The sequence below is a fragment of the Saccharopolyspora halophila genome (genome assembly GCF_039531955.1).
Taxonomy (GTDB): domain Bacteria; phylum Actinomycetota; class Actinomycetes; order Mycobacteriales; family Pseudonocardiaceae; genus Saccharopolyspora; species Saccharopolyspora halophila.
This window is the reverse complement of the sequence record NZ_BAAARA010000022.1, coordinates 1-42,512: the sequence shown is the minus strand read 5'-3', so window position 1 is coordinate 42,512 and position 42,512 is coordinate 1. Positions and strand designations below refer to the sequence as shown.

Below are 42,512 nucleotides of genomic sequence, written 5' to 3'. Positions count from 1 at the left end.
CCGAAGCCCTCAAACCCGGCTTCGACGAGACCACCAGCACCAGGCTCCGCGCCCGCGTGGAGACCCTCGCCACCAAGCACCCGCTCTACCCGAACGTGAACGGAGGGTTCTGATGTCGCCCACTCCTGGTGCCGACCTGCCGGATCACCCGGATTGGCTCTGGGGCTCGCCGGAGCCGAAATCCTCTTACGACGTGGTGATCGTCGGCGGTGGTGGTCACGGGCTGGCCACGGCCTACTACCTCGCGGTCAACCACGGCATCACCAACATGGCCGTGCTGGAGAGCGGGTGGCTGGCCGGCGGGAACATGGCCCGCAACACCACGATCATCCGCTCGAACTACCTCTGGGACGAGAGCGCCGGCCTCTACGAGCACGCCATGAAGCTCTGGGAGGGCCTGGAGGAGGACCTGGACTACCCGCTGCTGTTCTCCCAGCGCGGAGTGCTCAACCTGGCGCACTCCCTGCAGGACGTCCGCGACAGCAAGCGGCGCGTGGGCGCCAACCGGCTCAACGGCATCGACGCGGAGTGGCTGGACCCGCAGCAGGTAGCCGAGATCTGCCCGATCCTGAACACCTCCGAGGACCTGCGCTACCCGGTTCTGGGGGCGACCTGGCAGCCGCGCGCCGGGATCGCCAAGCACGACCACGTCGCCTGGGGCTTCGCCCGCGCCCTCGACCGCATGGGCGTCGATCTCGTCCAGAACTGCCAGGTCACCGGCTTCGACCGGATCGGCAACCGCATCACCGGCGTGCGCACCACCCGCGGCGACATCGCCACCGGCAAGGTCGCCCTCGCCGCGGCCGGATCCACCTCGGTGCTGGCCGACCAGCTCGGACTGCCGTTGCCGATCCAGAGCCACCCGCTGCAAGCGCTGGTCTCCGAACTCCTCGAACCGGTGCACCCCACAGTGGTCATGTCGAATGCCGTGCACGTCTACGTCAGCCAAGCCCACAAGGGCGAGCTGGTGCTCGGCGCTGGCATCGATTCCTACAACTCCTACGGGCAGCGCGGGTCGTTCCACACCATCGAGCGTGAACTGACCGCGGCCGTCGAGCTGTTCCCCATGTTCTCCCGCGCGCACGTGCTGCGCACCTGGGCCGGTGTGGTGGACGTGACCCCCGACGCCTCAGCCATCATGGGGCTCACCCCGTTCGAGAACCTCTACGTCAACTGCGGTTGGGGCACAGGCGGTTTCAAGGCGACACCCGGCGTTGGCTGGTGCTACGCCCACACCATCGCCCACGACGAACCACACCCGCTGAACGCCCCGTTCAACCTCGACCGCTTCACCACCGGCGCCCTCGTCGACGAACACGGCGCCGCAGGCGTCGCCCACTGAGAAAGAGGTTTTCAGGATGGGTTTGCGTGACGGTGCGAGCAGCGGAACCTCAGACGCCGCCTGGCTCCGGGATCCGCGATTTGAGTATGCGCATACGCGGCACTGCGGCTGTCCTCCCCAGACGACGTCTGAGAACCCGCGGCGGTGCCGGCTGAGTCCCACACCTGAGACAGCGGCTCACGCCGCACCGTGAACCAACTCCTACGAGGAGATTCGCCATGATGTTGATTCCGTGCCCGTGGTGCGGGCCGCGCAACGAGACCGAATACCACTACGGCGGGCAGGCCGACGTCAGCTACCCGGCCGACCCGCACGCCGTGTCCGATGTGGAATGGGCCCGGTTCCTGTTCTACCGCGCCAATCCCAAAGGCGTCCTCACCGAGCGGTGGAACCACCAGGCCGGCTGCCGCCGCTGGTTCACCCTCCGCCGCGAGACCACCACCAACGAGATCTTCCCGGACGACTCCGACGGCGGTGACGAGGTGAACGACCAGTACAGGCTCGCCGAAGGCGGCCGGATCGACCGCGAGCGCCCGCTCCGATTCCGCTTCGACGGACACGACTACGAGGGCTTCGCCGGCGACACGCTCGCCTCCGCGCTGCTGGCCAACGGCGTGCACCAGGTCGGCACCAGCATTCGCTACGGCCGCCCGCGCGGCATCATGGCCGCCGGGCCCGAGGAGCCCAACGCGCTGGTGCAGATCGAGGAACCCTTCCCCGAGCCCATGCTGACCGCGACCACCGTCGAGCTGCGCGACGGGCTCACCGCCACCAGCCTGACCGGACGAGGACGGCTCGCGACCGAGCCCGACCCCGCCCGCTACGACGCGATCAACGCGCACTGCGACGTGCTCATCGTCGGCGCCGGCCCGGCCGGACTGGCCGCCGCCCTCAGCGCCGCCCGCAGCGGCGCCCGAGTCATCATCGCCGACGCCGACACCGAGTTCGGCGGCAGCCTGCTGGGCAGCGGCGAAGAACTCGACCACGCCCCGGCACAACGCTGGATCAACCGCGTGACCGCCGAACTCGAAGCCGCTCCCGAAGTCACCGTGCTGCCCCGCACCACCGTGTTCGGCTGCTACGACGACAACTACCTGGTCGCGGTCGAGCACCGCGGCGAGGACACCTTCACCCGGCAGCGCACCTGGCACATCCGCGCCAGCGAGGTCGTGCTGGCCACCGGCGCCCACGAACGCCCCCTCGTCTTCCCCGACAACGACCGGCCCGGCACCATGCTGGCCACATCCGCCCGCACCTACCTCCACCGCTACGGCGTCCTCCCCGGAAAACGCGCAGTCGTCTACACCACCAACGACAGCGCCTACGCCGCGGCCATCGACCTGCACGACGCCGGACTCGACATCGCGGCGGTGGTCGACGTGCGACCGGTGGCCACCACGTCGTGGGCCGCGCGGTGCATCGACCGCGGCATCCAGATCCTGACCAGCTGCGCGGTGACCGGAACCTCGGGCACCGACCGGGTCAGCGGTGCGCAGGTCTCCCGCCTGCCCTCCGGCGAGTCGGCGCTGACCTTCCCGTCCCAGCTGGACTGCGACGTGCTTCTGGTCTCCGGTGGCTGGAACCCGGCCGTGCACCTGCACAGCCAGGCCCGCGGAACAGTGCGCTACTCCGAGGAGATCGGCGCGCTCGTTCCCGATCGCACCGCCCGCGGCGTGCGCTCGGTGGGTGCGGCCGCCGGAACGTTCAGCACGGTGGACTGCCTGCGCTCCGGCTCCGAAGCGGGCAGCGACGCGGCGCGGGAGGCCGGTTTCGACGCCGACTTCGCCAACGTGCCCAGCGCCTTCTCCTGCCCGGTCACGCCGCCGCAGCCGGTCTGGTTGCTGCCGGGGGTGCCGGCGGAAACCTGCAGCGAGCAGTTCGTGGATTTGGCGCGGGATGGCACGGTCGCGGATGTGCGCAAGGCCGTCGGGGCCGGCATGTCCTCGGTGGAGCACGTCAAGCGGTTCACCACCATCGGTACCGCGCACGACCAGGGCAAGACCTCCGGCCTGCTGTCCTCGGGTGTGATCGCCGAACTGCTCGGCGTGGACGTCAGCACCGTCGGCGCGACCACGTTCCGCCCGCCGTATGCGCCGGTGCCCTTCGCCGCGCTGGCGGGACGGGACCGCGGGGATCTCTACGACCCGGTCCGGGTCACCGCGATGCACGACTGGCACCTCGATCAGGGCTGCCCGTTCGAGAACGTCGGCCAGTGGAAGCGCCCCTGGTACTACCCGCAGGACGGCGAGGACATGCACACCGCGGTGCTGCGCGAGTGCCACGCGGTGCGCACCGGGGTGGGCATGCAGGACGTCTCCACCCTCGGCAAGATCGATGTGCAGGGCCCGGACGCCGCCGAGTTCCTCGACCTCGTCTACACCAACAAGATGAGCACCCTGAAGGTCGGCCGCATCCGCTACGGGCTCATGTGCCACGCCGACGGCATGGTCTTCGACGACGGCACCGTGATGCGCACCGGCGAGCACCGCTACCTGATCTCGACGACCTCCGGTGGTGCGGCCGGGGTGCTGGAGTGGCTGGAGGACTGGCTGCAGACCGAGTGGCCGCACCTGCGGGTGCACCTGACCTCGGTCACCGAGCACTGGGCCACCATCGCCCTGGCCGGGCCGCGTTCCCGCGAGGTCCTGTCCCGGGTGGCCACTGATATCGATCTGGACAACGACGCGTTCCCGTTCATGTCCTGGACCGACGGGAAGGTCGCCGGCAGGCAAGCCAGGGTCTGCCGGATCAGCTTCTCCGGCGAGCTGGCCTTCGAGATCAACGTGCCCTGGTGGTACGGCCGCGAGATCTGGGAAGCCCTGCACGAAGCAGGCACACCCCACGGCATCACGCCGTACGGCACCGAAACCATGCACGTCCTGCGCGCGGAGAAGGGCTTCCCGATCGTCGGGCAGGACACCGACGGCACCGTCACCCCGCACGACCTCGGGATGAGCTGGGCGGTGTCGAAGAAGAAGGACGATTTCCTCGGCATGCGCTCCTTCGCCCGCGAAGACACCGCCCGCAATGACCGCAAGCACCTGGTCGGACTGCTGCCCCCGGCCGACTCGACGGTCGTGCCCGAGGGCACCCAGCTCGTCGAGCACACCGAGCTGCCCGAACCACCCGTGCCCATGCTCGGCCACATCACTTCCAGCTACCAAAGCGCCGCGCTGGAGCGCCCGTTCGCACTCGCGCTGGTCACCAGCGGCCGGGACCGCATCGGGCAGACGATCTACGGCCACGTCGGCGACGGGTTCGTGCCCGTCGAGATCACCGAACCGGTCTTCTACGACAAGGAAGGAGCCCGTCGCGATGGCTGAGCTCTACGGCGAATCCCCGCTGGCCGCCCGCGCCGAGGCGCTGGCCGACTCCTCGGTGCCCGGCGAGCTGCGGATCTCCGAGATCGCCTTCACCGCCCAGATCGCGCTGCGCGTCGATCCGAAAAGCTCTGCGGCCGAACGCATCGGCACCGCCATCGGTGCCATGCTGCCCAACCAGCCGGGCCAGGTCGCCCGCACCGGCAACCTGCAGGTGCTCTGGCTCGGTCCTGACGAGTGGCTGCTCGTCGGCAGCGAAGGCAGCGGCGAGCAGATCCAGGCCACCCTGGTCGAAGCCCTCGGCGAGGAACACGGCTCGGTGGCCGACGTATCCGGGCACCGCACGATCGTCGAGGTATCCGGACCGAAATCACGCGAACTGCTGGCCAAGGGCTGCGCCCTGGACCTGCACCGGCGTGCCTTCACCTCCGACCAGTGCGCGCAAACCCTGCTCGCACGCGCCGGGGTCGTGCTGCTGTGCCGGGACCACGAACGACCCAGCTACTGGATCTTCGTGCGCTCCTCCTTCGCCCGCTACCTCGCCGACTGGCTCACCGACGCCGCAACCGAATACCAGAACTGAAACACCGAAACCGAATTGGAGCAGCCAGTGACCGAGGTACGCGGAGTGGTCGCCACCGGAAAGGGAAAGCCGGTGGAGGTCACCACGATCCACGTCCCGGCCCCGGGTCCGGGTGAAGCCGTGGTCCAGGTGCAAGCCTGCGGGGTCTGCCACACCGACCTGCACTACCGCGAGGGCGGCATCAGCGATGACTACCCATTCCTGCTCGGCCACGAGGTGGCCGGGACGGTGGCAGAAGTCGGCGAAGGCGTGCACAACGTCGAGCCGGGCGATTTCGTGGTGCTCAACTGGCGCGCGGTGTGCGGCAGCTGCCGGGCCTGCAACCGCGGCCGTCCGCAGTACTGCTTCGCCACCCACAACGCTTCCCAGCCGATGACCCTGTCCGACGGCACCCCGCTCTCGCCCGCGCTGGGCATCGGTGGTTTCGCCGAGCAGACGCTGGTCCACTCCGGACAGTGCACCAAGGTCGATCCGGCCGCGCGCCCGGCCGTGGCCGGACTGCTCGGCTGCGGAGTGATGGCCGGCATCGGCGCCGCCGTCAACACCGGCAAGGCCGGTCCCGGGGACTCCGTGGCCGTCATCGGCTGCGGCGGTGTCGGGGACGGGGCCATCGCGGGCGCAGCGATGACCGGCGCGCGGCGGATCATCGCCGTCGACACCGACGCGGACAAGCTCGGATGGGCGCGCGAGTTCGGCGCCACGCACACGGTCGACGCGTCCAAGACCGATACCGTCGACGCGATCCGCGAGCTAACCGGCGGTAACGGCGCGGACGTGGTCATCGACGCCGTGGGCGTCCCGAAGACCTACGAGCAGGCCTTCTACGCCCGCGACCTGGCCGGCACGGTCGTCCTCGTCGGAGTGCCCGATCCGCAAATGCGGCTGGACCTCCCTCTGCTGGACGTCTTCGCCCGCGGCGGGGCGCTGAAGTCGAGCTGGTACGGCGACTGCCTGCCCGAGCGGGACTTCCCGATGCTCACCGAGCTGTACCAGCAGGGGCGGCTGCCGCTGGAGAAGTTCGTGACCGAGGAGATCTCCCTCGACGGCGTCGAGGACGCGTTCGAGAAGATGCACCGCGGTGAAGTCCTGCGTTCGGTGGTGACGTTCTGATGGGAATCCGACTCGATCACGCCACGGTCTCGGGGAAGTTCTCCCTCGACGGCGAGGTGCACGAGGTCGACAACAACCTCTGGGTGGTCGGCGACGACACCCAGTGCGTTGTCATCGACGCACCGCACGACGCCGACGTGGCACGGGAACTGGTCGCGGGCCGGGAGGTCCTGGCCATCCTGGCCACGCACGCGCACGACGACCACGTGCGCGTGGCACCGCAACTGTCCGACGCCGTGGGTGCACCGCTGCACCTGCACCCCGCAGACCTGCCGGTGTGGGAACTGACCCACCCGGCGCGGCAGCCCGACGGGCTGCTCGTCGACCGGCAGCTGTTCTCCGTCGGGCGCCTGCACCTGCGGGTCATCCACACTCCTGGTCACACGCCGGGATCGGTGTGCTTCTACTGCCCCGACCTGGGCACGGTGTTCACCGGAGACACCCTGTTCGCGGGCGGGCCGGGCGCAACCGGGCGGTCCTTCTCGGACTTCGACACGATCACGGCGTCGATCCGCGACCACCTGCTCACGCTCCCCCAAGCGACCAAGGTCCACCCCGGCCACGGTCCGGGAACGACCATCGGCGAGGTGATCCCGCACTTCGACGAGTGGGTGGCGCGGGGCTACTGAAGCTCGCCGCCGGGGTGCCTCCCAGCACCGATCGAGGAGGCACCCCGAGCTCGGCGGCTTCACCATCCCCGCCGGCGCCGGCGCAGCGCGCTGGCCGAGACGAGGTCGGGGCGACAAGGTCGTGTCGCCCCGTCCGCCTCGAGACGCCCCCGACCGGCCTTCCCGGGCCCATCGGACGCATCGCCGCCGATTTCCTCGCCGTCGGGGCTTTTTCCATCTCCTCAGTGGATCGAGATCAGTCCGAGGCCGAACCCGCTACCGATTGACCGCGGTGCACACCAGCAGCGCCCGCTTGATCGCCAAGCGGTGGTGATCACCCAGGTCGACCTTCGGCAGTCCGATGAGGACGTACATCGCGGGCACCAGCGGGCTGAGCATGTGGATGGGCTGATCGAGCAGCGATGCGCGGGCGATCTCCATCGCACCGATCCCGTGCTGGACACCTGCCTCCGCGAGGAGCGGCATGGCGCCGAAGTAGAACACGTCGTTGCTCATGCAGAAGGTGAACGGCACGCTCAACACCGCGACGATGATGCTGAAGAACGGCAACCTGGATTCCGGCAGCGCGATGAGCAGGTAGCGCGCCATCTGCTCGATCATTCCGGTACCGGACAGCACTCCGGTGAAAACCGCTGCGGCGAATACCATCGCGACCACCGCGACCACGCTGTCGGCGTGCGAGGCGATGCGGTCGCGCTGCTGGCCCAGCCGCGGGCAGTTGACGATCAGCGCGAGCGCGCAGCCGATCATGAACCACACCGCGACCGGCAACACGCCGACGATGAGCGCGGTGAGCATCGCGATCGTCAGCGCTGCGTTGCACCAGTGCAGCTGCGGACGCAGGGAATCCCGGTCCGGCGCGAGGACGTCGAACTCGGCCGCGCCACCTTCGGGCTCGGCGGAGTCCCCTCCACCAGAACTTCCCGCGCCGACGTGAGCGGCGGTGCGCAGCCTGACGCGTCCACGCAGTCCGAGGGCGTATCGGGATCGCGGGCGCAGCGTGGCTCACCCGCATCCTCGAGCGGCTCACGCTGCGGCTCGAACACAGGAGCTGGCCGAACTACTGGTGCGCTAGCGCGCAGCAGTGCTCTACGGCTTCGGCGAGGCCTGCTCGCGGTCGACGCCACCGGGCGGGTCTCGGTCCAGCAACCGCGAAGCCGAGGATTGCTGGACGTACCGCGCGAGGTCGGCACCGCGGCGACCGACCTGGACATTCCGCCCCGGCTTCGGGACCTGCTGCTCAGCCGGAGCCACGCGGACAACCTGATCACCCTCACCGACGACCCGGTGCTGGTGGCCAACCACCGGCCGGTGACCTGCGGCGACGTCGAACTCGGCAGCGTCCTCATGCTCCGCGACCGCACCGATCTGGAGGCGCTGAACGGGAGCTCGACAAGGTGCGGAGCATGACCGGCACGCTTCGGGGAGATCGATCGCGCCCTGCGAATGCTGCACGAGGGAGATCGACCCACCCGAAGAGCCAGTCGCCGTGGACCCTCCCGACTCGCGTCCGAAGCGCTGCGCAGCAGCGCACAGTCGCGTTCCGCCGCCGGAATCGCCGAGGAACTGGGTGCTTGCCGCGCCACCGCAGCGCTAGCTGGCCGCCTTGACGCAAGACGGGCGAGCCATCATGACGCTGCGATACGGCAGCAACGGACGCCCCGAGCACCAGTACGAACCGATCCCGGCAGCGGGATTACGCCGGCACCGGGCTCTGGCCAGTCGGGGGCGCCTGTTGTCGGGGGGCTCTGCGCGAGCCCTGAAAGGCGAAGCGGTTCCCGGCAGGCGAAACCCGCCACGGGATTGCCCCGTGGCGGGTTTCGTGCTCCCACCGCTACTTCCGGACGAGTTCCTCGTTCTCGAGTTCGGCCGCGGCGACCGACGCGTCGAACTCCGGGGTGTCGAACACCTCGCCGGCGATCGGGTCCTTGGCCGCGTGGGAATCGTTCCACGCCAAGGTCCCCGCATCATCGACCGTGGTGGATTCGGCCGGGATGTCGTGCACCGCGAGCACCGTCGAGGCCTCCCCGGTCTGGGCGCGGGTGCGCACGTAGCGGGGCATGATGGAGGTCTCGTAGCGGAACATCCGCAGCAGCGCGAGCACCGCGAGCACGTAGATGACCGACAGCGGCGCCGCGCTCGCGATCGAGCTGACCTGCAGCACGGTCAGCGCGGCTTCGCCACCGGCGAGCAGCAGCACAGCGCCCGCGATACCGATGATCACCGCCCAGAGCAGCCGGGTCACCCGCGGGGTCTCGGTCCGGCCGCCGTGCGAGAGGACGTCGACCACCAGCGAGCAGGAGTCCGACGACGTCACGAAGAACAGCGTGATCACCACGATCGCGACCACCGCCAGCACGGCTGCCGTTCCCCCGCCGACCGGCAGGTTCTCGAAGAGCTGGAACAGCGCGGTGTCGCTGTCGATGCTGCCACCGGAGCCGACCATCGAGCCGTCTCGCAGCTGGTAGAGCAGCGCGGTGCTGCCGAAGATGGTGAACCACACGATCGCGATGCCCGTGGGCGCCAGCAGCACGCCGAGGATGAACTCGCGGATGGTGCGGCCACGCGAGATGCGGGCGATGAACATGCCCACGAACGGCGCCCAGCTGAGGAACCAGGCCTGGTTGAACAGCGTCCAGCTCAGCGACCATCCGTCGGTGGCGCCGGCCCCGGTGACGAACATCAGCTGCGGGATCGCCTGCACGTACTCGCCGGTGTTCTGCACCACCGACTGCAGCAGGAAGACCGTCGGCCCGATCAGCAGGACGCCGACGGCCAGCAGCGCGGCCAGCGACATGTTGGCGTTGGAGAGCCAGAGCACTCCCCTGTTCAGGCCGGAGACCACCGACAGCGTTCCGGCCACGGTGATCAGCGCGACGATCCCGAGCAGGAGGCCGTTGGACGCTTCGAACCACCCGAGGTGGGCCAGCCCGGCTTGGATCTGCAGGGCGCCCTGACCGAGCGAGGTGGCGACCCCGAAGATCGTGCCGACGATGGCGAAGACGTCGATGGCGTGACCCACCCAGGACTCGATGAGCCTGCGGCCGAAGATCGGTTCGAGCAACCAGCGGACCGACAGCGGGCGCCCCCGCCGGAAGGACATGTAGGCCAGACCGAGGCCGACCACCACGTAGATGCCCCAGGCGTGCAGGCCCCAGTGGAAGAGGGCCTCCCCGATGGCGGTGCGGCTGGCCGCCTTGGTGCCGCCTTCGACGCCTGCGATGTCCGGTGGGGACATCATGTGGTTGAGCGGTTCGGCAACGCCCCAGAAGATCAGGCCGATGCCCATGCCCGCGGAGAACAGCATGGCGAACCAGGAGAACCGGGAGAACTCCGGCCGCTCGTCGTCGCGGCCGAGCCGGATGTTGCCCGCCCTGGACAGGGCCACCCAGAACGCGAAGACCAGGAACGTGGTGACGACCAGGACGTACCACCAGCCGACCGTCGACCCGATAGCGTCCCGCAGGTTCGTGAACGCGGTTTCGGCGTCCTCGCCGTAGGCGGCACCGTACCAGGTCGCGGCGGCCAGGGCGGCGATGATGATCACCATCGCCGGGATGAACACCGGCTTGGACAGGCTGCGCCATGCCGCCGCTAAGGGGTTCGGTGCTGCTTCCGATGGTGAAGCCACAAATAGTCCTCACTTTCCGTGCGGCGACCGGTCACGCGATGTCGCGTCGTCGGCGCGGTGCTGCCCGGGTCGCTCCCGGCGGGTTGCCGCGAGGGGCTACCATGACCGCGCCTTTACACTGATCTGTGTAATTGGAGCAGGGTAATTATACAGATCTGTGAACGTCAAGGAGGCGGGCGTGCAGCATGAGGTAGCGAACATCCACCGGCTGACCCCGAGGGCGCGACGCATACTCGAGGTCTCCTCCGAGCTGTTCTACGACCGCGGCATCCACGCGGTGGGGGTGGACACGATCGCCGCCGAGTCGGGCGTGACCAAGCGCACGCTCTACAACAACTTCGGTTCCAAAGACGCTCTCGTAGCCGCATATCTGACCAACCGGCACGCAACGTGGTGGCAGTCCCTGGAGGAGCGTCTCGCGGCGGCCGAACCACCGCGCGCCCTCGCGCTCTTCGACGTCTACGCCGAGGACGCCCGCACCACCACCCGCGGCTGCGCGTTCCTCAACGCCGCGGCCGAGCTGTCCACTGAACACCCGGCCTACGCGATCATCCGCAACCACAAGCAGGCCGTCGAAGACCGTCTTCGCGGCCTCATCGCCGAGGACCAGCCCGCGGCCGACCCGAGGCGCTTGGCACGACACCTGTTCCTACTGCTGGAAGGCGCGTTCGCCCACCAGGGAATCCACGGCAAGGGGCTGCTGACCGAGGCCCGCGAGTTCGCCAGGAAACTGCTCGCATGACCGGAGCGGGCTCCGCACCCCGCCAACCGACGTGAAAAGAATCCCCGAACGCCCGGAAGGCCGCCGTTCAGGGGTCTTTTCGTCCAGCTGCGTGCGGTTCGCTCAGGCGACGCGCACGTCGATGTCGATGTTGCCGCGAACGGCGTTGGAGTAGGGGCAGACCGCGTCGGCGTCCTCGGCCAGCTGCTGCGCCTGCTGCTTGGAGGCACCGGGCACGTCGACGACCAGCGCGACGCCGAGCGCGTACCCGCCCTGGCCGTTCGAGCCGATCCCGACCTCCGCGGTGACCGAGGCTCCCCCGGCGTCGACGCCGGCCTTGCGCGCCACCAGCTTCAGGGCGCTGTGGAAGCAGGCCGAGTACCCCGCGGCGAAGAGCTGCTCGGGATTGCTCCCGCCACCCTCGCCACCCATCTCCTCGGGAATGGCCAGATCGAGGTCGACGGCGCCGTCCGACGAGCGGGTCCGCCCGCCGCGGCCGTCGCCGGTCGACGTCGCACGGGCCGTGTAAAGAGCCGTCATGTTCGCATCTCCCGATTCTCGGTGATCTGCCGCGCCGCGTCGTTCAGCACGGCCGTCAGGTTTTCCAATGTGGACCGCAGTTCGTCGATCTCGCCGAGCTCCATCCCGGTGGCGGCCACCATCCGCTGCGGGATCTCGCGACCCCGCTGCCGGAGTTCGCGCCCCTCGCCGGTCAGCTCGACGCGCACGGACCGCTCGTCGTCGACGCTGCGACTCCGAGCGAGCAAGCCGCGCGCCTCGAGCCGTTTCAGCAGCGGCGACAACGTTCCGGAGTCGAGCCGGAGCGCGGTACCGAGCTCCTTGACCGTCAGCGACTCGCGCTCCCACAGCGCCAGCAGCACCAGATACTGCGGATAGGTCAGCTCGAGATCGTCGAGGAACGGCCGGTAGAGGTTGGTGAACGCGCGCGACGCGCTGTAGAGCGCGAAGCACAGCTGCCGATCCAGCGTCGATTCCGGTTCCTTCGCCACACCAGTACTGTAGTGCACCATTCAATTGCACACAACCTAGTTGTGCGCAACCGAAATGTCGGTCTCAGGTGACCGCGCCCAACCGCGATCTCAGCTCGGGCAGGAATCCCGGGTAGTTCTGCCGAACCTCGTCGAGGTCGATGTCGTGCGGCAGGGACGTCACCGGTATCTGCTGCAGCAGGAACTTCATCGACTCGCTGATCAGCTGCTGTTCGTCCAGGCCGGAGATCTCCAAGGCGTCGCGGAACCGGTCCGGCACCACCACGCGGTGCTGGGTGGTTTCCTCGCCTTCGTGCACCTCGGCCGCGAACTCGCCGGTATTCAGCTTCAGCACCTGGACGTACTCGCTCATCGTGGGCTCCGGATTCACCACGGGCGGTCGGACGCGGCGTCTCGGCAGGCCGAGCGCACCGTCCGGTGTTCATGGGCGCGGGCCACGAGGACACCCCTCGTCCTGGACGGCGTCCGGCAGGTCCCCGCACGCGGAGGTTCCCCGGCGACGACCTCCGCTCGGCAAACGCGCTCGGATTCGCTCCGCTACGGACGCGACGGAGCCCTGGAACCGCTGCGCAGCACCCGCAGCAGTCCGGCGGCGTCGGCCGGCAGGTCCGCGCCGCGCGACGAGGCCCGCTCGACGTCCCGGCACAGCGCGCGGATCTCGCCGGGCCCCAGTTCGGGGTCGCTCGCGCCTTCCACTCGCAGCCACGCCAGCAGCTCCGCCCAGCTCTCCCAGTGCCACACCCGCAGCACGTGCGAGGCGGCTCGCTTGCCGTACTCGGGACTCGTCCCGCCGACCGACGACCGCTGCCGACGCGAGACCGGGGAACGTTTTCGGTGGCTCATGTCCTCTCCGCGGACGGGGAAACGCCGTGCATGCTCACCGCAGGGGTTTCCGGCCGGGTCCGCGCCGAAACGAACCCCTGTTCAAGACGAGCATCACCGGGACTCGCCCTCCCCGGGCAGCCGCTCGAGCCGCTGCTCCAGGCCGTCCCGGGCATTCGGCACGCGGAACGCCGGAGACGTCACCCGGCCCGGGCTGGCGCCGCGCAGCGCCTCCCGCAGGAACTCCTGCACGGTTCGCGGATGCGGCAGGACGTCCTCGCCCAAGTAGGCCAGCGGCGTCGTGTCCCCGTCGTCGCCGGTACCCACCCGCAACGCCCAACCGCTCACCTCGTCCCAGGTCAGCAGCAGCGGCAGTTCCGCCAGCGCCGGCACCCGCGACTTCACGAGGATGATCACCGTGGTCAGCTCGTCACCGACCTCGAGATCGACCACGCCCATCTCCTCCTCCATGCCGGCGGTCACGCTCCGGACGTAGTTGACCAGGCCGTTGACCACCGAGAGCGTCATGTCCATCGGGAACCCCTTCTCCGCTGCGCCGAACACCCCTCTCCGGGGAGCTGTTTCAGTCTGCGATTCGCGTGAATGAGCCCTCACCGCATGCGGCTACCGCTGAAAACCCCTGAACCCCGGGTATCCGCTCAGCGGGTGTTAACCACCCGGATCGCTTCGTTTGACCGGGAAGTTCCGGGGTACTCCGTGGCCATGCGATTGCCACGTGCGCTGGTCGACGAGTCGGTACCAGCCCTGCTGACGGGATACGCGTGGTTGCCGGGACTGCGCGCCCGCACCGAGTCCGGCGTGGTGCACACGCGGTTGCTGGGGCAGCGAGCGGTCGCGTTGTGCGGGCCGGACGCGGCGCGCTTCTTCTACGACGAGCACAACGTGCGCCGCAGCGGAGCGGTACCGCTGCCGGTGCAGAAGACGCTGTTCGGCAGGAACGCGGTGCACACGCTCGACGGAGCCGATCATCGAGCCCGCAAGCGGCGATTCCTCTCCTACCTCACCCCGGAGATGTCCGAGAACATCGCCGAGCACGTCGCGGCCGCGTGGGACGAAGCCATCGCGGACCAGCGCCCGGGGCAGCAGGTGGTGCTGTTCGACGAGGCGAGCCGGGTGATCACCCGCGGAACGTGCCGCGCCGTCGGCATCCCGCTCGCCGAATCCGAGTTGCCGGGTCTCGCGCGGGATCTGGTGGCGATGGTGGACGGCTTCGCCACGCCCGGGCCACGGCACGGGAGAGCCCGGCGTGCGCGGCGCCGTCGGGAGTCGTGGCTCGCCCGGCTGGTCGACCGGGTGCGGGACGGCAGCCTCGAACCTCCGGAAGGTTCGCTGCTCGAGACGGCCGCCCGGTCTTGGGTTCCGAATGGCGGACTCACCGCCCGAACGGCCGCCGTCGAGCTGCTCAACGTGATTCGCCCGACCGTTGCGGTGTGCTGGTTTATCGCCCACACCGGCCACGCCCTGCACCGCTGGCCGCGCTACCGGCAGCGGTTGCGCGAGGACGATGGCGAATTCGCCGAAGCGTTCGCGCACGAGGTCCGCCGGTTCTACCCGTTCGCGCCGTTCATCGGTGGCAGAGCGGTGCGCGAATCGTCCTGGCGCGGCGAACGGATCCCGGAGGGCGCGATGGTCCTGCTCGACCTGTGGGGCCACAACCACGACCCGGAGCTGTGGGGCGATCCGTACGTCTTTCGCCCGGAGCGCTTCCTCGGGCGGGAGATCGGTCCGTTCGAACTGGTACCGCAGGGCGGCGGTGACCCGGCCACCAACCACCGCTGCCCGGGCGAACCGACCGCGGTCGCGATCCTGGCGACGCTGGCCGTGCGCTTGGCGCGGCTGGACTACCGAGTGCCCGAGCAGGACCTGACGATTTCGCTGCGCCGAGTTCCGGCACGCCCCGAAAGCGGGTTCGTCCTCACCACGTGACGCCCGAGGGCACGACTTCCGACGGGGTCGATGTTTCGCGACCGGGCGCGGTGGTTACTCGAGTGCAGGGGTCTCCGGGAGGCCGGGCAGCGGCATTCGGCCGCGCCCTCTCATCACAACACCGACGCCCACCGTCCTGAGCGCCGAAAGGCTGACACCCATGGTTCGCTTCGGATACACGTTGATGACCGAGCAGTCAGGCCCGCGCGAGCTCGTGGAGCATGCCGCCGCGGCCGAGCGCGCGGGATTCGACTTCGCGGTGATGAGCGATCACTACTCGCCCTGGCTAGACGAGCAAGGGCACTCCCCGTACGCGTGGAGCGTGCTCGGTGCCGTCACCCAGTCGACCGAGCGAATGGACCTGCTGAGCTTCGTCACCGCGCCGATCATGCGGTATCACCCGGCCATCGTGGCGCAGAAGGCCGCCACGATCGGACTGCTCTCCAACGACCGCTTCACGCTCGGCGTCGGTTCCGGTGAGAACCTCAACGAGCACGTGGTCGGCCAGGACTGGCCGCCGGTGAACGTGCGGCACGAGAAGCTCTCCGAGGCGCTGCACATCATGAGGTCGCTGCTGGCGGGCGGTTACGTCAACTTCACCGGGGATCACTACCGCGTCGATTCGGCCAAGCTGTGGGATCTGCCTGATGAGCAGGTCCCGATCGCCACCGCGATATCCGGCAAGCAGGGAATCGAGCGCTTCGCGCCGCTCTCCGACGCCATGATCGCCGTCGAGCCCACCGCCGAGCTCTGCCGCAGCTGGGACTCGGCGACCGGCGGTGGGACGCGGAAGTTCGGCCAGCAACCGATCTGCTGGGACTCGGACCCGGACGTCGCTGCCAAGCGCGCGTGGTCGCAGTTCCGCTGGTTCTCCGGCGGCTGGAAGGTCAACTCCGAGCTGCCCGGGCCCGCTGGTTTCGCCGCCGCGACCCAGTACGTTCGCGAGGAGGACGTCACCGCCGGGATTCCCTGCTGCCGCGAGGTGGAGCCGATCGTGGACGCGGTCTCGTCCTACTGGAAGGCCGGGTTCACCGACATCGCGCTGGTCCAGGTCGGCGTGGACGAGGATCCCGACGGCTTCTTCGGCTTCGCCGAGGAGCAGCTGCTGCCCGCGTTGCGAGAAGCGGCCGGCAGCTGACGAGCGGGCTCGCCGAACGCGATCACGTCGGCGGTCCTGCCCCGGCCGGCTTCGGAAGCCGCTGACGCGGCCGCAACGGCATGCTCGAACTCGCCGAGAATTGTCCAATCCGACTGCGCTCTAAAGGGTTTCACAAGCCCGTGCGGTGGCAACCCGATGGGTGTGCGATGAACGGACGACCAGGAGGTATCGATGGCCGACGACTCGAACAGCCCGGTCAAGGACAAGAACTACAACCTGATCAACGTGCTCCAGTTGTCGCTGCACCACGTCTGGATGCTCGACCAGTACGTCCAGGACGCGCGCTCGCAAGGCGACGAGGAGCTGGCGAACTGGCTGCAGCGCATCCAGGAGAACAACAAGACAGCGGGCCAGCAGGGCAAGGAGATGCTGCTAAAGCGCCTGCAGCGGGAAAACGGCTGAGAGGACGTGGTTCGTCGTGCGAGACCTCCGGATTCGTGATCTGACGATGCGCGTGCGCGACGAGGTCGCCAAGCGCAACCCGATGAAGCACAAGGGCGAGAACCGCGGGACCTCCGGCAAGGCGCGCGAGTCCGTCGCCGCGGAGCCCGCAAACCCGGTCACGCGCACCGGACCGCGCGTGCCGCCCGAACCCCATCGGGCCAAGAACCCGGCCAAGAACNTCGCTGCGAATCGTTCGCAGCGGGCCCCGCTGTTGTTGATACCGGTCAGCGCCGGCGCGGCAGGAACTCCTGCATCTTGGACTTGATGCCCTCCTTGGCCACCGACCAGCCGTCCGGATCGCCCTTGAGCATCGCCTCGGTGACCGATTCGATCTGCTCACGGTTGGCCTGCGGCGGGATCGGTGGAACAGCCGGATCGGTGACGAACTCCACCAGGCACGGCTGTTCGGCGTTGAGCGCCTGCTCCCAGGCATCGGCTACCTCGCCGGGATCCTGGACCCGGATACCGCGGAAACCCGCGGCGCGCGCGAAAGCCGCGTAGTCGAGGTCCGGAACCCGCTGCGAGGGAACGAACTGCGGTGACCCGCCAAGCGCCCGAAGCTCCCAGGTCACCTGGTTGAGGTCGCGGTTGTTCAGCACGCCGATGACCACCCGCGGGTCTCGCCACTCGCGCCAGAACTGCCCGATGGTGATCAGCTCGTTGATGCCGTTCATCTGCATGGCCCCGTCACCGACGAGGGCGATGACCGGGCGGTCCGGCTGCGCGAACTTCGCGCCCGTGGCGTACGGCGCCCCGGGGCCCATCGTGGCCAGCGTGCCGGACAACGAGCAGCGCATCGCGCCGCGCACCCGCAGGTGCCGGGCGTACCAGTTGGCCACCGACCCGGAGTCACCGGTGATGATGGCGTCATCGGGCAACCGCGGCGACAGCTCGTGGAAGACCCGCTCCGGGTTGATCGGGTCGGCGCTGACCGCCGCGCGGCGTTCCAGCACCTTCCACCAGTCGCTCACCGAGTCCTCGATCTTCTTGCGCCAGGGCTCGTTCTCCTTGCGATGCAGCTTCGGCAGCAGGAACTGCAGCGTCGTCGCGGCATCGCCGAGCAGGTTGACCTCGAACGGGTAGCGCATGCCGATCATGGTCGGGTCGATGTCGATCTGAACGGCGCGCGCCTGGTCGTACTCGGGGAGGAACTGGCTGTAGGGGAACCCCGCGCCGATCATCAGGAGCGTGTCGCAGTCGCGCATCATCTCCCAGGAGGGCTTGCTGCCCAGCAGTCCGGCCGCACCCGTGACCCAAGGCAGGTCGTCCGGCAGCACGTCCTTGCCCAGCAGCGCCTTCGCCACGCCCGCACCGAGCGTGTCGGCGACCGCGGTGACCTCGTTGGCCGCGCCGCGGGCGCCCTGCCCGATCATGATGGCGACCCGTTCGCCGGAATTCAGAACCTCCGCGGCGCGGTCGAGATCCGCCTCGGCGGGCGCGGTCACCGAGTCGGAGATGCCGACGCTGGAGGGCACCATCTTGAACTCGTGCGTCGGCGCCGAATACGCCATCTCCTGCACATCGTTCGGGATGATCAGCGCGGCGACCGTGCGCCGCACCTGCGCGGTGCGCATCGCGCGGTCGAGCGCGTTCGGAAGCTGTTGCGGCGCGGAGATGAACTGCGAGAACTCGGCTACGTCCTTGTACAGCGAGGAGAGGTCCACCTCCTGCTGATAGGCGCCGCCGAGCGACGTGCTGGCCTGCTGCCCGACGATCGCCACCACCGGGACGTGGTCGAGCTTGGCGTCGTAGAGACCGTTGAGCAGGTGGATCGCGCCGGGGCCGCCAGTGGCCGCGCACACCCCGACGTCGTCGGAGAACTTCGCGTACCCCACGGCTTCGAACGCGGCGAGCTCCTCGTGGCGTGCCTGGATGAACCGCGGGTTGTCATCGGCTCGCTCCCAGGCGCCGAGAAGACCGTTGATCCCGTCCCCGGGATAGCCGAAGACGTGCTCGACGTCCCAGTCCCGCAGCCTTCGCAGCAGGAACTCGGCCACTGTCTCATCTGCCATGCCACACACTCCGATTCGTCCGTTCGGCGTTGTCGCTCCCCTCCCCTACCCGGATGACCCGCGTCCTCAATCCCCGTTCCGATCGAAAAATCTCGTCGGCGGGTCGCCGAAGGAACTTGCCGCGCCCGCGCATACGCGTGCGGGCGTCCGGAACCCGTTTCGGGCACCGGAAACGCCGGTCTCGCTCCGATTCGTCAGGCCAGTTCTGGGTGTCCGAAGAACGTGGCGTACCCGCTCGGCAGCTGGCTGAGAACCTGGTTGAGCTCGCCGCCGTCGATGCTCTCGGCCACGGTGGCGAGCACCGCGCTGGTGTCCCAGCGCGCCGTCTCGTTGCTCGCACCGTCCAGCCGGGCCGCCACCGCGCTCGTGAACTGCTCGGCCGACAGCGTCGGCATGGGTTCGGGCTCCGAGCGCAGCGCCGCGCCGAGGTCGCCGGGCAGCTGGGCGGCGAGGTCACCGGCCTCCTCGTCGGTCATGCGGGCTCCGAGGACGCCCAGCACGCAGCGCGTCACGTGGTCGGCGTGCTGCGTGGAGTCGTACTCCCCGAGCCTGCGCACGTTCGCGATGAACTCATCGTGCTTCATGGCGAACCTCCGAAGGCAAGTGCTTTCTCAATCCCCCATCAGGCTTTCCGGCCGTGCCCCGGGTGAAACGCGATGCGGAGCGCGGAACGGCCGCTACGGCGGTCAGGGCTCCAGCAGGATCTTGATGGCTCCGTCCTGCTTGCGCTGGAAGATGTCGTATCCGTGCGGCGCGTCCTGCAGCGGCATCCGGTGGGTGGCCAGGTCGCGCACGCGAAGCGGATCGGACTCATCGCCGACCAACGGCCTCAGTTCCGGGATCCACCGCTTCACGTGCGCCTGTCCCATGGCCAATCGGATCCCCTTGTCGAACATCCTCATCATCGGCATCGGGTCGGCCATGCCGCCGTAGACCCCGCTGAGCGAGATCGTGCCGCCCCGCCGCACCGCTTCGATGCACTGGTACAGCACGGCGAGCCGGTCGACACCGGCCTTGGACATCAGCGGCTCGGCCACGCCCTCGGGAAGCAGGTTGGCCATCTTCTGCCCCAAGGCCGCCATCGGTGAGCCGTGCGCCTCCATCCCGACGGCGTCGATCACCGAATCCGCGCCGCGCCCATCCGTGTCATCTCGCACGACGGCCGTGACGTCCTCGTGCTCGCCCGCGTCGATGGTGCGGACTCCGTTGCGTTCGGCCATCCGCAGGCGTTCGGGCACGCGGTCGATGCCGATCGCGCGGAAGCCGTGGTGCTGCGCGATCCTGGTGCACATCTGCCCGATGGGTCCGAGCCCGAAGACGGCGACCGTGCCACCCCTGGGCACAGCGGCGTACTCCACGGCCTGCCACGCGGTGGGCAGCACGTCCGAGAGGTAGACGAACTGCTCGTCCGGAGGTCCTTCCGGCACCTTGATCGGACCGAACTGCGCCTGCGGGACGCGCAAGTACTCGGCCTGACCACCCGGAACGCTGCCGTAGAGCTTGGTGTAGCCGAACAGGGCGGCGCCACTGCCCTGCTCGCTGACCTGGGTGGTCTCGCACTGCGCGTACAGGCCGCGATCGCACATCCAGCAGTGCCCGCAGACGATGTTGAACGGAACCACCACCCGATCGCCGGGCGAGATGTCGGTGACCGCCGAACCGGTTTCCTCCACGACACCCATCGGCTCGTGCCCCAGGATGTCACCGGGCTCCAGGTAAGGGCCGAGCACCTCGTAGAGGTGCAGGTCCGAACCGCAGATTCCGCTGCTGGTGACGCGGATGATCGCGTCGGTGGCGTGCTGCAGCTTCGGGTCGGCGACATCGCTCACCCGCACGTCTCGCGGACCCTGCCAGGTCAACGCCTTCACGGTCACCCTCCTCGACGGAGTTCACTTCGCAATGGCGGCGTTTCCCGTAGCCCCGCGCGCCAAACCTGCGGCGATCGGCAGGCTCGGCGCCGATGACGCTGCGGAGCTCCCGCCAGCGGGGCGCGCCACGCCTGCCGAATCCACAGTGGATGATCGCTCGGCGCGGTGGAAACGCAGATCGGGACCGCCACCCGGGCAGGGCGGCGGTCCCGATCCGGTCTTGCTCCAGGAGTCAGCTAGACGCGGCGACCGGCTCCTCGGCCGATTCCTCCGCCTGGTCCTCCCGCTGCTGCGCGGGCCCGGCGATCAACGCGGGCATCGCACCGCCACCGTGGACATCGGCCCGCAGCCACTTGCCCAGCGACACTCCGACGAGCGCGAGCACGAAGATCAGCGGGAAGGCCGTGACGATGGACAGCGTCTGCAGGGCCTCCAGGCCCCCGGTGTACATCAGCACGATCGAGACGCCCGCCAGCACGATCGCCCAGAAGACGCGGTGCCAGCGCGCCGGATTCGCATCCCTCGGCAGGTCCTTGGACGCCACCGCGGCCATCGTGTAGGCCGAGGAATCCAGCGTGGTGGCCAGGAACACCACCATCAGCAGCAGGAAGGCCACCACCGCGAAGGCGCCGAAGGGCAGGTTCGCCAGCGTGGCGATGATGCCCGCCGCGTCACCGTCCTGCTGCACGATGTCGGACACCGGCACGAGCTTGTTGATCTCGTAGTACAGCGACGTGTTCCCCAGCAGCATGAACGCCAGCCAGCAGCCCGCGCTGCCCGCCAGGCACATGGCACCGATCATGCCGCGGATCGTGCGACCCTTGGAGATCTTGGCGGTGAACAGGCCGACGAACGGCGCGTAGGCAATCCACCAGCCCCAGTAGAAGATCGTCCAGGTCTCCTCGAACCCGGAGCCGCCCACCGGGTCGGTGTAGAAGCTCATCTTCACGAAGTTCTGCAGCAACAGCCCGGTGCTCTGGGTAAACGTGTCGATCATGAACACGGTCGGGCCCAGCACCAGGATGAACAGCCCCAGCCCGAGCGCCAGCCAGACGTTGAAGCTCGCGAGCCGCTTGAGGCCCTTCTGCAGCCCGAGGAACACGCTCGCGCCGAACAGCACCGTCCAGATGACGACGATGCCGATGTCCAGCGGCGTGCCCTTCTCCAGCGGCGTCATCGCGGCGATGCCCTCGGACACCAGCGGCACCTCGAGGCCCAGCGAAGTGCCCGCGGCACCGATGAGGCCGAAGATGAACAGCACGTCGATGAGCCCGCCGAGCCAGCCGTCGGCGCGGTCGCCGATCACGCCGCGGCAGGCGTCGCTGAGCCGCAGGGTCGGCTGCTTGCGCACGTGGTAGACGTAGGCCAGCGCCAGCGCGGGCAGGCAGAACAGGCCCCACGCGGTGAAGCCCCAGTGGAACAGCGGGTAGGTCGCCGCCCAGTCCGCCGCCTCCGTGCTGCGGGGTTCGATGCCCATCGGTGGCGCCGTGTAGTAGTACGACCACTCGATGGCGCCCCAGTACACGATCCCACCGCCGATGCCGGAGGTGAAGATCATGCTCAGCCAGCTGTGCGTGGAAAACTCTGGCTTGTCGTCGCGACCGCCGAACTTCACCCGGCCGTAGCGGCTGAACGCCAGCCACGCCAGGAAGCCGGCGACCGCCGCGGCGAACCAGAGATAGAGCCACCCGAACTGCCCGGTCAGGAAACCGAGCAAGCTGTCCAGAGCCTGCTGACCGCGTTCCGGGGCGAGCAGCACCGGCACGCAGATCGCGGTTACCAGCACCACCGAGAACCAGAAGATTCGTCTGTCGATTCGAACTTTTCCGTCTGCCGCAAGGATGACGGAAGCACCTCCACAACTTCGTGGCCGACTCCTGCCGGCCTGGTCTTACCGCGTTCGGCGGCGCCCGCGCCGCGAGCGGACCGCGGCCGATGCGCGTCGTCCACGTCGGGCGCAACAGCGCTCGCCGATCGGATGAGCGTTGCGATTCAACTGACTAATCAGTTTCGCATCGACGTATCACCTTGAGCCCTTCGCCAGCTCCCGTCAAGTACCGGATCGCTTCATCGCAGCTCACCGTTATAACTCTGGCACCTTCCGCGACGCCCACACCCGGTCAGGGCGTTGCGATCTAGAGCCCCTGTTGCGATTGTCGCAATTCACTGCTAGCGTTCGGTGCTACCGAGGAAGCGACTGGGAGCAGCGCGGGCGGGTACCGCACCCATCGCGGACGCCCTCGCGCTCACCGGCCGCGACGACGCGGTCGCCGATCGTTGCGGCACGAACAAGGCTCGCCTCGGCGGGTGTTATCCACCCGTGGCGCCGCACGGCCCTCGGAAGAGGGGATTCCGCCGAACGACGAGAAGCTCGTCACCACGGCGCCGAGCCGCCCCGCGAGCTGGAGACCGGGCACCGGCAAGAACGTTCCGGGGGACCTCGATCGCACCGAGGCGCACACGTGCGGGACCGATCGTGCGCCGTACGGCGATCGATGCAGTCGCCCGCACGGGGCGTGATTGGCGTCACGACCCCGGAATCCGAGGCCGCGTACCCTCAGACCGATTCCCGCACGACCACGTGGGCGTGGTTCCGCGGGAGGTCGACGGTGCTCAGCCCGAGCGCCCAGCCGGGCCGCGAGACGGCCGCGCCCCTCCGCGTCGATGTGCGCTGCGGTGAGCGCCGGGGTCACCAGCGATCCGATGTCCACGGCGTCGAAACCGATCACGGCGAGATCTTCCGGGCAGTGCAGTCCCAGATCGTTGATCGCGGCCAGCGCGCGCAGCTCGGTGTTCTCGTCGAAAGCGGCCAGCGCGGTCACCTCCGGCGGCTGGGCGCGGAACCGCGCGAGCGCCTCGCGCACCGCACCCCGGTTCCAGCGGCGCGGACCACGGTTCCGGCGGCGCGAGGTCGTGAGCGGCAGGACCTCGCGTGCGAAGCCCAGTCGGGTTTTCCGCCCGATCCGCGTACGACCGCGCTCGACCAGGTGGTTCGGCTGCAGCGCGACGTGCACCGCGAGCCCCGTCCTCCCAGCCACCGCCGCGATCCTCGAGCTCGCGCCCGTCCAGGCAGGGCCCGGCGAACCGCGGCACCGCACGCGTGGAACCGCGTCGACGACCTGCTGATCGGTGCCGCCGTGCCGGACGAGCAGGACGTGATCGTGCACGGCGAGCTCGTCGTCCAGGCCGCGCGCGTAGCTGAGCGCGTAGCGGCCGCCGAAGCCGGGATGCGACCGGCGTGAAGTGGACGAAGCGGGTGTGCGGAAGTGGTCCGCCGAGCGCCCGTTCCACCAGTTCCCGCGCGCACGCACGACGACCACGCCCGGAACACCTACCGGCGCAACCAGCAACCGAAGCGCGAACCACGATCGGGCAGGATCGAACGACTCGACCTGCTGTTCCCGCGGAGCCGTGTTCCCATCCTTACTCGGAGATCAGGAGGACGCCGCAACACGCCTGCGAAGTTAAGGAGCCCGATCCGCATGGTTCCCAAAATGGGGAAGAAATCCGGCATTCTCGGCGCAGCGATGACATTGCTCGCCGCACCGCTGCTGACCGCCCCGCCGGCGCAGGCGGCCCCGGCTCCCGCGCCGGAAACGCTGCTGTCCTGCGACATGTCGGGCAAGGCGTCCTTCGCGCCCGCGCTTTCGCTCAACCCAGCCGGTCAACGCACCCGGGTGAACGTCACGGCAGACGCGACCGGGTGCAGCAGCCGGAGCGGACTCGACATCACCAGCGCCAGGCTCACTGGTGCGATGACCGGTCACATGTCCTGCTCCTCGCCGCCCCGCGACGTCAACGGCGATATCGAGATCACCTGGACGCGCGCCGACGGCAGCACCGCGAAGAGCACCGCGAACTTCGCGCTCGACCTGCGGGGCGACCTCAGCAATCCGTCCGAGCCGATCACCGGCACGTTCACCGGGCAGAACACCGACGGTGCGTTCAAGGGCAACAAGCACCGAGGGCAGGGCCGGATCGACTCCTCCGGTCTCGCGCGCGGCTGCTTCACCGGCGGTCTCGAATCGCTGAACTTCAACGGGAGCTACCGGATGACCAAGTGATCCGCCCGCGTCAGCCGGGTTCACCGCGCCGTTTGCGGTGCGCGACCCACGCGAAGTTCATCGCGGCCAGCGCCGCCACGCCCAGCAGCGCCCAGCCCAGCCAGGCCTGCTCCGGAAGCCACCTCAGCACCACGATCGCGAGGACCACGCTGAGCACGAAGCCGAAGGCGGCCAGCACCAGCCGCAGCGTCAGGGCGCTGCGCGCGTAGGGCGCGCCGCCGAAGCCGGCCATCGGATCGTGGTAGCCGGGCAGCCCTCGTTCGTAGTAGGAGCGGTCGCGTTCTTCCATGCCTGAGCACTACCCACCTCGGGCAGTCGCGACACGCGTGTTCACACGCGTGGTCGAAATGGCGGCCCCATCTCGGAGCGGCGACGGTGCGCGTCCGCCGCCGTTCGAGGGCCGCTCATCAGGGTGCGCAGGTCGTCGGGTCCAGGTTCAGCCGCGGGTCATCCGCGGGCACGTCCGAGAAGGGCGCCCTGGTCCACCTGCTCGTGCTGTTGCCGTGGAAGACGAACCACGAGCTGGTCCCGTCGAACTTCGCGGTCACGTCGTCGTAGCGGGCGTCCACGGTGCGCAGCATCCAGCCCTTGCCGGTGTCCTCGCACTGGTAGCCCGAGCGCGCGGTGGCTCCGCCGCCTTCGTGCAGCGTGAACGGCTCACCCCCGCGCCGGATGGCCACCACACCGGCCTCCGGGTCGTACTTGAACAGCTGGAACGTCTGCGTGTTCGCCCCGGCCGCGACGGTCACCGCGACCTCGGCCACGCCGTCGCGGTCGACATCCGTCGCCCGCGGCGTCTGCAGCACCGCGTACTCGGCGGGAGCGGTGGTCATCACCGACTCCCCGGGAAGCGCGAAGCTGATCACCTGCGTGGTGTCGTCGACCTTGCGCACCGTGACCGCGTTCGCGGCACCGTCGCCGTCCACATCGGCGTGGACCGTTTCCGACTCACCCGCGGGCGCCGGTTGCGCCACCGCGGGCTGCCCCGTCGCCAGCACGGCCGCGCCCGCCAGCGCCACGGTGCCCAGGCACCGTCCCGACCTGCGATACATTCGTATTCCCCCTGGATAGATGATGTGCTCGACGATTCCCCCAGGCAGCCGCCCGTCCCGGACGGCCCGTCCAGGAGACGCCCGCGACACCCCGCGGGTTGCCCGGGAACCAACACCGGCAGCAGCTGCCATGCTTTCCGGCGACCAGCGTTCCTGCAGGTGATCAGGCCGAATCCGCGGGCTGCAGCGGCAGCTCGACCAGCACGGTCGTGCCGCGGTCCGGGGCCGATTCGACGCGCAGGGACGCCTCGATGAGAGCGCAGCGCTCGGCGATGGAACTGAGGCCGAAGTGCTGCGCCTGGTCCGCCTCCGAGCTGCGCGCCGAACGGCGCCGCGCCGGGTCGAAGCCCTTTCCGTCGTCGGTGCAGCCCAGTACCAGCGAGTCCCCCACCCGTCGCAGCGAGAGCACCACGCGGCTGGCTTCGGCGTGCTTGACCACGTTGGCCAGGGCCTCCTGGGCGATCCGGTAGAGCGCGGCGGCCGCGTGATCCGGGATGCGCTCGGGCTCGGCCGCCGGGTCCACCACGAGCTCGATGGCGGGACCGGACTCGCGATCTGCCATCCGCACCAGCGATTCGATCGCCGCGACCAGGCCGAGGTCGTCGAGCACCAGGCTGTGCAGGCCCGAGATCGCCGATCTCGTCTGGGTGTAGGCCATGTCGGCCAGCTCCCGGGCGCTCACCAGCTCGGCCCGCGCCCGCCGCAGCTCCTGCACCCGGCTCGACACCGCCGGATCCTCGTCCGCGGCGAGCTCGGAGACGGTCAGCTCCGCCGCCGAGAGGTGGAAGGACATGGACGCCAGCGCGGTGGTCACGCCGTCGTGCAGGTCGAACGCGATGCGGCGCCGCTCGGCCTCCTGCGCCGAGATGGCCTGCTTGACGAGCCGATCGCGCTCGCCGCGGTGCCGGTTGACCGCCCGCCACAGCTCTTCGGCGTGCAACCGAAGGCCGAGCACCGCGGCGAAGGACTCCGCCGCGCGCAGGTCCTCCTGGCAGAACGGGCGTCGCGGGCTGCGGTGGACGGCCAGCACGCCCACCACGTTGCCGTCCAGCCCGCGCAGCGGAACGCACATCCGCGCCACGGTCTGCTCGGGCCCGAGGCCCAGCAACCGGCGGTGCAGTTCGTTGCGCGGCGAGTCGGACTCGAGCAGCACGGGCTTGCCGGTGCGCGCGACCAACCCCGTGACCCCGAAGCCGACCTGCAGCTTCAACCCGGCCGCCGAGCCGTGCTCCGGCCAGATGTCGACGAGGTCGAGGTCCTGGCCGTCGACCGCGTAGAGCAGGGAGCCGTCGGCCTCCAGCGCTCGGGCGAGTTCGGCCGCGCCGGGGATCGAACCGGCCATCGCGCTCACCGGAAGAGCCCTTCCCGCAGCGCGACGGCGATGGCGCCGCTGCGGTCGGCGACGCCGAGCTTGCGGTAGAGCCCGCGGATGTGGGTCTTCACCGTGTCCTCGCTGACCACGAGCTTGCTCGCGACCGCGCGGTTCGAGTGCCCGGCGACGATCAGCTCCAGCACTTCCGACTCGCGCTGGGTGAGCCCGAGGTGTGCCCCGGACCAGAACTCGCCCGAGCTGATGTGCGCGGCCGAGAGCGCGACGCGTCCCGCCAGCGCGGGGTCCACGACGGTCTCGCCCTCGCGGACCCGGCGAAGGTAGCCGACCAGCTCCTGCCCACCGATGCGCTTGAGGATGTAGCCGGAGGCTCCGACGCGCAGCGCCTGGTAGAGGTAGTGCTCGTCGTCGTACACGGTCAGCAGGACCACCTTCGTGGCCGGGTGCTGCGAGGTGATCTGCCTGCACAGGTCCAGGCCGCTCTCCTTGCCGATGCGCACGTCGCAGAGCACGACGTCGGGAGAGCGCTCGGCGACCATCGTGAGCGCCGCAGCGGCGGTGGTGACCTGACCGACGTTCACCACCTCCTCGGGGAAGTGCCCGAGCATGGCGTCGAGTCCGTGCAGCACCATCTCGTGGTCGTCGACGAGCACGAGGCGCTGCGGGTCCGGGGACGACGCCGTCATGCGTCAAGCCTAAGAGGTCCTTGCAGTATGCGGCGGAGTCGCATGCGGTGCGGGACTCAACTCGCACCGCCGCGGGTTCTGCCGCGTCGTGTGGCGAGGACAGTCGCGACGCCGCGTAGGACGGCTACTCAAGGAGCGGATCCCGCAGCCACACGGCGCGGCAGGTTCCGCCACCCGCACCGCCACGCACACGGCAAACCGAAATGTCTCCTGAGGAGATGTTCGAGTTCGGGCCGCGTGAGCCCGCGCCCCACCGCTCACCCGTCGCGAGGACGTCCTCCGCACGAGCCTCAACCAGCCTTGGCGCGGCGCTCCAGCAGGCGCCACAGCATCGGGGTGAAGATCAGCTGCATGGCCAGGTCCATCTTCCCGCCCGGGCAGACGATCGTGTTCGGCCGCGACATGAACGAACCGCGCAACATCGACAGCAGGTACGGGAAGTCGATCCCCCGCGCGTTCGCGAATCGGATGACCAGCATGGACTCGTCCAGCGATGGAATCGTCCTGGCGATGAACGGGTTCGAGGTGTCGACCACCGGAACTCGTTGGAAGTTCACATGAGTCCGGGAGAACTGCGGGGTCATGTAGTGCACGTAGTCGTGCATCCTGCGCAGTATCGTCTCGGTGACCGCCTCGGTGGTGTATCCGCGCTTCTCCTTGTCCCGCTGGAGCTTCTGGATCCACTCGAGGTTGATCACGGGAACGACGCCGATCAGCAGATCGGCGTGCTGCGCGACATCGACCTTCTCGGTGACGACCGCACCGTGCAATCCCTCGTAGAAGAGCAGATCGGTACCCTCCGCGATGTCTCCCCACGGCGTGAAGGTCCCCGGATCCTGCCCGTGCGGCGCCGCTTCGGCCTCGTCGTGCAGGTACTTGCGCACTCGTCCCGTGCCGGTCTCGCCGTAATCGCGGAACAGCGTCTCCAGGTCCTCGAACAGGTTGGCTTCCGGGCCGAAGTGGCTGAACGAGTGGTCGCCGTCGGTCAAGGCCCTGGCCAGCTCGTCCTTCATCGCCATGCGGTCGTACCGGTGGAAGCTGTCCCCCTCGACGAACGCGGCGCTGACCTCCTCCCGCCGGAAGATCTGCTCGAAGGTGCGCATGACCGAGGTCGTACCGGCTCCCGAGGAACCCGTGATGGCGACTACGGGGTGGTTGACGGACATTGGTCCCCCTTCGGATCAGCCCCGTGGAAGAGGCCGCGCGTGCCGTACAACGGATTCCAGTTCTCGAACGGGCCGGGCTCGGCCGGTTGCGCGTGATACCGGGCGATCCGCGCGACCTCCTCGCGGGCGCCGAAGACGAGCCCGATGCGCTGGTGCAGTTCAGCGGGCTCGATCTCGAGGACGCGCTCCCGGCCGGTCGTGGCGAGGCCACCCGCCTGCTCGATCAGCAAGCCGATGGGGTTCGCCTCGTAGAGCAGCCGCAAGCGCCCCGTCTTCGCGACGTCCCTGGAGTCCCTCGGGGACATGAACACGCCACCGCGGGTGAGGATGCGATGCACCTCGGCCACCAGCGACGCCACCCAGCGCATGTTGAAGTCCTTCTCCCGTGGCCCGGCCAGCCCCTGCAGGCACTCGTCGATGTATCGCCGCACGGCGGGTTCCCAGAAGCGCCGGTTGGAGGTGTTCACCGCGAACTCCGCGGTGGCCTCCGGAACCACGATGTCCCGCCGGGTCAGGAAGAACTCTCCGAGAGTCGGATCGAGGGTGAAGGCGTGCACGCCCGTCCCCACCGTGAGCACCAGGACCGTCGACGGACCGTAGATGGCGTAACCGGCCGCCACCTGCTCCGCACCGGGCTGCAGGAAGTCCTCGGGACGCGCGTCCCGGCCGGCCACCGCCGCGCGCAGGATCGAGAAGATGCTGCCCACCGAGAGGTTGACGTCGATGTTCGACGAACCGTCGAGCGGGTCGAAGGCCAGCAGGTACTTCCCGCGCGGGAACTCGGGCGGGATCGCGCAGGGCTGCGCCATCTCCTCGGAGGCCATGCCCGCGAGCTGACCGCCCCAGTTGGTGGTGCGCAGGAAGATGTCGTTGGCCACGACGTCGAGCCGCTGCTGCCGCTCGCCCTGCGCGTTCACCGTTCCCGCGCCGCCGGTGAGCGCGCCCGCGGCGATGCGCTGCGAGATGGCTTTGCAGGCCAGCGCCACGTCCAGGATCAGCGAGTTCAGCTCACCGCTCGAACCGGGATGCCGTCGACGCTCCTCGATGAGGAATCGGGTCAATGTCGAGCGCTCGGTCAACATCTCACCACTCCTGACAGGTCGTGGGCGTGCGCGGAGCACGATCGCCGCACCTGAGACCTCACCAGTCGCGGACCGGCGGGGCATCCACCCCAGGGGTGAGCGCGGGGGTGGAGACGCGGTGGTGAAACGGCCCGGGGCGTCGAACACGAGGACGAAGCCGCCCCGCTTCGGCCGGGCTTTCGCAACGCTCCCAGGGGCCTCTCGACCTGCGGCGCCAGCCGCATGGGTGCGGGGACTCAGCCCGCACCGGCTCGGGTTCTCGGACGTCGCCGGGCCAGGACAGCCGCAACGCCGCGCAGGCCGCTGCTCAAGTCGCGGACCCCGGGGGGCGTCCGAGGTTCCGGCCGCCCGCACCGCGAACTGAGACATCTCCTCAGCGGATCGCCTACCTGTCATTGCCGACGTCGACGTGCACGATCACGTCGCCGTCGACCACCTGGACGCGGAAGGTGCGCAGCGGCTCGGTCGCGGGCAGGCACAGCGGTTCACCCGTTCGCACGTCGAACTGGGACCTGTGCAGCGGGCACTCCACCGACATGCCGTCGAAGTGGCCTTCGCTGAGCACCGCGAAGGCGTGCGTGCAGACGTCCTCGACGGCGTAGACGGTTCCGTTGACGTTGAAGATCGCGATGGAGGGGAAACCGGTTCGCAGCCTCAGCGCCGTACCGGGCGGGATCTCGTGCAGGGCGCACGCGCGCACGCGATGAGTGGCGGGTTCCATCGATGCCACTCCCCTTCCCCGGGTCTCGCGCTGCCCCGCTCCCGAGCGATGCCACCACCCGCCGATTGGTGGCCCGATACGAAGGACCAGCTCCCAGCACTGTTCGAATCAGCCCGTTTCGGCGGGTAATTCGAATCCGGAGCCGCGCGGCTTCGGATTCGCCTGGCGGATCCGGAGCCGCGCGCCGCGGTCCGGTGCGTCAGCCCCGGTGGAAGTACCCGGTGGCCTCAGCGCACACCTCGATGACCGCGTATTCCGGTGTTTCCCACATGGTTTCCTCCTCGCCCCGACTGCGCCCGATGGCCGGGCGACTTCCTCGCGGATCGCGCGACCGTCGTGCGCGAACCGAAGACCGGTCAGTAACCCCTGCTGATCCACTCGTCGAGGTGCGGACGCTCGGCACCGATGGTCGTGGTCGCCCCGTGCCCGGGGTGGACCTTGCGGGATCCGGGCAGGGCGAACAGCTTGTCCCGAATGGACTCGACGATGACGTCGAAGTCCGAATAGGACCGCCCGGTGGCTCCCGGCCCTCCGGCGAAGAGCGTGTCACCGGTGAAAACCGCGTCGAGTTCCGGGGCGTCGAAGCAGACCGCACCGGGCGCGTGCCCCGGCGTGTGGAGCACGTGCAGCGCGATCCCGGCGACGCGGATCTGCTGACCGTCGGCCAGGTGCGCGTCCGGTTGCGTGCTGCCGTGGGTGTTCCGCCACAGCACGAGATCGTCCGGGTGCAACCGGATGGGCGCGTTCGTCACCGCCGCGAGCTCGGGCGCGACGCGCACGTGGTCGTCGTGCGCGTGCGTCGCCAGGACGGCCAGCACCCGGCGTCCGTCGATCACCTCCTGGATCGCCGCGACGTCGTGCGGAGCGTCGATCACCACGCACTCGTGGTCGTCACCGATCACCCACACGTTGTTGTCCACCTCGAAGGTCTGGCCGTCCAGCGAGAAGGTGCCCGATGTCGTGGTGTGGTCGATGCGGGCGCCCATCAGAACTTCACCACCGAACGCAACACCTCACCGCGCTCCATCTTCGCGAACGCCTCTTCCACCTCGTCGAGCGCGATCTCCTCGCTGACGAACTTCTCCAACGGCAACCGGCCCTGCTGGTAGAGGTCGGTCAGCATCGGGAAGTCCCGGCTGGGCAGGCAGTCGCCGTACCACGAGGACCTGATGGCGCCGCCGCGCCCGAACACGTCGAGCAGCGGCAGCTCGATCTCCATTTCCGGCGTCGGAACACCGACCAGGACCAGCGTTCCCGCGAGGTCGCGGGCGTAGAAGGCCTGCTCGAAGGTGCTCGGCCGCCCGACCGCATCGATCACGACATCCGCACCGTTCCCGCCGGTCAGCGACCGGATCTCGGCAACCGTGTCGGCCTCGGCGGCGTTGATCGTGTGGGTCGCACCGAACTCCGCGGCCCATTCCAGCTTCTTCGGGTCGGTGTCCACGGCGATGATCCGCGCGGCTCCGGCCAGCCAGGCACCCGCGATCGAGCCGTCCCCGACACCGCCGCAACCGATCACGGCCACCGAGTCGCCGCGGGAGACGTTGCCGGTGTTGATCGCGGCGCCGACACCGGCCATCACACCGCAGCCCAGCAGGGACACCACGGCCGGCCGGGCCGCGGGGTCCACCCTCGTGCACTGGCCGGCGTGCACCAGCGTGCGCTCGCTGAAGGCCCCGATGCCCAAGGCGGGAGACAGCGGCGTGCCGTCCTCCAGCTGCATCGACTGGTCGGCGTTGTTCGTGTCGAAGCAGTACCACGGACGGCCGCGCCGGCAGGCCCGGCAGTCACCGCAGACCGCGCGCCAGTTCAGCACGACGAAGTCCTTCTCCGACACCTCGGTCACGCCCGGTCCCGTGGCCTCGACGACCCCCGCGGCCTCGTGCCCGAGCAGGAACGGGAACTCGTCGTTGATTCCGCCTTCGCGGTAGTGCAGATCCGTGTGGCAGACGCCGCACGCCTGCACCCGGACCCGCACCTCCCCCGGCCCCGGATCGGGCACGTCGATCGACACCACACCGACCGGCTTACCGCGACCCGGTGCCACCACCGCACGCGACTTGATCATTCAAAGGTCCCTTCGACAAACGCTTCCGGCTTGGCCACGCGTCCACATCGGGCAGCGGGCGGAGATGCCCCCGCATCCCCCGCCTCGTCTCGCTCGCCGCCGGCTCCGGCGCATCCCGGGCGACACCATGTCCCGGCGTTCCGGTGCCGGACGACGATCGGAAGACTGGTGGAGCTCGATCCGGCACGAGTGGACGCCCGTGGCGAACGAACGGCCGTGCCGCCATCTGTCGGGCATCGGGTGAGCGCCGAACTCCTGCCTCGGATCGTCGCTGCGCGGCCGCGAAAAGCCGTTCATCTCGACCACTCCCCGCGACGCGCAGAAACGTCCGCACCCGGCGCTTGCCGGTATGCCCGTCCTGCAAAGCCTCATCGACTCGGCGAGCGGCGACAACCGATCTCGAACCACCGGTGGCGGATCACGAATGACCGGTGGGCATCACGCGACGAACGGACGGCCGTGGACGGCGGCGGGGAGAGCTGCCGCAGGCGGCCGTCAGACGCCGAGCAGTCGGCGGACCTCCGGTGCGTGCCTGCGCGAGACGGGAACGAGCTCGTGCGAGCGCGGGTCGGTGATCAGCACCAGCTCGCCCTTGACACCGCGCTCCAGTTCGGCCACCCGGCGCAGGTTGACCAGGAAGCGCCGGTGCACGCGGGAGAACCCGTGCGGGGCCAGCAGCTCCTCGACGTTGTCCAGGCCGCGGGTGGCGGCCTGGATCCGCCCCCGATCGGTGCCCAGCCAGACGATGTTGCGGTCGGCCTCCGCGTAGCGGATCTCCGAAGGGGCGAGCAGCACCAGACGATCGTTGCGGACCCCGATCACGCGCCGCGGCAGGGACACGGCGGCCGCCTGCGAATCGTTCTCGTACGGTTCGCCCTCCTGCAGCCCGAACACGCAGAACATGCCCACGACGTGATTCGAGGCGATGACCGGACGCATGGTGACCGGAACGGGGTTCTCGCCCGGGCGCACCGCCAACCGCGCGTGACCGCTCCACTGCGCCCGTTCCAGGGCCCTGCTCGTCGCCCACCGCACGACCGCGCTGAACTCGGGAATATCCGGTTTCCAGCGATTCGCCGGTTCGACGACACCCGTGACGACGGCGCTGTCGTTGGTCATCCCGAGCAGCGAAACGGCCCCGTAGTTCGCGGCGATCACATTTCCACCGCGGTCGATGGCCGCGATGGGATCGCTTTCCTGGGCGCATTCCTGCTTGAACTCGGCAACCACGCTCTTGGCCTCGGCCACGGTGCGCCGGTAGATGTCCTGCTCGACGCTCGCGGCGGCCTGCGTCAGCCATGCCGGAACGCGCTCGGACATCGGCGCGTCCCACCGCGAGATGTTGATCGAGGCGATCGGCGATCCCGTCACCACGTCGCGAACGGAGATCCCCGCGCAGGCCCACTGGTGGAATCCCTCGCACCAGTGCTCCGGTCCCGTCACCGTCACCGGGCCGGGAACCTCGAAGGAGGTCCCCATCCCGTTCGTGCCGGTGCACTGCTCCGACCACGACGACCAGGGAGCGAGGTTGCTCAGCTCGGCACGCTTGCGCGCACTGGGATCGCCCCACGAACCGAGGACGCGTCCAGCACCGTCGGTCACGGCCACCACGCCGCCGTCCAGCTCCACTTCCCGGCCCGCGAGCGCACCGAGACCGCCCAGCTTGGCGAAGATGACGTCGTTGTCGAGCCGGTGGTCGTTGCACCCCGGCGCACCGGGCGCGACGTTCAGCGTGGGGTCGACCTCGTACTGATCCCGGCAGCGGTACCAGGAGGCCAGGATTTCCGGGCGAACGCCTTCCTCGACATCTTCGCCCGCGGCGAAGCTCTCCCACGCGCGCGCGACGTCTCTCGTCGTTGCCGTGGTCAGGGTGCTGCCCCCGATGCGCTGGTCGTCGCCGGTGCTGCTCGAGACGATCTCCAGCGGCGGCACTCTCCCGGTCATCGCGACCTCCTTGTCGCTCGAGAGGGCGAACCTCGGGGCGCCAACGGATGGTGATAGCTATCACAATGTAGCCTCGCGGAGGTCGCGAGTTCAAGGCATGTTCCCTCGCACGGCCTATCCCGCTACACCGGCCGCGGAATCGAGTGCTCTTCTCCTTGTCGCTGCAAAGGGTCCTCCGAATCCACCCTCCGGGCAACAGTTCCGGAGACTTTCCCGCACCGGAAAATCCGCGAACGAACGAGGATTCCGGATAGCAAGCATCCGCTTTCCGGCTGAATGCGAATTCTCGATGGACAATCGGCAGCGATCGGCGCAGCCTGAGCGGGCCGCCCCTTCGAACCTCGGCCCGGGAGTTCTCGTGCGTTGTGCTTGCACACCAGATGCCTTCCCGCGAGCCGTGGTGTTCGACGTCGACGGAACCCTGGTCGACAGCGAGCGGCACGGGCACCGGGTCGCGTTCAACGAGGCCTTCGCCGAGGCGGGGCTGCCGTACCGGTGGTCCGAGCGGGAATACGGCGAGCTGCTCACCATCGCCGGCGGTGCGCGGCGGTTGGCGAGCTACCTGCGCGACCGGGGGCACCAGGACGCGGACCGCCTCGCCGAGGACCTGCACCGGCGAAAGACCGACATCTTCACCGCGCGATGCGCGGAAGGCGCCGTTCCCGCACGCCCAGGGGTGGAGCGACTGCTGCGCGCGCTCCGGGAAACGGGCACGACACTCGCGGTGGCCACCACGGGAACGCGGACGTGGGTCGAGCCGCTGCTCGATCGGGTCTTCGGGCGGGACGTGTTCTCCGCCGTGGTGACCGGAACCGAGATGACCGCGCTCAAGCCCGAGCCCGACGCGTATCGAGAAGTGTTGCGGCAGCTCGAAATCCCGGCCCGCGAAGCGGTCGCGGTGGAGGATTCGCGAAACGGGCTGGTGTCCGCGCGGGCGGCCGGCCTGGTCTGCCTCGCCGTGACGAACGGCTACACCCGGCACCACGATCTGCACGAGGCCGCGCTGATCGCCGACGGTTTCGGCGCGCCAGGAACCGCCGAGGTGCTCGCCGGTCCTGCGAGCGCGCTCCCGCACCGCGCCGTCACGCCTTGCACGTTCGGATTCCTGCTCGCCGCCGGCCGAGCGGACGCCCCACCCACCACGAGCTGACGAGCGCCGGGCCGGGCACCCGCTGCGCGCCCGGCCCGGTCCACCACGGTCGGCGGGATCAGTGCTGCCCCGCGGCCGGGACGCGCTCGGCCAGCTCCTTCTCCATGTCGGGGGTGTACTCCCCGGACCGCGCCGCGGCGTTGCAGCGCGCGCGGTGGGCCAGGACCTGCTGGGCCGCCTCGACGTTCCAGTCGTCACCGGCCCACGTCGACAGCGCCGGTGCCAGCAGTGCCCGGCCGTAGGAGAACGTCAGCTCCCAGGGCTGCCGCGTCCGGCGGTTCATCCGGTCCAGGTGCGCGGTGGCCGCTTCGTCGCTCTGCCCGCCGGACAGGAACGCGATGCCGGGCACCGCTGCGGGGACCACCCGGCGCAGACAAGCCAGCGTGGCGTCCGCGACGGCGTCGACATCGGCCTGCTCGGGGCATTCCTCGCCGGAGACCACCATGTTCGGCTTCAGCACGATGCCCTCGAGCAGCACGCCCTGGCTGCGCAGCTCGTCGAAGACCACGCGCAGGCACTGCTCGGTGACCTCCGAGCAGCGCTCGATGCCGTGCGCACCGTCCATCAGGACTTCGGGTTCCACCATCGGCACCAAGCCGGCCTCCTGGCACAGCGCGGCGTAGCGCGCCAGGGCGTGCGCATTGGCCGACAGGCAGGCGTGGCTCGGCTTGCCCTCGCCGATGCGGATCACCGCTCGCCACTTGGCGAACCGCGCGCCCATGGAGACGTACTCGGCGAGGCGATCACGCAGCCCGTCCAATCCCTCGGTCACCGTCTCGCCGTCGGTGCCCGCCTGGGGTTTGGCTCCCGTGTCGACCTTGATCCCCGGGGGCACGCCGTTGCGCACGGCCGCGGCGGGGAGCAGGGAGCCGTCGCGCGCGGACTGGCGGAAGGTCTCGTCGTAGAGGATCACCCCGCTGATCCACCTGCCCAGTCCCGGGGTGGTCACGACCAGCTCGCGGAAGCTCCTGCGTCGTTCCTCGTCGGCCGGGACGTTCACGGCGGTCAGCCGCTTGTTCATGGTTCCGGTGCTCTCGTCGGCGGCGAGGATGCCCTTGCCCGGTGCGACGAGTTCCCGGGCCGTCCTGATCAGGTCTGTGTCACTCACGCCAATGACCTCCTTCTACGGGCTGAAGTCCGGCGGCTCCAAGCGGGTCAGCTCGGCCACGCCGCAACGTCCCGCGCACTCAAGCAGTCGGCTCGCGTGCCGCAACCTCGCCCTCTCCAAGGCGTTCCGCACGCTGCGGGCGTTGGCGAACCGCGGCTGCACCATCTGCCCGCGCAGCCGCTCGCGGAGCGCTTCCGCCGCTTCACCGGACAGCCGGTACCCCTCGCCATCGGACATCAGCCGTGCGATCGCGATCAGTTCGTCGAGTTCATAGTCCCCGAATTCGATGTGATGCGCGATGCGGGAGCTCATGCCCGGGTTGCACCGGAAGAACTCCTCCATCCGATCGGTGTAGCCCGCGAGGATGACTACCAGGTCATCGCGCTGGTTCTCCATGACCTGCAGCAGGATCTCGATGGCCTCCTGGCCGTAGTCGCGCTCGTTCTCGGCCCGGTACAGGTAGTAGGCCTCGTCGATGAACAGCACGCCGCCCATCGCCCGCTTGAGGACCTCCTTGGTCTTCGGGGCGGTGTGGCCGACGTACTGCCCGACGAGATCGTCCCGGGTCACGCTGACCAGGTGCCCGCGGTCCAGGTAGCCCACGCGGTGCAGCAGCTCGGCCATCCGCAGCGCCACCGTCGTCTTCCCCGTCCCGGGATTGCCGGTGAAGCACATGTGCAGGTTCGGACGCGAGGAGCTCACGCCGAAGCGCTGCCGCATCCGGTCGACGAGCAGCAGCGCCGCCATCTCCCGGACTCGGGTCTTCACCTCGTGCAGGCCGATGAGTTCGCGGTCCAGCGATTCGATGGTCTCGTCGAGACCAGCCGAGTTGCGTTCCGCCGCGAGGTCCACGGCGGCGTCTTCGGGCAGCAGCGCTTCGTCCGGCCGTTCCTCGTCGGCGGGTGGTCCGGACTGGCGCATCCCGAAGGCCGGGCGTTGCCGAGTTGCCGTGTTCACTGCGAGTACCGGTCACCTTTCGGACGATCGAGCGCGTACGGGTGGGCGGTGTAGCGCAACCTGCGGTCCTCGGTCTCCTGCCGCTCCAGCCGAAAGCCGGGCTCCTCCGGCGGGCGGTTGACGATGAACGACATGGCCGTGGTCTGGCGGCCCAGGGCGGCGTCGTAGGCGTTGAGCCGGATGTAGTGGTTCGGGTAGGCCCGGCGGCACTCGCCGACCTCGTAGAGCACGCCCGCGGCGTCCGCGAGGTCGAACATGGGCAACCCCCACATCTCCCAGTAGTGGTTGCGCGGGTGCGGGTCGTCGGTGAACTCCACCGACAGCGGCCAGCCGTGGTCCAGGGCGTACTGGATCTGGCTGCGGATCTCGCCGTCGGAGAGCTCGGGAAGGTAGGAGAACGTGCCCTGGGTGATGCGCATGGCGATACCTCCTCAGACCAGCGTCGGCGTCTCGACGACGTCCGGTGTGTCGGTCGACTCGTAGTTGAACGTGATGTCGCCCCAGGTGGACAGCGCGACGTCGAGCTCGCGGCTCCGCCGGGCGGCATTGCGCAGGATGTCCGTTCCTTCCGCGAGGTAGTCCCGGCCCTCGTTGCGCGCCTTGATCATCGCCTCCAGCGCCACCCGGTTGGCCGTGGCGCCCGCGGCGATGCCCATCGGATGCCCGATCGTGCCGCCGCCGAACTGCAGCACCACGTCCTCTCCGAGGTGGTGCAGCAACTGGTGCATCTGGCCCGCGTGGATCCCGCCGGAGGCCACCGGCAGCACGCCGGGCATCGATGCCCAGTCCTGCTCGAAGTAGAGGCCCTTGACCGGGTCCGGCTCGGTCCGGTTGAGCCGCAGCGTGTCGTAGAACCCGGCCACGGAGTTCGGGTCGCCCTCGAGCTTGCCGACGACGGTGCCCGCGTGGATGTGGTCCACCCCGGCCATCCGCATCCACTTGGCGATGACCCGGAAGCTGACCCCGTGGTTCTTCTGCCGCGTGTAGGTGCTGTGCCCGGCGCGGTGCAGGTGCAGCAGCATCCCGTGCCGGCGCGCCCAGTGCGCCATCGACTGGATCGCGGTGTAGCCGACGGTGAGGTCGATCATCACCACGACGCTGCCGAGCTCCTTGGCGAATTCGGCGCGCTCGTACATGTCCTCCATCGTCGCGGCGGTGACGTTGAGGTAGTGGCCCTTGATCTCACCGGTTTCCGCCTGCGCGCGGTTGACGGCCTCCATGCAGTGCAGGAAGCGATCCCGCCAGCGCATGAACGGCTGCGAGTTGATGTTCTCGTCGTCCTTGGTGAAGTCCAGCCCGCCGCGCAGCGCCTCGTAGACCACCCGGCCGTAGTTGCGGGCGGACAGCCCGAGCTTGGGCTTGACGGTGGCGCCGAGCAGCGGCCTGCCGTACTTGTTCAGGTACTCCCGCTCCATGACGATCCCGTGCGCCGGGCCCTGGAAGGTCTTCGTGTAGTGCGGCGGGATCCGCATGTCCTCCAGCCGCAGCGCCTTGAGCGCCTTGAACCCGAAGACGTTGCCGATGATCGAGGAGGTCAGGTTCGCGATCGAGCCCTCCTCGAAGAGGTCGAGGTCGTAGGCGATGTGGGCGATGTGCTGGTCCTCGTGACCGGGCACCGGATCGACCCGGTAGCACTTGGCCTGGTAGTGCTCGTAGGTCGTCAGCCGGTCCGTCCACACGACCGTCCAGGTCGCCGTCGAGGACTCACCGGCGACCGCGGCCCCGGCCTCCTCGGGCGGCACCCCGTCCTGCGGGGTCACGCGGAACGCCGCGAGCACGTCGCTCGGCTTCGGCTCGTAGTCGGGCTGCCAATACCCCATCTGCGCGTACGGGATCACGCCCGGGCCCCAGCGCTCGGATTTCTCCGCCATGCGTCCTCCTCGGTCGTTCCTGCGTGGCATTGACGATGGCGGCGAATTCAGCAATCGTCTATCAAGAATCCCGACGCGATTCTCAAATGAACGGTTCACAATCATGACGCTGACGCAGCTGCGCACCTTTCTGGTGATCGCCGAGACCGGTTCCGTGCACGCCGCGGCCGAGCAGCTGTTCGTCACGCAATCGGCGGTCTCGGCCGCGCTCAACGCGCTGCAGAAATCCCTGGATCTGCGGCTGCTGGAACGGGACGGCCGGGGTCTGCGACTCACCGAGGCCGGCGAGATCTACGCGCACCACGTGCGCACCGCGCTGGGCATGCTCGATCAGGCCCGTACGGCCGCGGTCGCCGAGGACGATCCGGAGCACGGCGAACTCCGCATCGCCGCGCTGACGACCGCGGGCGAGCAGCTGCTGCCCACCGTGCTGGCGGGCTTCCGCTCCCGGCACCCGCACGTCGGCGTGCGCCTCGAGGTCGGCAACCGCGATCGCGTCCGGCTGCTGCTGGACAGGCACGAGGTCGACCTGGTGCTCGGTGGCCGACCGGAGCCCGACAGCAACGTCACCGTGCTGGCGGTGCGCGCGCACGAGCTGATCGTCGTCGCTCCTCGGAAGGCCGTTCCGGACCGGGAGCCGACCCGCAGGCCCGCGCAGCAGACCTGGCTGCTGCGCGAACCCGGTTCCGGAACCCGCGCGGTGACCGAATCCTTCCTGGCCCGCCTCGAGCTCGACGCGGCACCGCGGACGCTGACGCTGGGTTCGAACACGGCGATCCTGGAATCGGTGGCCGCCGGACTCGGGGTCACGCTCATCTCCCGGGACGCCGTCGCGCGCCAGCTCTCCGAGGGACGGCTGGTCGAGGTCCCGATGGCGGGCACTCCGCTGCACCGCGACTGGCACCTCGTCGCCAACCGGGGTCATCTTCCCGCCACGGCTGCGATGCTCGCGGCGCACGTTCTGGCGACCGGGGAGTTCCAGGCGCCTGGTCGGTGATTTCCGGATCGGCGGCCGCTGATGACCGGCTGGCCGCCACTCGTTGCTCCTGAGCCACCGTTCGTGCGGTGTTCGCCCGCGATCGTCCCCGCCTGCTGGCCCCGGCGGCGGAGATCGGCCTAGCTTGTGGCTTTGCGACAGGAAATCCGCGGTTCGGCTCCGGCGATTCCCGGTCGGCTTGGTGAGACCAAAGGCGGTCTTGTTGTATGGCAGATGTGCACCGGCTGGATCCGACGTCCCGTGCTCCCGGCAAGTCGACGGTGCACGCGGCGTGGGAACGCTTCGTGCGGGGCGAGGACGACATCTCGGGCGTGCGTCCCGAAGTCGCGATCTCCTGGCATCGCTGCCGGGACCAGTACCGGGTCGACCCGCAGCTCACCCGAGCGCCGATCGCGGGCGCGGAGATCGAGCACACGCTCGAGCACGACGTCGTGTTCGCCGAGCTCGGCTTCCGCGCGGCTTCGGTGGCCCACGAGGTGAGCAACGCGGGCGGCGTCGTGACCGTCGCCGACGCCACCGGTCGAATCCTCGCGGAATGGGGGGACAAGGCGACCCGCGAACTCGCCGCCGNGGTGGTGATCCGCGGTGCCGAGCACTGGTGCCAGGCCTTCCACGACTGGAACTGCGCGGGTGTGGCGGTGCGCGACGTGGTGACCAAGGAGCCGGTCGCGGTGCTCAACATCTCCTGCTGGCGCAGCGAACTTCCCACGCCCGCGGGCGCCTGGCTCAGCAACGCCGCGACCCGAACGCAACGCACCTTGCGGCAGCGCGCCCAGGACGGCAGCGCCGAGTTGATCGCCGCCTACCACCACGCCAAGCCGCGCGGGGGCGCGGGCCTGGCCGCCTTGGACCCGGCCGGCAGGGTCGTGATCGCCGACGACGCGGCGAGCGTACTGCTGGGCGTGCCCAGCTCGACACCGGCGCCCGACCCGGCCGTGCGCTGGACCCCGTGCTTACCGGAACTGATCAGGATCGCCCAGTACGCCGCCAAGCAGTCCTCCCGCAATCCCGAGTGGGTCGGCTCGACGCAGATCTTCACGCAGCTGGCCGACGAACCGACCCCGATCAGCATCCGCCCCGTGTTCCTCGCCGGGCACCTGGTCGGAAATCTGGTCTCCTTCGGGGTCTCCGAGGGCAAGCAGTTGCCCAGGACCGATGGTGGTGCACACCATCGAGGGCAGTCGGACCGAATCGTCGCGATGCGGGACAACCGGATGGTCCTGCTCCGGCTTCCGGAGGTCGCGTTCGCGGAGTCGGACGGCAACGACCTGTGGCTGTCCACCGATCAAGGAAGGTTGCGAGCCGCCACGGGCAGCCTCGACAAACTCGAAACGGAGCAGGGCGAAGCCGGCTTCCTGCGGGTACACCGGAGGTACGTGGTCAACCTCGGGCGCATCCGCGAGGTCGAGCGCCGGTGCAAGGGTGAGTTGCTCCTGGTCATGGACGACCAGCCGAACACCATGGTGCCGGTCTCCCGGCGCAACGCTCCGGCGGTGCGCCGGGCGCTGGACATCTGAGGAGCCTCGCGCCCCCAGGGGAGGAGTTTCCAATGCCGGAAAACCCCGACGCCGTGGCGATCACCAAGAACTACGACCAGAGCGTGCGGACTGGCCGTGCGAGCGATCGTGGTCGGAGTCATCCGGTGGCTGGTGGGGACAATTGTGATTGGTGGCCTGGCCGGTTGAGTCTGCGGATCTTGGCCAAGCATCATCCGGCGA

Annotated in this window: 40 protein-coding genes; 14 read left to right on the top strand and 26 right to left on the bottom strand. The window is 69.3% G+C overall.

The genetic code is table 11. The features are described from left to right. The first annotated feature begins 112 nt into the window (after window positions 1–112). From ABD289_RS23070 to ABD289_RS23050, 5 genes are all read left to right on the top strand, one after another. The gene (locus tag ABD289_RS23070) at window positions 113–1,342 is read left to right on the top strand and encodes a sarcosine oxidase subunit beta family protein (protein WP_344136897.1); all 1,230 of its coding nucleotides are present in this window, start codon (window positions 113–115) and stop codon (window positions 1,340–1,342) included. Window positions 1,343–1,560: 218 nt separating this feature from the next. Continuing rightward, the gene (locus ABD289_RS23065; RefSeq protein WP_344136894.1) at window positions 1,561–4,665 is read left to right on the top strand and encodes a sarcosine oxidase subunit delta; all 3,105 of its coding nucleotides are present in this window, start codon (window positions 1,561–1,563) and stop codon (window positions 4,663–4,665) included. Further along, window positions 4,658–5,245 (top strand): sarcosine oxidase subunit gamma, encoded by a 588-nt coding sequence (locus tag ABD289_RS23060; RefSeq protein WP_344136891.1) that lies wholly within the window; start codon window positions 4,658–4,660, stop codon window positions 5,243–5,245. Before ABD289_RS23065 ends, ABD289_RS23060 begins: the two co-directional genes overlap by 8 nt. 27 nt (window positions 5,246–5,272) lie before the next feature. Further along, complete coding sequence (locus ABD289_RS23055; protein ID WP_344136888.1) at window positions 5,273–6,355, top strand: S-(hydroxymethyl)mycothiol dehydrogenase; 1,083 nt, start codon at window positions 5,273–5,275, stop codon at window positions 6,353–6,355. Next, window positions 6,355–6,984, top strand: a complete 630-nt coding sequence (locus tag ABD289_RS23050; RefSeq protein ID WP_344136885.1) for an MBL fold metallo-hydrolase — start codon at window positions 6,355–6,357, stop codon at window positions 6,982–6,984. Before ABD289_RS23055 ends, ABD289_RS23050 begins: the two co-directional genes overlap by 1 nt. A gap of 255 nt (window positions 6,985–7,239) precedes the next feature. Here the strand turns inward: ABD289_RS23050 and ABD289_RS23045 are convergent, their stop codons facing one another. Further along, complete coding sequence (locus ABD289_RS23045) at window positions 7,240–7,782, bottom strand: transporter permease (protein ID WP_344136882.1); 543 nt, start codon at window positions 7,780–7,782, stop codon at window positions 7,240–7,242. Window positions 7,783–8,148: 366 nt separating this feature from the next. On the opposite strand from ABD289_RS23045, the gene ABD289_RS23040 reads away from it, so the two are divergent. Next, complete coding sequence (locus tag ABD289_RS23040; protein WP_344136879.1) at window positions 8,149–8,394, top strand: hypothetical protein; 246 nt, start codon at window positions 8,149–8,151, stop codon at window positions 8,392–8,394. A 424-nt stretch (window positions 8,395–8,818) separates the two neighbouring features. On the opposite strand, the gene ABD289_RS23035 is transcribed toward ABD289_RS23040, so the two are convergent. Then, window positions 8,819–10,615 (bottom strand): BCCT family transporter, encoded by a 1,797-nt coding sequence (locus ABD289_RS23035; RefSeq protein ID WP_344136876.1) that lies wholly within the window; start codon window positions 10,613–10,615, stop codon window positions 8,819–8,821. 178 nt (window positions 10,616–10,793) lie between these two features. On the opposite strand from ABD289_RS23035, the gene ABD289_RS23030 reads away from it, so the two are divergent. Beyond that, window positions 10,794–11,357 (top strand): TetR/AcrR family transcriptional regulator, encoded by a 564-nt coding sequence (locus ABD289_RS23030; RefSeq protein WP_344136873.1) that lies wholly within the window; start codon window positions 10,794–10,796, stop codon window positions 11,355–11,357. Between the two features lie 102 nt (window positions 11,358–11,459). Here ABD289_RS23030 and ABD289_RS23025 read toward each other — a convergent pair whose 3' ends face one another. From ABD289_RS23025 to ABD289_RS23005, 5 genes are all read right to left on the bottom strand, one after another. Further along, the gene (locus ABD289_RS23025; protein ID WP_344136870.1) at window positions 11,460–11,876 is read right to left on the bottom strand and encodes an organic hydroperoxide resistance protein; all 417 of its coding nucleotides are present in this window, start codon (window positions 11,874–11,876) and stop codon (window positions 11,460–11,462) included. Continuing rightward, window positions 11,873–12,367 (bottom strand): MarR family winged helix-turn-helix transcriptional regulator, encoded by a 495-nt coding sequence (locus tag ABD289_RS23020; protein ID WP_344136867.1) that lies wholly within the window; start codon window positions 12,365–12,367, stop codon window positions 11,873–11,875. The genes ABD289_RS23025 and ABD289_RS23020 overlap by 4 nt, the downstream gene beginning before the upstream one ends. A gap of 43 nt (window positions 12,368–12,410) precedes the next feature. Continuing rightward, complete coding sequence (locus ABD289_RS23015; RefSeq protein ID WP_344136863.1) at window positions 12,411–12,698, bottom strand: hypothetical protein; 288 nt, start codon at window positions 12,696–12,698, stop codon at window positions 12,411–12,413. 185 nt (window positions 12,699–12,883) lie between these two features. Next, complete coding sequence (locus tag ABD289_RS23010; RefSeq protein ID WP_344136860.1) at window positions 12,884–13,189, bottom strand: hypothetical protein; 306 nt, start codon at window positions 13,187–13,189, stop codon at window positions 12,884–12,886. Window positions 13,190–13,282: 93 nt separating this feature from the next. After that, on the bottom strand, window positions 13,283–13,702 hold the full coding sequence (locus tag ABD289_RS23005; RefSeq protein WP_344136857.1) for a DUF6292 family protein: 420 nt from the start codon (window positions 13,700–13,702) through the stop codon (window positions 13,283–13,285). 189 nt (window positions 13,703–13,891) lie between these two features. Between ABD289_RS23005 and ABD289_RS23000 the strand changes: the two genes are divergently transcribed. From ABD289_RS23000 to ABD289_RS22990, 3 genes are all read left to right on the top strand, one after another. Then, window positions 13,892–15,115 carry a cytochrome P450 gene (locus ABD289_RS23000; protein ID WP_344136854.1) on the top strand — a complete coding sequence of 408 codons (1,224 nt, stop codon included), beginning with the start codon at window positions 13,892–13,894 and terminating at the stop codon, window positions 15,113–15,115. A 160-nt stretch (window positions 15,116–15,275) separates the two neighbouring features. Beyond that, window positions 15,276–16,253 (top strand): TIGR03557 family F420-dependent LLM class oxidoreductase, encoded by a 978-nt coding sequence (locus ABD289_RS22995; RefSeq protein ID WP_344136851.1) that lies wholly within the window; start codon window positions 15,276–15,278, stop codon window positions 16,251–16,253. A 192-nt stretch (window positions 16,254–16,445) separates the two neighbouring features. Next, window positions 16,446–16,676, top strand: coding sequence for a hypothetical protein (locus ABD289_RS22990; protein ID WP_344136848.1), 231 nt, complete (start codon window positions 16,446–16,448; stop codon window positions 16,674–16,676). Between the two features lie 266 nt (window positions 16,677–16,942). Here ABD289_RS22990 and ABD289_RS22985 read toward each other — a convergent pair whose 3' ends face one another. The 5 genes from ABD289_RS22985 to ABD289_RS25410 all read right to left on the bottom strand — a co-directional run bounded on the left by ABD289_RS22985 (window position 16,943) and on the right by ABD289_RS25410 (window position 23,462). Beyond that, a complete protein-coding gene (locus ABD289_RS22985; protein ID WP_344136845.1) occupies window positions 16,943–18,730 on the bottom strand; it encodes a thiamine pyrophosphate-requiring protein in 1,788 nt (595 codons plus the stop codon). A 194-nt stretch (window positions 18,731–18,924) separates the two neighbouring features. After that, the gene (locus ABD289_RS22980; protein ID WP_344136842.1) at window positions 18,925–19,314 is read right to left on the bottom strand and encodes a DUF2267 domain-containing protein; all 390 of its coding nucleotides are present in this window, start codon (window positions 19,312–19,314) and stop codon (window positions 18,925–18,927) included. 102 nt (window positions 19,315–19,416) lie between these two features. Next, window positions 19,417–20,598, bottom strand: a complete 1,182-nt coding sequence (locus tag ABD289_RS22975) for a zinc-dependent alcohol dehydrogenase (protein WP_344136839.1) — start codon at window positions 20,596–20,598, stop codon at window positions 19,417–19,419. A 232-nt stretch (window positions 20,599–20,830) separates the two neighbouring features. After that, window positions 20,831–22,402 (bottom strand): BCCT family transporter, encoded by a 1,572-nt coding sequence (locus ABD289_RS22970; protein WP_344136900.1) that lies wholly within the window; start codon window positions 22,400–22,402, stop codon window positions 20,831–20,833. A gap of 442 nt (window positions 22,403–22,844) precedes the next feature. Further along, complete coding sequence (locus ABD289_RS25410) at window positions 22,845–23,462, bottom strand: substrate-binding domain-containing protein (RefSeq protein WP_425564765.1); 618 nt, start codon at window positions 23,460–23,462, stop codon at window positions 22,845–22,847. A 630-nt stretch (window positions 23,463–24,092) separates the two neighbouring features. Between ABD289_RS25410 and ABD289_RS22960 the strand changes: the two genes are divergently transcribed. Continuing rightward, a complete protein-coding gene (locus ABD289_RS22960; protein ID WP_344136833.1) occupies window positions 24,093–24,662 on the top strand; it encodes a hypothetical protein in 570 nt (189 codons plus the stop codon). 10 nt (window positions 24,663–24,672) lie between these two features. Here the strand turns inward: ABD289_RS22960 and ABD289_RS22955 are convergent, their stop codons facing one another. From ABD289_RS22955 to ABD289_RS22910, 10 genes are all read right to left on the bottom strand, one after another. Next, on the bottom strand, window positions 24,673–24,951 hold the full coding sequence (locus ABD289_RS22955) for a hypothetical protein (protein WP_344136831.1): 279 nt from the start codon (window positions 24,949–24,951) through the stop codon (window positions 24,673–24,675). Between the two features lie 118 nt (window positions 24,952–25,069). Next, a complete protein-coding gene (locus ABD289_RS22950; RefSeq protein WP_344136829.1) occupies window positions 25,070–25,714 on the bottom strand; it encodes a hypothetical protein in 645 nt (214 codons plus the stop codon). Window positions 25,715–25,877: 163 nt separating this feature from the next. Continuing rightward, window positions 25,878–27,056, bottom strand: coding sequence for a GAF domain-containing sensor histidine kinase (locus tag ABD289_RS22945; protein WP_344136827.1), 1,179 nt, complete (start codon window positions 27,054–27,056; stop codon window positions 25,878–25,880). A 5-nt stretch (window positions 27,057–27,061) separates the two neighbouring features. Then, window positions 27,062–27,730 (bottom strand): response regulator, encoded by a 669-nt coding sequence (locus tag ABD289_RS22940; protein WP_344136825.1) that lies wholly within the window; start codon window positions 27,728–27,730, stop codon window positions 27,062–27,064. Window positions 27,731–28,020: 290 nt separating this feature from the next. Beyond that, on the bottom strand, window positions 28,021–28,896 hold the full coding sequence (locus tag ABD289_RS22935; RefSeq protein WP_344136823.1) for a phosphoribulokinase: 876 nt from the start codon (window positions 28,894–28,896) through the stop codon (window positions 28,021–28,023). Beyond that, complete coding sequence (locus ABD289_RS22930; protein WP_344136820.1) at window positions 28,875–29,978, bottom strand: class 1 fructose-bisphosphatase; 1,104 nt, start codon at window positions 29,976–29,978, stop codon at window positions 28,875–28,877. Before ABD289_RS22930 ends, ABD289_RS22935 begins: the two co-directional genes overlap by 22 nt. Window positions 29,979–30,363: 385 nt before the next feature. Beyond that, a complete protein-coding gene (locus ABD289_RS22925; RefSeq protein WP_344136817.1) occupies window positions 30,364–30,699 on the bottom strand; it encodes a bifunctional 3-phenylpropionate/cinnamic acid dioxygenase ferredoxin subunit in 336 nt (111 codons plus the stop codon). A gap of 356 nt (window positions 30,700–31,055) precedes the next feature. Beyond that, window positions 31,056–31,685: an MBL fold metallo-hydrolase gene (locus ABD289_RS22920; RefSeq protein ID WP_344136814.1), complete on the bottom strand. Its 630-nt coding sequence runs from the start codon at window positions 31,683–31,685 to the stop codon at window positions 31,056–31,058. Beyond that, window positions 31,685–32,767 carry an S-(hydroxymethyl)mycothiol dehydrogenase gene (locus tag ABD289_RS22915; protein WP_344136810.1) on the bottom strand — a complete coding sequence of 361 codons (1,083 nt, stop codon included), beginning with the start codon at window positions 32,765–32,767 and terminating at the stop codon, window positions 31,685–31,687. The genes ABD289_RS22920 and ABD289_RS22915 overlap by 1 nt, the downstream gene beginning before the upstream one ends. Before the next feature lie 495 nt (window positions 32,768–33,262). Then, a complete protein-coding gene (locus tag ABD289_RS22910) occupies window positions 33,263–34,711 on the bottom strand; it encodes a DNA-binding protein (RefSeq protein ID WP_344136807.1) in 1,449 nt (482 codons plus the stop codon). A 400-nt stretch (window positions 34,712–35,111) separates the two neighbouring features. Here ABD289_RS22910 and ABD289_RS22905 point away from each other — a divergent pair, with 400 nt between their 5' ends. Next, window positions 35,112–35,861: an HAD-IA family hydrolase gene (locus ABD289_RS22905; RefSeq protein WP_344136804.1), complete on the top strand. Its 750-nt coding sequence runs from the start codon at window positions 35,112–35,114 to the stop codon at window positions 35,859–35,861. A gap of 58 nt (window positions 35,862–35,919) precedes the next feature. On the opposite strand, the gene ABD289_RS22900 is transcribed toward ABD289_RS22905, so the two are convergent. Genes ABD289_RS22900 through ABD289_RS22885 form a run of 4 tightly spaced genes read right to left on the bottom strand, consistent with a single transcriptional unit; the run spans window position 35,920 to window position 39,797 of the window. Then, window positions 35,920–36,969: a class I fructose-bisphosphate aldolase gene (locus ABD289_RS22900; protein ID WP_344136801.1), complete on the bottom strand. Its 1,050-nt coding sequence runs from the start codon at window positions 36,967–36,969 to the stop codon at window positions 35,920–35,922. A gap of 15 nt (window positions 36,970–36,984) precedes the next feature. Then, a complete protein-coding gene (locus ABD289_RS22895) occupies window positions 36,985–37,926 on the bottom strand; it encodes an AAA family ATPase (RefSeq protein ID WP_344136798.1) in 942 nt (313 codons plus the stop codon). Beyond that, window positions 37,923–38,345: a ribulose bisphosphate carboxylase small subunit gene (locus tag ABD289_RS22890; RefSeq protein ID WP_344136794.1), complete on the bottom strand. Its 423-nt coding sequence runs from the start codon at window positions 38,343–38,345 to the stop codon at window positions 37,923–37,925. Before ABD289_RS22890 ends, ABD289_RS22895 begins: the two co-directional genes overlap by 4 nt. A 12-nt stretch (window positions 38,346–38,357) precedes the next feature. Next, a complete protein-coding gene (locus ABD289_RS22885; protein ID WP_344136791.1) occupies window positions 38,358–39,797 on the bottom strand; it encodes a form I ribulose bisphosphate carboxylase large subunit in 1,440 nt (479 codons plus the stop codon). 103 nt (window positions 39,798–39,900) lie between these two features. Between ABD289_RS22885 and ABD289_RS22880 the strand changes: the two genes are divergently transcribed. Both ABD289_RS22880 and ABD289_RS22875 read left to right on the top strand, forming a co-directional pair. Beyond that, complete coding sequence (locus ABD289_RS22880; RefSeq protein ID WP_344136788.1) at window positions 39,901–40,794, top strand: LysR family transcriptional regulator; 894 nt, start codon at window positions 39,901–39,903, stop codon at window positions 40,792–40,794. Between the two features lie 206 nt (window positions 40,795–41,000). Next, window positions 41,001–42,311, top strand: a complete 1,311-nt coding sequence (locus ABD289_RS22875; RefSeq protein ID WP_344136784.1) for a DNA-binding protein — start codon at window positions 41,001–41,003, stop codon at window positions 42,309–42,311. Window positions 42,312–42,512: the final 201 nt, after the last annotated feature.

Coding starts and splice junctions, on each gene's coding strand:
- ABD289_RS23070 (WP_344136897.1), top strand. CDS start 113: ATGTCGCCCACTCCTGGTGCCGACCTGCCGGATCACCCGGATTGGCTC.
- ABD289_RS23065 (WP_344136894.1), top strand. CDS start 1,561: ATGATGTTGATTCCGTGCCCGTGGTGCGGGCCGCGCAACGAGACCGAA.
- ABD289_RS23060 (WP_344136891.1), top strand. CDS start 4,658: ATGGCTGAGCTCTACGGCGAATCCCCGCTGGCCGCCCGCGCCGAGGCG.
- ABD289_RS23050 (WP_344136885.1), top strand. CDS start 6,355: ATGGGAATCCGACTCGATCACGCCACGGTCTCGGGGAAGTTCTCCCTC.
- ABD289_RS23045 (WP_344136882.1), bottom strand. CDS start 7,782: ATGCTCACCGCGCTCATCGTCGGCGTGTTGCCGGTCGCGGTGTGGTTC.
- ABD289_RS23025 (WP_344136870.1), bottom strand. CDS start 11,876: ATGACGGCTCTTTACACGGCCCGTGCGACGTCGACCGGCGACGGCCGC.
- ABD289_RS23020 (WP_344136867.1), bottom strand. CDS start 12,367: ATGGTGCACTACAGTACTGGTGTGGCGAAGGAACCGGAATCGACGCTG.
- ABD289_RS23015 (WP_344136863.1), bottom strand. CDS start 12,698: ATGAGCGAGTACGTCCAGGTGCTGAAGCTGAATACCGGCGAGTTCGCG.
- ABD289_RS23010 (WP_344136860.1), bottom strand. CDS start 13,189: ATGAGCCACCGAAAACGTTCCCCGGTCTCGCGTCGGCAGCGGTCGTCG.
- ABD289_RS23005 (WP_344136857.1), bottom strand. CDS start 13,702: ATGGACATGACGCTCTCGGTGGTCAACGGCCTGGTCAACTACGTCCGG.
- ABD289_RS23000 (WP_344136854.1), top strand. CDS start 13,892: ATGCGATTGCCACGTGCGCTGGTCGACGAGTCGGTACCAGCCCTGCTG.
- ABD289_RS22995 (WP_344136851.1), top strand. CDS start 15,276: ATGGTTCGCTTCGGATACACGTTGATGACCGAGCAGTCAGGCCCGCGC.
- ABD289_RS22990 (WP_344136848.1), top strand. CDS start 16,446: ATGGCCGACGACTCGAACAGCCCGGTCAAGGACAAGAACTACAACCTG.
- ABD289_RS22985 (WP_344136845.1), bottom strand. CDS start 18,730: ATGGCAGATGAGACAGTGGCCGAGTTCCTGCTGCGAAGGCTGCGGGAC.
- ABD289_RS22980 (WP_344136842.1), bottom strand. CDS start 19,314: ATGAAGCACGATGAGTTCATCGCGAACGTGCGCAGGCTCGGGGAGTAC.
- ABD289_RS22960 (WP_344136833.1), top strand. CDS start 24,093: ATGGGGAAGAAATCCGGCATTCTCGGCGCAGCGATGACATTGCTCGCC.
- ABD289_RS22955 (WP_344136831.1), bottom strand. CDS start 24,951: ATGGAAGAACGCGACCGCTCCTACTACGAACGAGGGCTGCCCGGCTAC.
- ABD289_RS22950 (WP_344136829.1), bottom strand. CDS start 25,714: ATGTATCGCAGGTCGGGACGGTGCCTGGGCACCGTGGCGCTGGCGGGC.
- ABD289_RS22945 (WP_344136827.1), bottom strand. CDS start 27,056: ATGGCCGGTTCGATCCCCGGCGCGGCCGAACTCGCCCGAGCGCTGGAG.
- ABD289_RS22940 (WP_344136825.1), bottom strand. CDS start 27,730: ATGACGGCGTCGTCCCCGGACCCGCAGCGCCTCGTGCTCGTCGACGAC.
- ABD289_RS22935 (WP_344136823.1), bottom strand. CDS start 28,896: ATGTCCGTCAACCACCCCGTAGTCGCCATCACGGGTTCCTCGGGAGCC.
- ABD289_RS22930 (WP_344136820.1), bottom strand. CDS start 29,978: ATGTTGACCGAGCGCTCGACATTGACCCGATTCCTCATCGAGGAGCGT.
- ABD289_RS22925 (WP_344136817.1), bottom strand. CDS start 30,699: ATGGAACCCGCCACTCATCGCGTGCGCGCGTGCGCCCTGCACGAGATC.
- ABD289_RS22920 (WP_344136814.1), bottom strand. CDS start 31,685: ATGGGCGCCCGCATCGACCACACCACGACATCGGGCACCTTCTCGCTG.
- ABD289_RS22915 (WP_344136810.1), bottom strand. CDS start 32,767: ATGATCAAGTCGCGTGCGGTGGTGGCACCGGGTCGCGGTAAGCCGGTC.
- ABD289_RS22910 (WP_344136807.1), bottom strand. CDS start 34,711: ATGACCGGGAGAGTGCCGCCGCTGGAGATCGTCTCGAGCAGCACCGGC.
- ABD289_RS22890 (WP_344136794.1), bottom strand. CDS start 38,345: ATGCGCATCACCCAGGGCACGTTCTCCTACCTTCCCGAGCTCTCCGAC.
- ABD289_RS22885 (WP_344136791.1), bottom strand. CDS start 39,797: ATGGCGGAGAAATCCGAGCGCTGGGGCCCGGGCGTGATCCCGTACGCG.
- ABD289_RS22880 (WP_344136788.1), top strand. CDS start 39,901: ATGACGCTGACGCAGCTGCGCACCTTTCTGGTGATCGCCGAGACCGGT.